Here is a 57,671-nt window from a genome sequence, read left to right as displayed (position 1 = left end):
AAGAAGCACAAAAATTTTCAAATTATTTTGAATTTTCTGAAAATTTAAAACGTTCGCCATCTCATCGGTTTTTAGCAATCTTACGAGGGGAAAAGGAAGGAATTCTACGCGTTAAAGTTAAAGTTGACTCAGAGGAAGCCTTACATATAATAAGCAAATATATAATTAAAACTCATGAAAAAGTAATTAAAGATCAACTACTTTTAGCAATAAAAGATTCTTTTTCACGCTTATTAGAACCGGCGCTAAGTAATGAAGTTTTCCAGAAAGCCAAAGAGTCAGCCGACCAAATAGCCATTCAAGTGTTTTCATCCAATTTAAAGCAATTGTTATTGCAATCACCTTTGGGGGAAAAAAGGATTCTGGCAATTGATCCCGGATATAAATCAGGTTGTAAGTTGGTTTGTTTAGATGAAAATGGTAATTTATTACACAATGATACCATATATCCTCATCCTCCCCAAAAAGAAACCAAAGAATCAATTAAAAAAATTAAATCTTTAATTAATGCCTATAAAATTGAAGCCATATCCATAGGTAATGGTACAGCCTCCCGAGAAACGGAACGATTGATACAATCCATAGCTTTTGATCGTCCTCTAAAAGTTTTTGTTGTAAATGAAGCCGGGGCGTCCGTATATTCTGCATCTAAATTGGCTCGGGAAGAATTTCCATCCTATGACGTTACGGTAAGAGGAGCAGTTTCCATAGGAAGAAGGTTGTCTGATCCACTTGCGGAATTGGTAAAAATAGAACCTAAAGCCATAGGAGTGGGACAATATCAACACTATGTGGATCAAACATTATTGAAAAAAGAACTGGATGCAGTTGTTATATCTTGCGTAAACAGTGTAGGAGTAAACCTTAATACAGCCAGTAAATCCTTATTGTCTTATGTTTCGGGGATAGGAGAAAAGATGGCTGAAAATATTGTTCAGTACCGTTCGGAAATGGGAGCATTTTCAACCAGACAAGATCTGAAAAAAGTTCCCAGACTTGGTGAAAAAGTATTTCAACAAGCATCCGGATTCTTAAGAATTCCGACATCTGAAAATCCTTTAGACAATTCCGCTGTTCATCCCGAAAGCTATTCACTAGTTATGAAAATGGCGAAAGATTTAGGAGTAAAATTGGGAGATTTAATCCGAAATAAAGAACTAATTCAAAAAATAAATTTAAACAATTACGTAAACGAAGAAGTAGGGATTTTAACTTTGGAAGATATTTGTAAAGAATTGGAAAAACCAGGTTTAGATCCAAGAACACAAGTAAAAATGTTTACTTTCGATCCTTCTTTAAAAACCATTGATGATTTAAAACCGGGCATGAAAGTTCCCGGAATAATCAATAATATCACTAATTTCGGTTGTTTTGTAGATATAGGAATTAAAGAGAATGGATTAGTACATCTTTCTAAAGTATGCAATGAATTCATAACAGACATTAGCACAGTCGTGCATCTTCATCAACATGTAGAAGTAAAAATAATCGATATAGATAAGGAAAGAAAGAGAATACAATTATCTATGATTGATTAAATTGATTAAAAGATTAATAAAAGATCTTTAGATAAAAATATAGGTTCTATTATAGATTATATAATTATTTTAATTGTTTAAAATACAAATAATATATTTTTATCACATAAAATAAAATATATATATAAATATAAAACACTTCAAAACTTTTAAATTATATAATAAATCCTCTAATAGTAGAAAAAAAAAAATAAGAATTAATATCTTTATCCATTCATTATCCGTATTTATCATAAAATCTGATTTAATAGGGTGTTATTTAGTTAAATAATATAAATAAAATTAAAAAATGAAAAACCTTTATTCGTTCGTTATTTTAATATTTTTTATTGGTAAAATTTTTTCACAGGATTTTAAAGAACCCAAGGTCTTAATCAAAGATCATAATGGAAATTCAGATACTGTGTATGTTGACTGTGATTATAAGTTTTTTAGAAATAAAAATATTAAACTAAGTGTAGATTATCCCATAATCAAACAAACAGATAAATATGAAGTTTCTTCCATTCAATATCCCTCAAATATAGATTTTACCAAAGGTACTCCGGTATCAACCGGTAACACCAATGGTAAAAACGATGATGTTTTTGGTAACGATATCATCGATATAGGTTTTAATTTTTGCTTTTATGGAAAAAGTTATAATCAAATTATTGTCAGTGATAATGGAGTAGTCAGCTTTGACCTGTCGCAAAAAAATAAAGAATGTCCGTATATTATTTCAGGTAATAATCCAAATTCCGGGTTACCTAAAAATTCAATATTTGGTGTTTATCACGACATGAATAATACCACACCGAGCAAGGTAAAAGTTGCTTATGAAGGGAAAGCTCCCTATAGGAAATTCATTATTAATTTTGATAATTTAAAACAGTACGGACCGGATCGGATTTATTCATCTTCACAAATTGTTTTGTATGAAACTTTTAATATCATAGATATATATGTTGGAAATAAAAGTAAAAACCCCCATACCACTAAAGATAAAAACGCTTTAATAGGGATCATCAATTCCAATGGATACATTGGAGTTTCTCCCCCGGGAAGAAATAGGGGAGAATGGGAAGCAAAAAAAGAAGCATGGAGATTTACTCCGAATGGAAATACGGATATTTCCGTTGCTTGGTATGAAGGAAATTCTTCAAGTCCAAGTAATTGGGGTGATACTTGGGTAGTCAAATCCACCACCAACAATTACTTTATAGCAAAGGTTACTTATTATGGTTGTAATGGTTTTTCACTTACTGATACCCTACAGGTGAAGTTTAGCAAAGAATATCCTACGGCAGAAAAACAATCACCCCCACCTTTTTGTATTAATAAAGGAGAAAGTTATACAGTTGATTTAACATCATATCAGCAACTGATAAACCCGGATACAAATTTAAAATTTACCTATTACAGGTATAAGAATTTAACTAATCAGATTTCAGATGAAGAAGCAAAATCCTTTACTTTTTCTGATGATATGACGGTCTATGTAAAAGTATTGAAAAGCGGAGATTGCTTTGTTTCTACAGAGATAAATCTTAAATTAAATAAGAAGCCTGATTTAAAAGATAACCAGCAATTCATTGTTTGCGATGAAGGCAATGACGATATAGAGAATGTTAACTTGAATAATTTTAATTACGGAATAAATAAACGGACTACAGAGTATATAATACTGGATGATCAGATGAGAGAATTGCCCGATGTTGTTATACGTAATTACCCGATTGATTTATCAGGAACTGACGATGATAGTGTAAAGTTTTACCTTAAAGCATGGAATAAATCCATAAGGGATAAGTCGTGCTATACCTTAATCGCATTTACTGTAAAATTGGTTAAAAAACTAGAGTTAGAAGAGTATTTAGCTGAAATTTGCGATGTTAGAGAAGGTCAATCCGTGATGTTGGATCTAACCAAATATAACTCTAACTTACTAACAAATTCTCCGATCAATCCTTCCCATACTACCGTAAAATGGAAATACTATAAAGATTCCTATTACAGCAACGAAATTGTAAATCCGGATAATTGTATGTTGAGATTAAATAACACTATTTACATCAAAGCGACTCATCCGGATTTTTGTGGAGAAGTAAAAACAAAATTGATTTTAAAAGCCATCGGAGATTGTAGCGATAGCGGCGGCGGCGGTGGCGGCGGCATCGGAGATGGATTGCCTTATCCAACTATATGTAATGCCAATGATACAGAAGAAGTAAATTTGGAATCGTATCTTCCTAACTTTTTGTCCGGTACTTCATTAACTCCTCAAGATATTGAGATTGAAGGTTTTTATAAAGATTTGGCATGTACGGATAAACTTAAATTAAAGGAATCATCACCCGGCTATATCTATAGTGTAGAGGCACCGGCTAAACCTACAATTTATTTAAAATATAAGATTAAAAAAAGCGGAATTATAGCAGTAAGCTCAATAACTATCTTCGTATCTAAAAATCAAACATTATATAAGAGAGAATTTGATGTATGCGACACATACAATGATGGTATCGAGAAAATATACTTAAAAGATTACGAAGATTTACTTAAAGATCTTTATACTTATTCATATTCTCATCCATCCTTTGGAAATGATTCAGATGATAAAATTGTATTTTTTGACAATCAGCACGATCGGGATATGTATTTGGCAGATCCTAAACATGGAAAAGGAATGATTAAAAAAAGTTTTGATCTAACTTCGGCTGAAAATCCAAAAATAATATATCCTGCAGTCCGATATAATCGATGCAGCTATGCTTATGATTTGAAATTCAATTTGATAACAATTGAAGAAAAAGTATTGGGTCCCCATACTATTTGTGATTTTAATGATGATGGAATTGAGGTTGTTAATATATTAGAATTTATAAAAGGTTCTAAAAAGACTGATCCAAACAAGCTGGAAGAACTTCTAACTCAAGATCAGTTATCAAGTTTAAAAACTCCTATAAAAGATATAAAAAATTTAAGGTATTATAAAACCAAAAATGAAGCACACGAAGGGGGTAAAGCAACGATTACAAATCCTGCTAAATTTCAAATTGGACAAGGAATTTTTTCGGCATTTGTCAAATTAGAATTTAAAAACCAATGTCCCATTATTGTTGAGATTAAATTTAATTTAGTGCCCTCCGTACAATTGCCTGAATATACAGACTTAGAGGTTTGTGACATAGGGGATGACTATAAAGAAGAAGTAGATTTGTCTAAAATCATACTTGATTCAAAAGGGACAACCATTCAATTTTATCGGTTAATATACGATGCAGAATATGAAATAGATGCTCCCGGTGAATTGTTAGGAACGTATACGGATAGCAATACTCCAATAAAGTATCTGGTAAATACGACAACAAATATTACCAATAATGATATATGCATGAGAGTGGAGGATCCGGTAACCAAGTGTTTTAAGATTATTCGAGTTACAATAAACTTAATTCCTGTACCGACAGTGAGCAATCCAAACATCTATATATGTGATTTTGGAAATAACGGAACAGAAAAAATCAATTCATCAAATTTATATCAACTGGTAACGGCCCAACTTATATCCAATAATCCAAAGTTGACGAGTCAAATGGGTTATGAATATTATGTAACAGAAAATGATGCAAAAAATGGAACTAATCCGGTAAGTGAATTTGATGTAACCAACTCCACAAAAATTTGGGTGAAGATTAAAACCAAAGATTGTTCTGATTATTTTATGTTAAATTTTTCATTAATTGAATCTCCCATTTTAAAGCAAAATGTAAGTGTTATCATATGCAATAATAACACAAAAAATGATCAAGACAGCATCTATGAAACTATTTGGTTGGAAAATTACAATAGCCTTTTTCTTGATTCCAACATAGATAGTAAGGATTTTGAATTTATTTATTTTACTAGAGAGGATGATGCACTTAAAAATCAAAATAGTATTTCGAGGAGTGCTTCGGTTACCCGATTTCCAACCACTTTTTGGGTTAGAGTAAGAAATATAAAAAGTAACTGTTTTTCAATTGCTCCTATAGAAGTTGAAGCATATCCTGAATTAGAGGTAAATCATTTTGCTACCTTATTATGTAATGAAGAGAAAAAGAAAAATGTTAACTTAAAGGATTATCCATCTCAAATGATTGGAAGTTCATATATACTGAGTGATTTTACTGTTTCTTATCATGCAAGTAAATACAACGCAATTTATGGGATAGATATCCCAGAGGCAAATTTAGAAGAATATGGAGTTTCCAGTGGAGATGAAATTTGGATTAAGTTTGAATACAAAAAGACGCAGTGCTATATAATCCGTAAAGTAGAATTTTTAATTTCTTTAGTTCCTAAAGCCAATGTCCACTTTATAGATATTTGTGATGAAACCGATGGAACCATAGACGGCAAGTATGTAATCAGCAATTTAGATGATTACAAAACTAATATTATTACCGGAGAATCTCTATCCTTTATCAATTCGGAATATGATTTTACTTACTATAGAACAAAACAAGATGCAGAAGAACATAAGAATGAGGTATCGCCTGTAAACTTTACCATCAAACATAATGAATTTACCAATATTCCTCCGGACAATCCGTTTTATACAATCTATGTCAGAATAGATAAAAAAGATAAAACTTGTCCGACCATTACCGCTATATCGGTAAATGTAAATCCACGCCTATTGCTGGATAAACAGGAAGTTGAAATAATAGGATGTATGGACGGTCAGAATAAATCCTTCGTTGACCTTACTTCTGTTTCCAACCGGATTAGTAGTTCTTCTGATGTTCAATTTGAATATTATAAAGATGAAAATCAAGCACGAAAAGGAAAGATCAGTAATGCTGTTGCAAATCCAAATGCTTACCAAACCAGAGTGATAACTACAGATGGATTTTATACATTTGATGAGGTATTTGTCAGAGTAAAGGATAGCAAAGGAATTCAATGCGATAGTATAGCAAAGATTAAAATAAAAGTATATCCTTATATAAAAGTAGAAAATCAATCCGTTGAAATTTGCGAATACGAACCGGACGCTACAAAATCAAAAATTAATCTTTGGGAATTATCCCGGTCAATGCTTGAATCAAATGGCATTCCTGATCCAACACGTTTAAATAGAATGTTCAATTCTTTACGAATTATCTACCAAGACAGCAAAGGAGTAGAGATTGGCAGAGTAGAAGACACATCAGGACAAATACCAAATACTTTAACCAATTACGAACCCCCTGTAGGAGAAAACAAAGTAGAAATAAAAGTTAAATTCGAAAACAAAGAGAATGGATGTGGAAATGAAGGAAAAATAATAATCACCCAAAAAGAAACGCCACGCCCCAATAAGGTAACCTATACCCTGTGTGATGAAGACTTAGACGGAGAGTATAATGACGTATTACTAAAAGATTTAGATAACCTGGTAATTACCCCGTCAGCGAAACAAGAAATTACCTATTACCGCACTCAGTCCGAAGCCTTAGCAGTAAATGATCCGACGATAATTCCGATAGACAAACAAACGTACTTTACTGTGGACTTCCTGAACCCTTTATACGTACGAGTACTGAACCAAGAGAGCGGTTGTATAGGCATAAACGAAGTATGGTTTAAGAAAAATTCCAACCATGTACCAATCCCGAAAGAAGTACGCTTATCAATAAAATGCGATGATTCCCAAGATGATTCAAAAGAAATATTTAATTTACATGAATCAGAACAATTACTGGGCAATTATCCGACAAGCAGTTATCGTTATTACAGAAATGAATCAGATGCCAAAGAAGCCTTTAAAAATGAAGCAAAAGGGATTTATACACACCTGACCGAACCTGAAATAAGTAACTATACCAATAGAGAACTATATAAAGAAGGATTATACCTAGTAGACGAAATCTATGTAAGAGTAAAAGACGAAGAAGGCAACTATTGTGATGAAGTATCGAAAGTAAAACTCTACGTATATCCATATTTAAAAGTAGCAAAAGACGAACCGATCATCTGTGAATACGAACCGCAAGGCAGTAAAACCCGAGTAGATTTATGGAGTTCGATTTATCCAATGTTGTCATCCAATGGAGAAGAAGCAAGAATAAAAAGCTTCTTACAAGATATGCGAGTAATTTTCCAAGACAGCAAAGGAGTAGAGATTGGCAGAGTAGAAGACACATCAGGACCAATACCTAATACTTTAACCGATTACGAACCCCCTGTAGGAGAAAACAAAGTAGAAATAAAAGTTAAATTTGAAAACAAAGAGAATGGATGTGGAAATGAAGGAACAATAACAATCACCCAAAAAGAAACGCCACGCCCCAATAAGGTAACCTATACCCTATGTGATGAAGACTTAGACGGAGAATATAATGACGTATTACTAAAAGATTTAGATAACCTGGTAATTACCCCGTCAGCGAAACAAGAAATTACGTATTACCGCACTCAGTCCGAAGCCTTAGCAGTAAATGATCCGACGATAATTCCGATAGACAAACAAACGTACTTTACTGTGGACTTCCTGAACCCTTTATACGTACGAGTACAGAATCAAGAAAGCGGTTGTATAGGCATAAACGAAGTATGGTTTAAGAAAAATTCCAACCATGTACCAATCCCCAAAGAAGTACGCTTATCAATAAAATGCGATGATTCCCAAGATGATTCAAAAGAAATATTTAATCTACATGAATCAGAACAATTATTGGGCAATTATCCGACAAGCAGTTATCGCTATTACAGAAATGAATCAGATGCCAAAGAAGCCTTTAAAAATGAAGCGAAAGGGATTTATACACACCTGACCGAACCGGAAATAAGTAACTATACCAATAGAGAATTATATAAAGAAGGATTATACCTAGTAGATGAAATCTATGTAAGAGTAAAAGACGAAGAAGGCAATTATTGTGATGAAGTATCGAAAGTAAAACTCTACGTATATCCATATTTAAAAGTAGTAAAAGACGAACCGATCATCTGTGAATACGAACCGCAAGGCAGTAAAACCCGAGTAGATTTATGGAGTTCGATTTATCCAATGTTGTCATCCAATGGAGAAGAAGCAAGAATAAAAAACTTCTTACAAGATATGCGAGTAATTTTCCAAGACAGCAAAGGAGTAGAGATTGGCAGAGTAGAAGACACATCAGGGCCAATACCTAATACTTTAACCACTTACGAACCCCCTGTAGGAGAAAACAAAGTAGAAATAAAAGTTAAATTTGAAAACAAAGAGAATGGCTGTGGAAATGAAGGAACAATAACAATTACCCAAAAAGAAACGCCACGTCCCAATAAGGTAACCTATACCCTGTGTGATGAAGACTTAGACGGAGAGTATAATGACGTATTACTAAAAGATTTAGATAACCTGGTAATTACCCCGTCAGCGAAACAAGAAATTACGTATTACCGCACTCAGTCCGAAGCCTTAGCAGTAAATGATCCGACGATACTTCCGATAGACAAACAAACGTACTTTACTGTGGACTTCCTGAACCCGTTATACGTACGAGTACTGAATCAAGAGAGCGGTTGTATAGGCATAAATGAAGTATGGTTTAAGAAAAATTCCAACCATGTACCAATCCCGAAAGAAGTACGCTTATCAATAAAATGCGATGATTCCCAAGATGATTCAAAAGAAATATTTAATTTACATGAATCAGAACAATTACTGGGCAATTATCCTACAAGCAGTTATCGCTATTACAGAAATGAATCAGATGCCAAAGAAGCCTTTAAAAATGAAGCAAAAGGGATTTATACACACCTGACCGAACCGGAAATAAGTAACTATACCAATAGAGAATTATATAAAGAAGGATTATACCTAGTAGATGAAATCTATGTAAGAGTAAAAGACGAAGAAGGCAACTATTGTGATGAAGTATCGAAAGTAAAACTCTACGTATATCCATATTTAAAAGTAGCAAAAGACGAACCGATCATCTGTGAATACGAACCGCAAGGCAGTAAAACCCGAGTAGATTTATGGAGTTCGATTTATCCAATGTTGTCATCCAATGGAGAAGAAGCAAGAATAAAAAGCTTCTTACAAGATATGCGAGTAATTTTCCAAGACAGCAAAGGAGTAGAGATTGGCAGAGTAGAAGACACATCAGGGCCAATACCTAATACTTTAACCGATTACGAACCCCCTGTAGGAGAAAACAAAGTAGAAATAAAAGTTAAATTTGAAAACAAAGAGAACGGCTGTGGAAATGAAGGAACAATAATAATCACTCAAAAAGAAACGCCACGTCCACAACTGATACCTCAATTTGTGTGTGATGGAGACAATAATGGAAAATATGATGACCTGTTACTCAAAGACCTCGATCCTAAAATTAAAGATAAATCAGGACATAATTATTTAGATCAACGCGTATATGAAATAACCTATCATGAAGGATATAAAAAAGCATTGAACGGAACAGGGGTATTAGATAAAAACAAATATTTAAATTTATCCGATTCAATTTATTGTAGAATTAAAAATATTCAAACCGAATGTATCGGCATTACAAAAATAGAATTTGAAACCAATGATCCTGTAGAGCTTAATGATGCTACCCTATATGCTTGTGATGGAGATCAAGACGGATACGCGTATTTTCAACTTCCATTAGTTGAACATTTATTTAAAAATCAACCCAATTCAACAATTCGTTTTTATAGAACCGAAAAGGATGCAAATAATGCCTTGAAAGATGAAGCAATGGGTAAACCTTCAAAACAAATACAAGAACCCGAATTATCTAACTATAAAAGTAAAAACGGATATGTATATGTTCGTGTGGATAATATAGATGATGATTTTTGTCCATCGGTAGCAAAAGTAGAATTGATTCCTTATCTTTCTCCAACGCCTCCTAATGAAATAGTTTATATCTGTCCAAGATATGCTGCAACACTAGACGCTGGAGATGATGGATACGATCAAATCCGATGGTATTTCAAAGGAAAATTAGTTGGAACCGGTCAATATCTGGAAAATGTTAGAGACATAGGTATTTATACGGTTGAACATACTAAAATTTTAAATTATAATATCAGCTGTACTACTACGCATCAAATAGAAGTTAAATTATTGGAAGAACCGATTATTGTTGAATTACAGCAAGGAAAAGATTATATAACCGTAATAGCAAATGGACCGGCTCCGTTGGAATATTCCATCGATAAGATAAATTGGCAAAGAAGTAACACATTTACTAATTTAAAACAAGGAATTTATACATTCTATGTACGTTCTGTTGCCAATTCTTGTGATGCTATAACATCCAAAGGAATAATTTTCGGAATTAATAATGTGATAACTCCCAACGGTGATAATTATAACGATGCATGGAGAGTATGCGGATTAGATTTGTTTAAAGGCGAAAATTCTCAAGTTAAAATCTTTGACCGATACGGTAAACAAGTTTATGAAGAAACCTCTAATACATGTTTTGTATGGGACGGAAAACATTTAGGCAGAAATCTGCCGACATCTTCCTATTGGTACATAATTACAATTGCCGACGGGAGAGAATTTACCGGTTGGATTATGTTAAGGAATTACAATGAATCAGATCGATAAAAAGTTTGCTTATAAACAATACAAAATAGAAAAGACATTCATTTACGAATGTCTTTTTTAATTTAAAAAGCCGACTGATAGCATCGGCTTACATACAAAAGATAAATTAGGACAACAACTTCCTAACAGTTTCTGATATTGTTTTTCCTTCGGATTTTCCTTGTAATTTTTTTGAAGCTATGCCCATAACCTTTCCCAGATCTTTAATATCTTGAGCACCGGTTTCGGCTATAATCTCTCGAAGTTCTTTTTCTAATTCTTCAGGAGTAAGTTGTGTCGGAAGGAATTGCTCAATGACTTTTGCTTGTGCTAATTCATTTTCAGCCAATTCATTCCTGTTATTAGCTAAAAATTGTTCATAAGCCTCTTTTCTTTGCTTAACCAATCTTTGTAATAAAGCAATTTCCTGGTCCGGAGAAATATCTTCCGTCTTACCATCCGTTTTAAGTAATAACAATTGAGATTTAATAGCTCGTAATGATTCCAATGCTACTTTATCTTTATCTTTCATGGCGACTTTCATCGCATCCATTATTTTAGTTTCTAAGCTCATAATTATTTGTTTTAGTTAGGGACTAATCAACATTATCATGGAAAAAATTATTCGGTCGGATTTGAACTTCATTAGAATTTTTGTTAAAGTACATATCCGAACTTTTATTAGAATCTATATTTTCATCTAAATTAATGCCTTGTCTTTTATAAGCCGGAACTTTTTCCACTTCATCAACATTTTGTTTAGATAATCCTTGAAATTTGCTGTTCAGTTTTTTCAATCGTTCTCTTCTTTCTTGGATTTTTTTCTCCATAAGCTCATTCAAGGATTCTGAAGAATAATTTTTATCTTCAGAAACGGTTTGATCTTCTGTGAAAATTTCCTTTTTTTCTTCAGGAAGCTGAAATTTGTTATTATAAGAACTAAATTCTTCGGTTTCTGTTTGAAAATTTACTTTTTGAGTAAAATCCTCAGCTTCATCTAAAGTGAATATAGTCGATTGGTTTACAGGAGGCTCGGGAAGTTTATCTTCTTTGAGTTCCTTAAATGTATTTTCTGTATTAGAAAATAAAGTTGTTTCATTATTTTGGGGAGGATATACATCCTTTTTAATAATATTTATTTCCTCATCAATGGGAAAAGAAGGAACAATCGGATCTTTTCTGTTAGATATTCCAAAAGTGGTTACCTCTTCTTCATCTTCTAGAGTTATTATTTTTTGAATCGTTTTTTCTTCGTTTTTTTCCTGAATATAATTTCCTTTATTAATTGAAGAAATTATTTGTGGTTCATCAGATCTATTATCTTTTTGACTATTGAAATTTGCAGCTTTTGCATTTCCTAAATTCAAGGGATTAGAAGTTGGAAAATCATCAGTTAACGTATGTACGATCTTCTCTTTTTCTTTACCGCTGTTTCTTTCATCGTCCACAGGAAAACCGGTTGCAATGACAGTTACTCTGATACTATCTCCTAAACTTTCATCTTCACCGATACCCATAATAATATTTGTACTATTACCGGCTTCAGATTGAATATAATCATTAATGATACCTATTTCGTCTACTGTTATCTCATCATCGCCGGATACGATTAACAATAATACATTCTTAGCTCCCGTAATTTTATTATCATTAAGCAAAGGAGAATCCAAGGCAGCCATGATAGCATCCTGGGCTTTGTTAGGTCCGGAAGAAACAGCAGATCCCATGATGGCTGTTCCGCTATCTGCCAGAACGGTTTTAGCATCACGTAAATCTATATTGATGGAGTAATTTTTTGTAATAACTTCAGCAATTCCTTTAGCAGCTGTGCTTAGCACCTCATTGGATTTTGAGAATCCGGATTTATAACCCAAGTTTCCATACAATTCTCTCAACTTATCGTTTTTTACGACAATTAAAGAGTCAACGTTTTTCCTGATTTTTTCAAGACCTTTTTCTGCTTGTTCCAATCGCGATTTACCTTCAAAAGAAAAAGGAATAGTGACAATACCAACAGTTAGAATACCCATTTCTTTTGCAATACCCGAAATAATAGGCGCTGCTCCTGTACCGGTTCCTCCTCCCATTCCTGCGGTTATGAAAACCATTTTAGTTTGATCACCTAAAGCATTTTTAATGTCATCTATACTCTCTAGAGCAGCCTGTTCTCCGATTTCAGGATTGGCTCCGGCTCCTAAACCTTCCGTAATGGTATTTCCCAACTGAATTTTATTTGGGATAGGATTATTGATTAATGCCTGTGCATCCGTATTGCAAATTATAAAATCTACACCGGTAATGCCTTGATCATACATATAACCAACAGCATTATTTCCTCCACCTCCGACACCAATTACCTTGATGGCTGAAGTTTTATTTTTGGGCAGCTCAAAAAATAGCTTATTGTTCTCTGTATTATCCATTGTATTCTATCTGTTTATTCTGTATCGTTAATATATTTAATAAATTTTTCTTGAAAAGAAGCGAATATAGATTTTTTCTTTTCTTTACTTTTCTTCTTTTCTTCTTTCAAAGTTTTTTGCTCAATATTCAGGGTAGTTGTACTAGAATTTTCAGTCGGAATATCTGAAGAAACTTCAGGTTTCTTTATATTTTTAGTTTCCTGTTGAATTTTATTTTTCTTTAATTCAAGATTATTGAGCCCTGTCATTAATAATCCTATGGCAGTAGCATATTCAGGACTGGCTAATTCTTCGGGCTGTCCTCCGGCTAAATGTTCATTACAATAACCAATGCGAACATCCATACCTGTGGTATATTCAGTTAATTGCCTTAAATGCTTTAACTTAGAGCCTCCTCCCGTCATTACGATTCCTGCAATCAACTTTTTCTTTTGCTCCTCACATCCGTAATTTTTTAATTCTAAATAAGCTAAGGAAATAATTTCTTCAACCCTTGCATGTATAATTTGAGATAATTTCTTGACGGTAATTTCTTTAGGTTCTCTTCCGTGCAATCCGGGTATACTGATGACTTCAATCTCCTTATTTTCAGATGGCCAGGCAGAACCATATTTAACTTTTAAAATTTCTGCCTGTCTTTCAATAATTGAACAACCTGATTTGATATCATCAGTAATCACATTTCCACCGAAAGGTATTACCGCTGTATGACGAATAATATTATCTTTAAAAACGGCAATATCGGTTGTACCTCCTCCTACATCGATCAAAGCAACTCCGGCTTCTTTTTCTTCCTGACTCAAAACCGCATCCGAAGAGGCAAGGGGTTCCAATGTTATACCTACTAAATTTAACCCTGCTTCTTTAACACATCTGGCAATATTTCTAATTAAAGAAATTTGACCAACTACAACATGAAAATTAGCTTCCAATCTGCTACCGTGGAAACCTCTCGGTTCAATAATTTCAGATTGAGAATCAACCTTGTATTCTTGAGGAAGAACATGTATAATTTCTTCTCCCGGAAGCATGACTAGTTTATGTACTTGTTCTTTTAACTTTTCAATATCCGTATCGTCAATAACATCTTCAAAATTAGGTCTGGAAATATAATCGCTGTGTTGAAGACTTCTAATATGTTGTCCTGCAATTCCAACAGTAACATCGGTAATTTTGTAATTTGCTGCTTTTTCAGCCTCAGAAATTGCTTTTTTTATTGAATCAATAGTCTGAGTAATATTATTTACTACACCCCGATGAACGCCTAAACTTTTAGCTCTTCCCATTCCCAGAATAACCAATTTTCCATGTTCATTCCTTTGCCCAACTATAGCAACAATCTTTGTTGTGCCTATATCCAAACCTACTGCAATATTGTTGTTGTTGTCCATATTTATCTCTTTGTTGCAACTATTTGATTGTCATATTTTAAACTTATTTTCTTATAAACGCCAAAACCTACATAATCTAGATATTGTTTGTAAAATTCTTTTAGATTTGTAAGTTTCTGATGATTGTTTTTAAGATCACCATATTCTATATATACTCCGGCTACATTTAAAAGTAAATTATAACTATTTTTTTTGTCTTTATCAATGCTTATAATGTGATTTTTTAATATCTTGTCTTCACTTATTAATTGAGATAATTTCACTAATTTCTTATATTCCTCTGCTTTAATATCACCACTTACAAGTAAACAAGGCAATGAAAAGTTTTGGGACAAAGGAAATTTAGTACCGTATTGATCCAAATAAAATTCATCACTAGGAGTCTTAATTCGAACAATTGGAATTTTTTGACTCACATGTATATTTAGGGAACCATTTAAGTCTATATAAACATTACTGTTTGAAATAAACGGTATGGTATCCAAATTTTCTTCTGTTTTGGAAATATCTATATCTTTTATTTTACTTGCTTTCTTTTCATTTTTTGAAGATCGGTTGACAATGTCATAAACCATGGCATTGGTAATAAAATGTATATAATCAGAATTATCAATTAGAATACTGACGTTATCTATACTTTTATCATTATGTCTTCGAACTGCAAAGTTCATCAAAAATCCTAGTACTATTAGTAATAAAAAAATTTTAATTAATCTATATTTTAATTTCATTAAGCCAATTTATTATGGGATCATATAAGGTATCAATATTACCGGCTCCTATGGTTAAGAGCACATCAAAATCTTTTGTCTTAATACTTTTTAAAACATTATCAATCGAGCATACTTCCTTGTCATCAAGTTGTATTTTATCCGCCAACCATTCCGAAGTTATTCCTTCGATAGGAGTTTCTCTGGCCGGGTAGATGTCCAATAAAATAAGCGTATCTGTTTTGCTGAGACTTTTAGCAAAATCCTCTGCAAAGTCAGCGGTCCTTGAATATAAGTGAGGCTGAAATACTGTCAGTAATTTTTTGGTAGGATACAAATTTCTAATTGTATCGATTACAGCATTGATTTCAGTTGGATGATGGGCATAATCATCGATGTAAATTTTATTATTTTCAAATACATGTTTATTAAATCTTCGTAAAACCCCTTTAAAATCAATTAAAGCCTTACGTAGTATATCGGCTTCAATACCTAGTTGTGAGCTGATTGCTAAAGCGGCTATTGCATTTTCTACATTGTGTTTTCCGGGTATGGGTACAATAAAATCTTTTATAATTTGATGAGGCGTTACTAAATCAAAATGGAATTGTCCATTGATTATCTGTATATTTTCAGCATAATAATCTGCCTTTTCATAAGCTGAATAAGTAAGGTGTTTTGCATTGATGGGTAACCCTTTTTTAACTATTAAAAATCCGTTTTCGGGAATTAAGTCCGCAAATTGATTAAAAGATTCAATAATATTTTCATGATTTCCATAAATATCCAAGTGATCTGAATCTGTAGATGTTATAGCTGCCATGTTTGGAGAAAGAGACAAGAAGGACCTATCAAATTCATCAGCTTCAACAATGGAAATCTTAGACCCATTGTAAATGAAGTTAGAATTATAATTGGCAGAAATACCGCCTAAAAAAGCAGTAGCGGGTAAATTTGCATACTTACAAATATGTCCTAATAAGGTTGAAGTTGTCGTCTTTCCATGAGTTCCTGCAATAGCCAAACACAGAGTACTTTTGGTGATTTCACCTAAAACTTGGGATCGTTTGAAAAGTGTAAATCCTTTTTCAATAAAATAGTTTTTAATTTTTAAATTTTCAGGTATAGCAGGTGTATAAATCACTACCGTATCCTCTTTGGAAATATTTTTCGGAAGTAATGAAATCGTATCCTCATAAATAATGGATATATTTTCCTTTTCCAGGTTATGAGTCAGTTTAGTGGGAGTCTTATCATATCCATACACTGTTGCATTGGAAAATTTGAAATAACGAGCCAAAGCACTCATTCCTATTCCTCCAATTCCTATAAAGTAATAATTTTTATATGTATGAATATCTTTCATAGACTAGTAAATTTTCAATTCATTTAATATATGAGTTACAATTTCTTCCGTAGCATTGGGCTTAGCCAATTTAACAATATTTTCAGACAATAGTTCTCTTTCTTTTTTATCGTTACAAAGATTTTGTATCTCGCTTAATAATTTTTGAGAAACCTCTGAATCCTTTACCATTTTTGCAGCGTTTGCGTTAACTAATTGCAGGGCATTTTTAGTTTGATGATCTTCTGCAGCAAAGGGGAAAGGTATAAGTATTGTTGGCTTTCCGGCTAAGGTTAATTCCGATATGGCTATTGCTCCGGCTCTAGATATAATGATATCAGCAGCAGCATAAGCAATGGACATATCTTTTATAAACTCAAAAATAAATATATTGTTGTGTTTTAAGTTGTTATTAACTTTAATATCAGAATAATCCAATTTTCCGGTTTGCCATATGATTTGAATATTAGTATCAGCAATTATCTTGGAATTTTCCTTCCAAAAATTATTGATGGTTCTCGAGCCTAAAGACCCTCCTATAGATAAAATTGCCAATTTCGATGGATCGAGTCCTAATTCTTTTTTTGCTTGTTCTTGAGTTATAGTTCCAAATAAAGATTTCCTAACAGGATTTCCGGTAACATATAAGTTATCTTTTGGGAAATATTTTCCCATGCCTTCATAAGCAACAAAAATTCCTTTGGCTTTAGTTCCAAGTTTTCTATTGGTAATACCGGGAAACGAATTTTGTTCCTGTATAAAAGTGGGAATGTTTGCTTGAGCCGCAACATATAAAGCAGGCCCGGATGCATATCCGCCGGTACCAATCGCTGCATTCGGTTGGAAAGATTTAATAATTTTTCGTGATTTTACCAGGCTCGAAATAACCTTAAAAGGAAATTTAAAATTAGATAGTATGGACGATCGTGAAATTCCTGAGATCCATAATCCTTCAATAGCATAACCGGCTTGAGGTACTTTTTCCATTTCCATTTTATTTTCCGAACCTATAAACAGAAATTCTGCATTAGGAATACGATGTTTTATTTCATCTGCAATGGCAATTGCAGGAAAAATATGTCCACCGGTTCCACCTCCGCTTATTATAAATCTAGGCGATCTCATAATTTATATCTCCTTTATTATTTTCTTTAACTGTGTTTTCATTTGAAACAATATCACGACTTACACTAATAATAATCCCTAAAGCCATATAAGTTACCCACATGGAAGTTCCTCCGTAACTTAATATGGGTAGAGGCTGTCCGGTAACCGGAATTAAATTAACGGCTACAGCCATATTGGAAAATGCCTGAAATATAACCGGTAGACCAATACCCACCACTAATAAAGTACCGAATATATTTTCCACCTTAGTGGCTATAACAATGATTCTCCAGAGTATAAGTAAATAAAGGAAAAAACATAAAAACACACCAGCATAACCGTATTCCTCTACTATAATAGCAAATATAAAATCCGAAGAAGATTGAGGTAAAGATTGCTTAAAAGCGCTTTTTCCCGGTCCTCTGGGTATAATACCGCCCTGAACTATAGCTGCTTTAGCTTGTTGTACCTGGTAACTTTCTTCTCCATCTTCTCCAGCAAAGTTTTCAATTCTGCTCTTCCAAGTATGAACCCTGTGGCCGGGAAACATATCCGGATATTCCAACACGATTGTTATAAAAAGAATAGCCACAATTATACCAACCCCGATAATTGAAAGTAATATTTTGATAGGATATCCCCCGATAAACAATAAAGCTAAAACCATCAAAAAAATTAAAATTCCCGTTGATCCGTTTGCAGGAAATATAAGTCCGACTACCATAAAAATAGGTAGTAAAATAGGTACAAAACTATTATTGAAAGTTATTTCTTTATCTTTAATTCTATCAAGATATCGGGCAACATATATATTTAATACTAATGCCGCAAAAACAGAGGTTTGAAAGGCAAACGGAACCCCCGGAAGTTTCAACCAACGAGAAGCATTCGCTCCATCAATACTTTTGCCTTGCATTAAAGTAAGTATCAATAAAAAAATAACTACCGGTAATAATAATTTGGAAAATCCGCCAAAATATTTATAATCAATTTTTTGAAAAATAAAAACAATACCTATTCCGACTATAATAAACCCGGCATGTTTGGCAAAATGTCCCAAAACGGATCCTTGTCCGACTACATATTGCAAATTCGAACTGGCAGAATATACGGGTAAGAAGGAAGCTAACGAAATCAGTAATATCGCTGCCCAAAGAGTTATGTCTCCCTTAAAGTATTGTTTTAATTTTCTCATTTATTAAAGTTTTCTAACTTCCTCCTTAAACTGATTTCCTCGATCTTCATAATTTTTAAATAAATCGAAACTTGCACATGCAGGTGAAAGAAGTACAGAATCTCCTTTTGAGCCTAAACTATAGGCTGCATTTACGGCATCTTTCATACATTTAGTTTCAACAATGTTTGAAACTATATCCTGAAAAGTATCAATTATCTTTTTATTATCAACACCTAAGCAAACTATGGCTTTGACTTTTCTTTGAACAAATGGAATCAGTTCACTGTAGTCATTTCCTTTGTCAGTTCCTCCCACAATCCATATCACCGGTGTTTTCATACTTTCTAAAGCATAATAAACAGAATTTACATTGGTCGCCTTACTGTCGTTGATAAAATTAATTCCATTAATTTTTAAAACAAATTCCAAACGGTGTTCTACCGCTTCAAAATCCATTAAACTTTGTTTTATGAAATCATTTTTAATTTTAGATAGTTTTCCGGCAATTCCTGCTGCCATGGAATTGGCAATATTGTGTTTTCCTGTAAGCGCTAATTCGTTGATTTTCATTTTAAAAGTATCTGAGTTAATGTGGAAGTTTATATTTTCATGATCGCTGAAAGCTCCGTTTTCAATTTTCATATGTAAAGAAAAAGGAAGCTTTTGCGCTTTGGTATTGTGATTTTGAAACCAATTAGTAGTCATTGGATCATCCTCATTATATATAAAATAATCCTTAGGATCTTGATTTTTAGTTATTGTAAATTTTGCATCGATATACTTTTGATAGGTGTATTCATATCGATCGAGATGGTCAGGACTTAAATTCAAGACCATGGCTATATGAGGTTTGAAGTTTTGAATGTCATCTAACTGAAAACTACTAATTTCAAGTATATAATAATCAAAATTTTCTTCAGCTACCTGCCAAGCAAAGCTTTTACCGATATTTCCTGCCAATCCAACTGAATAACCTGCTTTTTTAAACATATGGTAGGTTAATGAGGTAGTGGTTGTTTTACCATTTGAACCGGTAATTGCAATAAGTGTAGCATCGGTATATTGCGAGGCAAATTCAATTTCTGATGAAATAAGAATTTGTCTTTCATTAATTTTTTGAATTATGGGTGATTTTTTAGGTATCCCCGGGCTTTTTATGATCCAATCAGCATTGAGTATTAATGCCTCTGTATGTTGTTTTTCTTCAAATGGAATTCCCTTTTCAGATAAAATTGCTTTATATTCTTCTTTTATAGAACCCATATCGGAAAGAAAAACGTCAAATCCGACTTTTTTTCCTAATATGGCTGCACCTACGCCACTTTCTCCACCTCCTAATATAACTAACCTTTTCATTTCTTTTTATCTTACTTTTAGGGTTATGATACAGAATATGGCCAGCATAATTCCAATAATCCAAAAACGGGTCACTATTTTACTTTCGTGATATCCTAATTTTTGAAAATGGTGATGAAGGGGAGACATTAAAAATATTCTTTTTCCTTCTCCGTATTTTTTCTTAGTATATTTAAAATAAATTACCTGGAGAATTACAGAAAGATTTTCAATTAAAAATATTCCGCACAATACAGGAATTAGTAGTTCTTTTCTTAAAACTATAGCTAAAACTGCGATAACGCCTCCGATCGTAAGACTTCCCGTATCTCCCATAAATATTTGAGCCGGATACGTGTTATACCATAAAAAGCCGATCAAAGCACCGGCAAAGGCTGCCGAAAATATTACTATTTCGCCCGAATTAGGAATATACATCAGATTTAAGTAATCCGCCATCATTATATTTCCGGACACATAAGCAAATAAAGCTAGTGTGGTAACAATAATTGCTGAGCTTCCTGCTGCTAGTCCGTCAATCCCGTCGGTGAGGTTGGCTCCGTTAGAAACTGCAGTAACAATAGTTATAACTACCGGAATTAAAATGATCCATACCAAATCTTCTGATTCTTTTTCATCCATTCCTATCCATTTGAGAACCTTTCCGTAATCAAATTGATTGTTTTTAAAAAATGGAATAGTAGTTTTAAATGTTTTTTCTCTGGGATAGAAATCTTTTGCAAATTCTATATTATGAGAGCCTTCAATTTTTTCTTTGATTACAATATCTTTATTCGTATACAAAACTACTCCCACAAAAATACCGAGACTTATCTGACCTAAAACTTTGAATTTACCTTTTAATCCGACTTTATTTTTTTTATGAATTTTTAAAAAATCGTCTAAAAAGCCAATAATTCCCATCCAAATGGTTGATATGACCAATATAATAATATAGATGTTGTTTAATTTACAAAATAAAAGTACCGGAATCAACGTTGCCAAGATGATAATAATTCCCCCCATAGTAGGAGTACCTTCTTTTTCTTTTTGTCCGCTAAGTCCCAGTTCTCTTACTGTTTCACCTAATTGTTTTCTACGAAGGAAATTGATAATTTTTTTACCAATAATTAAAGAGATAAATAGAGATGTAAATACCGCTGCTAAGGCTCGGAATGTAATATATCTATATAAACCGCTTCCGGGTATATAATAATTTACATTTAAATAATCAAATAAGTGGTAAAGCATCCTTTTTATGTGTTTTTTAATAATTCTTTAGCTATTTTCATATCATCAAATGGAAAATGCTTTCCATTAATTTCTTGATAATTTTCATGTCCTTTTCCTGCAATCAGGATTATATCTTTAGGTGCTGCCATTTTAATGGCTGTTCGTATGGCTTGTTTTCTATCTGTTATGGATAAATATTTATTGGTATTTTGAGGTTCAATACCAGTTTCAATTTCTTGTATTATTTCATCCGGATTTTCATCTCTGGGATTATCGGATGTTATAATTGCTAAATCGGATAATCGAGTGGCAATATTTCCCATTTTGGGTCTTTTCTCTTTATCTCTATGTCCTCCACAACCAAAAACAGTAATTAATTTTTCATTTCTGGTACGGGATTGATTGATGGCCTCCAAAATGTTTTGTAATGCATCGGGAGTATGGGCGTAATCCACAATGATATATTTTTTGTCATCACTCACATAGGTTTCAAATCGTCCTTTCACTCGTTGTAATTTACTTAATGCTGTTACTATATCTAAAGAATCAAAGCCTAATTCAGAAGCAATAGTATAAGCTAAAAGTTCATTGTATGCATTGAATTTTCCTGCTAAAACTGTCCAAAATTCTTGATTATTAAATTGTAACAACATTCCGTCTAATCTATTCTCAATAATTTTTCCCTTATACTCTGAATTTGATTTTAAGGAATAGGTTACTTTTTTAGCGTTCGTATTTTGAAGCATTATAAGACCATTTTTATCATCCATATTAGTGATCGCAATCGCGGTCTTTGGTAATTCATCAAAAAATTTCTTTTTAGCAGCAATATAATTGGAAAACGTTTGATGATAATCCAAATGGTCATGCGTGATATTTGTAAAAGCTCCAATTTTAAAAGTTAACCCTGCTAACCTATTTTGATGTATTCCGTGAGAACTGACTTCCATGAATGCATATTGACAACCTTCGTCTACTGCTTGAGCTAGTAACTGGTTTATGGTAATAGGATCAGGAGTCGTATGATTTGAATTTAAAACTTTATCTGAAATTCTGTTTTCTATTGTTGAAAGTAAAGCACAACGAAAACCTAATTGTGTAAATAAATTATAGAGTAAAGTTGTTGTAGTGGTCTTACCATTAGTTCCTGTAATACCTGCAAGTGTCAATTTCTCGGAAGGATTGTCATAAAAGTTTGAAGCGACTATACCTAAAGCTATGCTTGAATTTTTAACCTGAACATAAGTTACGTAATCTGATAACTCTTCAGGAAGTTCTTCGCATACGACAACAGACGCCCCTTGGATTATAGCTTGGGGTATATATTTATGACCGTCTAAATCGTATCCTTTTATTGCAAAGAAAATATATCCCGATTCAATTTTTCTTGAATCAAAAGAAATATTTTTAATTGAAGAACCAACATTACCAATTAGTTTTTCAATGGATACTTTATATAATAGGTCTGAAAGCTTTTTCATGCGCTTAATTTTAAATATACAGTCATACCTTTTTTTATAGGATAGCCAATTATGGATTGTTCAATGACTTTTCCATTTCCTGAATAAACTACTTTTAATCCCAGGTTTTCCAAAGCGGGGATAGCATCTTTTCCATAATAGCCAATTACGTTTGGAACCAAGGCAGTAGATGGGCTAATAGTTAGCTTTTGGTTTTTAGTTAATAATACATTTATATTTTGTGACTCTTTAGATTTATCTTCTTTGGGAAGATTTAATGGTTTTTTAAGATATACTTTACCTGCTATTTCTTTAAATACAGGAGCCGCAACCTGAGATCCATAAAATCCTTTTTTGGGTTTGTTAATAACTACTATACACGAATATTCAGGATGATCTGCTGGAAAAAATCCGCAGAAAGAAGCTTGATATAATCTGCCTTTTCCTTTATTCCAGTATTCCACCTGAGCAGTTCCTGTTTTACCGGCCATTGATAAATTCGGTGTATAAATACTTTTTGACGTTCCTGTTTCCACGGCATAGGTTAACATTTTCTTTAAATCGTTAATTGCTTTTTGGGAAGCCATTTTTTGATTTATTACTATAGGCGTAAATTTTTCGGTAACGATACCTTTTGATTCAATTTTATACAGAAGTTGAGGTTTCATTAATTTGCCGTTGTTAGCTACTCCATTGTAAAAAGTAAGAATTTGCAGCGGAGTAAGTTTTACGCCATATCCGAATGACATCCAAGCAAGGGTAACCGGACTCCATTTTTTACCGTATTTAGGTATGTAAGGAGCACTTTCTCCGGGTATATCAATGTCAGTTTTTTTGTTAATGCCCCATGAATTTATTTTATTTAAAAAATCTTGCGGATTTTTAGAAAAATATTTATCTACCGTTTTAGAAATTCCCACATTGCTCGATTGAGAAAGAACCTGTGATAGAGTGATAATACCGCTTCCGTGATCATCTCGTATGGTATGTTTATAGTATTTCCAATACCCGGGGCCAATATCAACCGTGGTATTCGGTTCTACATATCCATCATCCAGAAGAGCCAACATAGATATTGATTTAAATGTTGATCCAGGTTCTGCTGCCTCCCATACTGCAAAATTCCGTAAATCGTCATATCCGCCGTCTTTAGTTCGTTGAAGATTGGTTAGGGCAACAATTTTACCGGTGGCAACTTCCATAACTATAGCACAACCATGATCCGCTTCAGATTTTTCAAGTTGTTCTTGCAAAGCAGAATAAGCAATGTCTTGAATCCTCATGTCTATAGTTGTATACACATCATTTCCATCTTGAGGTTCTAACTCTATATTAATGGGTTTCCACTGTTTTTGATTAATTCTTTGTTGGATTTCTCTTCCGTTTTTACCTTTTAAATAACAAGAAAATGCACCTTCTAACCCTGATTTTCCTCTTTCATCATCAAATCCTAGGGTTCTGATTCCAAATCCTGAAATGGTTTTTATTCTCTCGGTTCTTCTTTCAACTATAAAGCCTCCTTTGTTTTTTCCTTTGTTTAAGATTGGAAAATTTTTAAGTCTAGCAAATTGTTCGTAATCAAGACCTTTGGCTAGTTTTAAGTATTGGTTTTCTTTTTTTCTTGCTTCGTTTAATTTTGAATAAAAATAAAAGCTTGGCTTTTTAAACATTTTTTGCAAAGAATCGCATAATGCTCCAATATTATTTTGATACAATTCATTACGGATAGTTTTCATATCCATATATATATCATATTTAGTAATCGTGGTGGCAAGTAAGATACCGTCCGAAGCATATAAATTACCTCTTGCAGCTACAACCTCTACATTTCGGAAATTGGTGGTTTGAGCAAGATTTTTATATTTTTCGGTATCATGAGTTTGAATATAAATAAGGCGAGCAAACACGGATACCGCAAATAATAAAATAAGTGCGGCAACCAAGTAGGTACGTGCTAATATTTTTTTTCGCTCATTATTCATCTTTAACTTTTGGTACCAAAATTTTATAAGGTTGTTTATCTAATGCATGAAGTGAATCAGAGATGACCATGTCTTCTAATTCCGATTCTACTTTCAATTTCATTAGTTTATTATGTATTAAAGCATATCGGGCTTTATATTCTTCTGATTTTTCTTTTAATTCTGAAATTTCAACCACTTTTTCGTCAACTATATGAGAAGAAGAAATTGAAATTAGAGACAAAATCATCATAAATAAAATAAATTTCCAAACGGAAAAAGCATCTCCCTCTACTAAAAATTTTCCTTTTAGTATATCTAAAATAGTTCTACCTTTTTTATTTATAGCTCTTCTTTTAGCCATTTTACCGTTTTGTTGCTATTCGCATTTTTGCACTACGTGCTCTTGTGTTATCTAAAATTTCTTCTTGATTCGGGATTATAGCTTTTGAATAAGGAATATCAAAAGGTTTTTCCCAATTCCCGTAAATATCTCTTTCCGGCTCTCCTTTAAATAATCCTGTTTTTAAAAATTTTTTAACCAATCGATCTTCAAGCGAATGGTAGGAGATAAACACCAATGTTCCCCCCGGCTTAAGCATTTCATAGCTTTGAGTTAATAGTTCTTTCAAAGCATTTAATTCGTCATTTACTTCAATTCTAAGTGCTTGAAATAATTGAGCGAAAAATTTATTTTGTTTAAAAGAGGGAATACTCTTTTCAAATATTACTTTAAGATCTGAGGTTGTTTCTATATGTTTTTCTTTTCTTGCTTCTATAATTTCTCTTGAAATTTTTCTGGATTGTTTTAATTCTCCGTATAAATAAAAAATTTCAGCTAATTGATCTTCTGTATAGTTGTTAATAATATCTTTTGCACTAAGGGATTGTTTATTGTTCATCCTCATGTCTAGTGGGCCGTCAAATCGAGTGGAAAAACCTCTTAACGGTATATCAAATTGATGGGATGAAACCCCTAAATCGGCAAGTATACCATCAACAGCGTCCACTTTATAAAATCGCAACGAATTTTTCAAATAACGAAAATTCTGTTGAATGAACGTAAAGCGACTATCTTGAATAAGGTTGGCAATTGCATCATAATCTTGATCAAAAGCAAACAGCTTTCCTTCAATAGATAATTTTTCCAAAATTAAACGAGAGTGCCCTCCGCCGCCAAAAGTGCAGTCTACGTAAATACCTTTGGGATTAGAAATTAAAGCATCTACGCTTGGATGTAATAATACAGGCTTATGATAATTCATCTTCAGATATATTACCCATTACTTCCTCTGCTAAATTGGCAAAGTCTAAATCATTTACATTAACAGAATCTTCATAAAGGTTCTTGTCCCATATTTCAATAACATTAATAGCTGCTGCTACTACAATATTTTTTTCAAGCTTAGCAAATTGTATCAAATCTTTACTTATCTGTAAACGTCCGCTGGTATCTATTTCCACATTTTTTAAACCGGCTGTAAATTGGCGGATAAAATCATTATTTTTTTTCACAAAACGGTTTAATTTATTTATTTTGCCCATTACCTGATTCCATTCAGACATGGGGTGAAGCTCTAAACAGGGTTGAAATACGGATCTTTTTAGGACAAAACCTTCTTGCAAAAGGGTATCCATTTGCTTCTTCAAACCTGAAGGGAGCAACATTCTTCCTTTTGAATCAAGGGTACATTCATATGTTCCAATAAGATTTACCATATTAGTCTTCAAAATTAGAAATTATTTTCCACTTTGCTCCACTTTTACCCACTTTTGTTGATAACTTTTGTGGGCTAAATAATTCGGTAAAAAAAGGATATTTAAATACATAAAGAAGGAAAGTTATTAGTAAATAATGTTTTTATTTAGTAATAAATGATGTATTTTTGCATCTGCACAGCAATAAGATTGACTAATGATTTTTAATCTTCGTAAAGAAAAAAAATTTGCATATACGGTAGAGGGAGAAGGCAAACCAATAGTTTTATTGCATGGTTTAATGGGTAGTTTAAGCAATTTTTCGGATCAGGTTAATTTTTTTTCCAAAAATGGCTATAAGGTGTATTCTATTGAACTTCCTTTATATTCTCTTCCTACTTTGAGGACTAACGTAATGGGATTAACTAATTATGTGATTAGCTTTCTACAAAAGGTTGTTGATGAGCCATCCATTATTTTGGGGAATTCTTTAGGCGGACATTTAGGATTAATGATTTCTTTGAAAAAACCTCAATATGTTGATTCTTTGGTTTTAACCGGTAGTTCAGGATTGTATGAGAGAAGTTTTGGAGAATCCTATCCTAAAAGAGGCAGCTATGATTATATAAAAAAGAAATCGGAAGAGGTTTTTTATGATCCTAAGATTGCCACTAAAGAATTAGTTGAAGAAGTATATGAAACATTGTCTGACAGGAGCAAAGTTTTAAAAACAATTCACATTGCAAGAAGTGCCATCAAGCATAATTTATCTAAAGAGTTAAAAAATATTCATCAACCGACATGTCTGATTTGGGGAAAACAAGACAATGTAACTCCACCGGAAGTAGCGGAAGAATTTCATGAAGGAATTCTTAATTCTCAATTATTTTGGGTAGATCAATGCGGTCATTCGCCAATGATGGAAAAACCGATTGAATTTAATGAAATTCTTTTTAATTGGCTGAAAGAGATGAAATTGTAGAAAATCAAATCATGAATATATATTCAGCAGAATTTATAAAAAGCAGTAAATTAATTGAAGATTGTCCGGAAGGCAATAAGCCTGAATATGCCTTTATAGGCAGATCTAACGTAGGTAAATCATCTTTAATTAATATGCTTACCAATAAAAAAGGGTTAGCCAAAACTTCATCCACTCCCGGAAAGACTCAATTGATTAATCATTTTTTAATTAATGACAACTGGTATTTAACAGATTTGCCGGGATATGGTTATGCGAAAGCTTCTAAAACGAATAGGGCTGCATTTTCTAAGATGATTGAAAAATATGTGTTGTCTAGAAAAAATTTAGTAAACCTTTTTGTATTAATAGACGCTCGTCATTTACCTCTTAAAATTGATATAGATTTTATCAACTGGCTGGGAGAATCAGGTATCCCTTTTTCATTAATTTTCACCAAGTTGGATAAAGTCACTCAAAAAGAGTTTTCTTTTAATTTTAAAAAGTATTCTCAAGAATTACGTAAAACTTGGGATGATCTTCCTGAAATGTTTAAATCTTCATCAGAAAAGAAGATTGGAAAAGAAGAGATACTTTCTTTTATTGAAGATACCAATAAATATTTGGCAAGAAATAAAATTTATTTTGGAGATTAATAATCTAACCAAATAATTAGTAGAAGCTTGACTAAATATTTATAAATTACCCTCATTTAAATATATGGAAAAAGATTTTATATTCGGAATACGGCCTGTTATGGAGGCTTTAGAGGCAGGAAAAACTTTTGATAAGGTATTTATTCAAAATGGTTTATTAGGAGATAATATTAAAGTCTTGAAGATGAAATTTTCACAAGCGGGAATTCGTGTTAAGTATGTTCCGATTGAAAAATTGAATCGATTGACCCGTAAAAATCATCAAGGTGTATGTGCTTTTCTTTCACCGGTACAATTTTTTGCAATTGAGGATGTTATACCTCAATTGTTTGAAGACGGGAAAATGCCATTGGTCCTTATTTTAGATCATTTAACTGACGTTAGAAATTTTGGAGCAATTTGCAGAACTGCAGAAATTGTTGGTGTTGACGTCATAGTTATTCCTGATGAAGGTTCGGCTCCAATCAATTCGGATTCTATTAAAACATCTGCAGGGGCTATTTATAATTTAAAAATTTGCAAGGAGAAGAATTTGTTAAAAGTATTGGAGTTTTTAAAGCTAAGTGGTATAAAAGTTGTTAGTGCTACTGAGAAAACAGATACCTATTTATATGATGAAGTGTTGGAACTTCCGTTAGCTGTTATTGTAGGAAATGAAGAAAAAGGAATTTCAAGGGATTTGCTTAAAAATTCTGATGCAAAATTAAAGCTGCCTATTTATGGTAAAACGGATTCTTTAAATGTATCTGTAGCTTGTGGTGCCTTTTTATACGAGGTGGTAAGGCAAAATTTAAACTCAAATAAATAAATTTTCATAAATTTATTATCTAAAATATATTATAATAATGAAAAGTTCAATAATTATTGGTATTCTATTTTTAATCCTGGGAATAGCCTTAGGGTACATCCAATGTAATGGATCAAAAGAACCCTTTTTAACAATTACATTAGTTATTGGTTTATTGGCCGGTTCCGGAATAGGTCTCATATTAGGTGCTATTGGCGGTTATAGCAGCAAAACGCAAAGTATAAAAAGAAAAGCTAGAGAAGCTGAAAGAGAAGTTATGAGAAATAAGCTACAAAATCAAGAAACAACAACCAATAACGATACTCCTAACGGGAATTAGTGGGTAAATTTTTATAATAATATATTGCGGGTATAAGCAACAGTAAAAATATAGGCTGAATTAAAACTCTTCTTATATAAAATGTTGGCATGTAACCCAAACTAAAATTGGTTAGTAAGGAAAATAAATAAAGGGATATAAAAATAAGGAATCCAATACTTAAAATATAGGAACATACTTTCATTATTTTTTTATCATTATACCATAAATATATAATCACAAGCGTTATAATAGAATTTAATCCGTATCGAAAGATAAGAGACGTCGTAAGTTTTATGAGATTAAATTCAGGAGGAATTTGATGATTAAAATCTTTTTGTTTAAAAAATAAGAGTAGAGGATCATAAAACAAAGAGGTTTCAAATTTTCGTACCAAAATTAAAGCAAGTATGCTTAGTAGAATTCCAATAATTTTACCTGTTTTTTTCATATTTTTATTTCTTTTTAAATATGAAATATTTAATCCATACAATCCATAATATAATTATCAATCCGTATATAATTGATGGAAATAAATAGTCATGGCTGAATTTTCCATATTGCGGATAATAATAAAATATATAATTAATAAAGCTTATCCTTACAATGTTTATTAAGTATATAAATAAGATAGTTATAACCAGATAAATACAGGTTTTTTTGAAAGAATTAGCAAAAGCTATTATAAACGATACGTAAAGAATAATTACCGACAAAGCATTGCAACCTTCATTAACAATGCTAACAAATTTATTATTGATATAAAAACGCATGAAATTTTCATGATCTATATGGATCGCCTTGCTTGTAATGCCAATCCATTGGAGTAAACAAGACGATTGTTTAGCAACGTTAAAAGTATAAATATCACAGGTCGCCAGGTCATTTTGATAATAAGTAAGATACCAATAATAAAGTGCTGTTAAAATTAAATAAACAGAGAAAAATTTAAGTAAACTTATAAATATGGGCCTATATTCTTTCATGAAAAAGAAACTAAAATATAAAAATATAAATTATTATAATTATAAGTATTGAAAATACTAAATAACTTATACTTTAATTATAAGTTTTAAGTTATATAGTTAAGATGAGAACTGGTCGGATTATTTCAATTTTTTGGTAATACTATATTAAATATTTTATTTAAATAATAAGTAATTGAAAATAAGGGCTTTACTACTATGCGTAAAAAGTAGGTAAAATCTGATTTTTATTAAAAATACTTCATTCAATGAGCTAAATAAAAAAAGGTTGAAATTATTCTCAACCTTTTTTTATTATTTTATTATAAAGTATTATTTTTTACTTTCAGAATCCTTTTTTTCAGGTTTAGGTAATAAGACTTTTCTTGAAAGTTTAATCTTTTTCTTATCGTCTACACCTAAATATTTCACTTCGATGATATCTCCAAGCTTAACGGAATCTTCAACTTTTTCCAAACGTCTCCATTCTAACTCGGAAATATGAACCAATCCTTCAACACCTTTAGAAATCTCAACAAATGCTCCAAAAGGTTTTATTGAAACCACTTTAGCTTTGTAAGTAGCTCCAACTTCAGGTACGAAAGCAATTTGTTTAATTTTTTCAATTGCTTCATCAATTTTGGCTTGATCAACTCCCGATATTTCAACTTTTCCTACATCATTACTCTCTTCAATCGTAATTACAGTGTCTGTATCTTTTTGAAGTTGTTGAATGATTTTTCCTCCGGGTCCGATAACAGCGCCAATAAAGTCTTTAGGAATTTCCAAAGATACCAATTTAGGTGCATTGGGTTTCAAATGATCATTAGGAGCGGAGATGGTTTCCAATATTTTACCTAAAATATGTAAACGTCCTTCCTTCGCTTGATTCAAAGCTTTTTCCATAATTTCAAAAGATAACCCTTGAATTTTAATATCCATTTGGCAAGCGGTAATACCGTCGGCAGTACCGGTTACTTTAAAGTCCATATCTCCTAAATGGTCTTCATCTCCAAGTATATCAGAGAGAACGCTCCATTTGCCTGAATCCTTATCAGTGATTAACCCCATGGCTATACCGGATACAGGTTTCTTTATTTTAATACCCGCATCCATTAATGCTAATGTTCCTGCGCAAACAGTTGCCATTGAAGAAGAACCGTTAGATTCTAAAATGTCGGAAACAACACGTATAGTATAAGGAGAATCTTTTGGAATAACATATTTTAAGGCTCTTTGAGCTAAATTACCATGACCTATTTCTCTACGAGAAACCCCTCTTACCGGTCTAACTTCACCGGTTGAAAATGGCGGGAAATTATAATGTAAATAGAATTTTTCTTCGTGTTGAGATATTACATTGTCCACTCGATTAGCATCCAATGAAGAACCTAGGGTAACAGTAGTCAATGATTGAGTTTCACCGCGTGTAAAAATGGCTGATCCGTGAGATCCCGGAAGATAATTAACTTCACACCAAATAGGTCGGATAGTTTTTGTGTCTCTACCATCTAAACGAATGCCTTCATTTAATATAAGTTGTCTAACAGCGTCTTTTTGTACATCATGAAAATAAGTAGCGGCTAAAGATTTTTTTTCTTCTAATTCTTCTTCAGTATATCTTGATAAAAATTCTTCTAAAACAGCATCAAATTTTTCGCTTCTTTCATGTTTTTCAGAAGGTGTTTTTGCTATATCATAAATTTTTTGATAGGAAAATTCTGTAATAGCACTTCTTAATTCTTCATCATGAGTTTCATGGCAATATTCCCTTTTAGGCTGAGATTTTCCAACCTTAGCGGCTAATCTTTCTTCAGCATCAATTTGTTTTTTAATGGCTTCATGAGCTACCGAAATTGCATCGATCATATCTTTTTCAGAAATTTCGCTCATTTCACCTTCAATCATAACGATTGAATCTTTGGAAGCACCCACCATTATATCAAGATCAAATCCTTCATCCATTTGAGCAAGGCTCGGATTAATGATGTACTTTCCATTATGGCGAATAATCCGAACTTCAGAAATTGGTCCGTTAAAAGGAATATCAGTGATGCTTATAGCTGCTGAAGCCGCTAGTCCTGCTAATGAATCGGGAAGTATGGAGCCATCGTACGAAATAAGTTGAATCATCACCTGTATTTCGGCATGAAAGTCGTCGGGAAATAAAGGGCGTAGAACACGGTCTACCAATCGCATGGTTAGTATTTCCTCATCCGTTGGTCTTCCCTCTCTTTTCATAAATCCACCCGGAATACGTCCTCCGGCTGAGAATTTATCTCTGTAATCCACTGTAAGAGGTAGAAAATCTACTCCGGGATTAGCCTCTTTTGCAGCCACTACTGTTGCTAATAACATGGTTCCACCACAGGTAACTACAACAGAGCCATCTGCTTGTTTAGCAAGTTTTCCGGTTTCTAAGATGATTTCTCTTCCATCATCCAAGACAATTTTTTCTGTAATTGCTTTTGGAATCTCCATAAAAATAAAAAATTTGTTAATAAATATATAATAAAGCAAAAAGAAAAGGTAGTGTTGATAAAATAGCTACTTATCTTAAATAGGAAAACACCAGAGAACACTCAAGTCCATTAAAATAATAAAGATTAATGGAATTCAGTGCTCAGTGTGTTAAAATATATAAAATGAATAACTTATTAAATTAAACTTTTTTCTTTTCGTGCTTTTTTCAAAAGATAATAAAAGAGGCAATTGATAAATTGCCTCTTTATAATTTCTTTTACTTACGAATACCTAATTCTGCAATAATTGCTCTATATCTGTTAATATCTTTTTTCTTTAGATAATCAAGTAATTTTTTTCTTTTTCCCACTAATGCCACTAAAGCTCTTTCAGTATTGAAATCTTTATGATTTCTTTTAAGATGCTGTGTTAAATGGTTAATTCTAAAGGTAAACAAAGCTACCTGTCCTTCAGCGCTACCGGTATTTTTTTCATCTTTACCGTGTTTAGCGAAAATTTCTTTTTTTACATCTGATGTTAGATACATGCCAATATTATTTTAATGATTATTATGTATTGAGCAGCAAATATATAACTTTTTTTTAGATGTAAAGAAAATAAGAGTGCTTTTGTGAAAAATACACTCTTATTTGTATAGTTTGCTGTATCTTACTAGTATTTACTTATTTTGTTAACGGAGCAAATTCAAGTACTACTTTACCATCTTGAACAAATTGTAAAGTGTAATTGGTAAATACTAAGGTACTTCTTTTACCCATTAATTCTAAAAATCTAGGCTCTTGGTTGTATTCAGGACAAGCCATAAGAGTTGAAACCATTGGACTAGGATTATATACATTACCAATTAGAGCAAATGAACCGTTATATTGATTGCATCCTGCATTACCATTGGTTCTGTTTTTATCAAAGTCAAAATTTAAAGTAGGAATTTCTCCTTTAAATGAATTTGTTGCTAACGTACCGTCTATAGAAGTTAGATACCATGTACCTCTTAGTTTAATTTGTAATTCTTTATCATCCACTTTTTGTGCAACATTTTTGGTAGAATTACAACTTTGAAATGTAGTACCTAAAAATAATAAGAATAAACTGGTAATACTAATTTTAATTAAATTTTTCATATATTATATTAAATTAAATTTTTAAGCTTTTATAAGCCTTTTTTAACTTTTAAAGCGTTATCTCAAATATTTTGCCAAAGTATAAATTCAGGATAAATTAGGAATTTAACAATTGATTAATTTCTTTAAATCCACCACCATTATATATATCATTAAATCCTTCTTTTTTGAGGTAGTTAACTATTTTTTCGGATCGTATTCCTGATCTGCAAAATACTATAAGTGGGGTAGAAAAGTTGCGAATTTCTTCTATTTTAGATGGTATCTCATTCATGGGAATTAAAATAGCTCCTTCTACTTTTCCTTCTTTAATTAATTCTTCTTTTTCTCTTACATCCAGAAGGGTTGCCGAGCTTTTTTTCAAAAGTTCTTTTAGATCCATAATTACCAAATAATAATTCTTTCTTTTTTAGGTTTAAACATTTTATCTCCTTTTTGTACATTAAATGCTTTATAAAAGCCTTCAACATTTTCTAGAGGGGCAATCGCTCTATAATAACCCGGAGCATGTGGATCTGTTTTAATTTGGTTAACTAAAGCTTCTTCTTTGGATTTTGTTCTCCAAATGGTTGCCCAAGATATAAAATATCTTTGTTGCGGTGTAAAATTATCAATTTTACCGGGATTACCTTTTTCTTTTAAATAAATTTGTAAGGCATCATAAGCAATGGCAACTCCGCCTAAATCGGCTATATTTTCACCTAATGTTAATTTTCCGTTTATATGTAGACCCGGAATGGGTTCGTAAGAGTTATATTGTTTTTCAAGTGCTTGAGTAGCTTTCTCAAATTTTTCTTTATCCTCAGGTGTCCACCAATCTTTTAAATTTCCATCTCCATCAAATTGAGAACCACTATCATCAAATCCGTGAGATATTTCATGACCTATTACGGCTCCGATTCCACCAAAATTTATTGCTGCATCTGCTTTATAATCATAAAATGGAGGCTGTAAAATGGCTGCAGGAAATACAATTTCATTATAAGAGGGATTATAATAGGCATTTACTGTTTGAGGAGACATCAGCCATTCGGTTTTATCTACCGGTTTACCTATTTTGTCTTTATCTCTCTCATAATTAAATACAATAGCATTTAATTTATTTTGAAAATAAGATCCACCTTCTTTTACAGATTTTATTTCTAACTTAGAATAGTCTTTCCATTTATCCGGATATCCGATCTTAACCGTAAACTTGTTTAGCTTATCTAATGCTTTTTGTTTGGTAGGGTGAGACATCCAAGTTAAATTATTAATATGGATGGCAAAAGATTTTTTTAGATATTCAATCAATTCATTAGCGTTTCTCTTAGCTTCTTCCGGAAATACTTCAGCTACGTATAGTTTACCAAATGCTTCACCAACTAAAGAATTGATACTTGTAAGAGCGCGTTTTTCCATTGATCTTTGCTCTGATTGCCCTCCCAATGTTTTATTGTAAAAATCAAAGTTTATATCATCCAATTCTTTGGTTAGGCTATTAGCTGCAGATCTTACAATATTTATTTTTATATAATCTTTTACTAATGAAAGGTTTTGTGGAGTAATATTATTATCTAGGTTTTCAAAATATTTTTTTTCGGGAATAATAACTGTATCTACACGTACTCCCAGTTTTGTCAAATAATCCGTTAAATTTATATTTTTGGATAATTCGGATAAACTTGTAAATGAATAAGGATTATTTTGAAGTTGCGCGTTTCTAATTTGCTCTACTGTTAAGAGATTAGAAGCTAATTGTTTTTCGAAAGCAACAATAGCAGAAGCGGTTTTATCCGGTTGTTTGTGTCCGATTACCTTTAATAATTTTGATAAATAGATTGTATAATCCTGTAATGTTTTTAAAGATTTTTCATCATTTTTTTGATAATAATCTCTTCCCAAACCTAAACTTACATCTCCTAAATATACCGCATTTTTATTGCTGTTATTTAAATCGGATTGAACGCCGTATTCATAAAAAGGATTCATTTCTAACGGAGTGAATTCGATAAGTAAATTTTGTAAGTCCGTAAGGTTTTTAACTCGGTCCACTTTTTTTAAATAAGGTTGAATAGGAGCTATGCCTTGTTTGTTTCTAGCATCCATATCCATGAATGAACTAAACAAATCTTTAATTTTTTGTCCTTCAGAACCTTTAGGATAATTTTTATTATTTGATTTTTTTAGAATCGTAAGTGATACAGAATCTGTAAATTCACGTAATTGGTCAAAGCTTCCCCATCTGGAACGGTCAGGAGGAATTTGAGTAGTTTTCATCCAATTTCCGTTAACATAATTATAAAAATCGTCTTGCGGTCTTACTTTCTTATCCATGTATTCTTCATTAATTGCATGTTTTTGAGCAAATACTCCGGTAAAAGGCAGCAGCGCAGTTGCAATAAATAATATTAAATTTTTCATTATTAAAAATTAATTCTCAATCAAAAATAGTTAAAAATAGTCATATAAGCTATTTTTAACAAAACTTTAAAATGAAGTAAAATAAGCAATATATTTTAAATTGTTATTTTTGTGAAAATTAATTCTCTTTTATAAATACTTATACAACTTTTACTAATGAGTGAGCCTATTTTGTACTTAAGAAATGCTAATATTTATCAAAAAAACTTTTTAGTTCTAAGTCATGTTAACATGAGCTTAGAAAAGGGTGAATTTTATTATCTTATTGGTAAAACAGGTAGTGGGAAAAGCTCATTGTTAAAAATTTTATATGGAGATATTCCTTTGCTTGAGGGGCAGGGGAAAGTAGTTGATATTGATTTGGTTTCCTTGAAAGATAGTGAAATTCCTACATTAAGAAGGAAGTTAGGTATTGTATTTCAAGATTTTCAATTATTAACGGATAGGAGTGTAGAAAAGAATTTATTGTTTGTTTTAAAAGCGACCGGATGGAAAGACGCGTATGCCATCAATGAAAGAATTGAGGAGGTTTTACAAAGTGTTGGAATGGCAACAAAAAAACATAAAATGCCGCATGAACTTTCCGGAGGTGAACAGCAACGGGTAGCTATCGCAAGAGCTTTATTAAATCATCCGTCCTTAATTTTGGCAGATGAGCCGACCGGAAACTTGGATCCTGAAACTTCTAATGAGATTATGCTGTTACTTAAAGGCATTGCACAACAAAATAATTGTACCATATTAATGGCTACTCATGATTATTCGATGATTAAGAACTTTCCTGCAAAAACTATTAAATGTGAAAATGGAAAGATTTATCATGGTGATTCCAATGATCTTTTTATTTAAATTATATTAATTGAAATTATAATATTTAAACTTCTATGATTTCAATTCTTGTTCCGGTTTATAATTATTCTATTATAAATTTAGGTAAAGAATTGGTAAAACAAGGAGCAGAATTAAACGTACCCTATGAGGTACTTTTTCTTGATGATGCCTCTGTCAATCACGAAGTCACTAAAAGTAATCAATTATTTTGTGCAAAAAACAATCTTACTTATATCATTTCCGAAGAAAATTTAGGAAGAGCTAAAGCCCGTAATTTTTTAGCACAAAAAGCTAACTATGAATGGTTAGTATTCATGGATTCCGATGTTATGCCGGCTACTTCATCGTATCTTAAAACTTTTGTTTCATCTATTCATTGTGAAAGCCAGGTTTTAAGCGGGACTATATTATATAGGAGGAATTTGGAACAAACTATTCAGAGGTCTTTACGTTGGAAATATGGAGTTACTTATGAAGAAACTTCTCTAAAAAAAAATTCTTGTAACTCAAATTATCTTTATCTAAAAACAGCTAATGTAATGATTAGAAAAAGTATTTTTCACTCCATTCCTTTTCCTATTTTAGAACGCAATTATGGATATGAAGATACATTGTTTGGGTTAACTTTAGAAGCAAATACTATTAAACTTGAATTAATAGAAAATCCTGTTTATCATGAGGGAATTGAATCGAATCATATATTTTTAAACAAAACGGAAGAAGCTATTAAAAATTTATCAAGTTTAATACAACATGATGAAATACTATGTAAAAAAATCAGACTTGCAAAAGTATATTTTCAAATAAAAAAAGTGAACGGCGTTAAATTCGTAACCTACTTATTTAAAAAAAATCGTGGTTTAATGAAAAAGAATTTATTGTCCGAAAATGCAGATTTAAAAATTTTTCAATTATATAAAATTGGGTATTTGTGTTATTTACTCGCCTGATTGAAAATATTTAATAAGGTTGATTCCTGTGCTTCCCAATTGTATTTTATTGAAGTTTTTTCCAAGTTATTTTCATAATGTTTTTTTCCTTTAGAAAGTAATAATTTTATTTTTTCTGAAATTTCAATCGCTGAATGATTGGTAATAACTTCGCCAATTTGATTTTCATTTATCATGTTTTTTATTTCCGGAAGATAGGTTCCTAGAACGGGTATTTTAGCATGAACATAATCAAATATTTTATTTGGGAGAGCATAACGATAACTTAGGCCCCCGTCTTCTTCCAGACTCATACCTAACTCAGCTTTAGAAGTTATTAATTTTAGTTGTTCAGGTGAAATTTCTCCTAAGAAATAAATTTTATGATCTAAACGTAATTCTTTGCATAAATTTTCGAATGTGTTTTTTAATGGGCCATTACCAATAATCCATAATTGTGCATTTTCAATATATTTCATGGCTTCTATCATTTTATCAATCCCTCTGCTGAAATTAATGGCTCCTTGATATACTATAATTTTCTTATTACATGGGGTTTCAGGTAATTTAGTATAAATATTTTTATTCTTATCGGATACAGTGGCGATGATTGGAACATTTTTAATTATAATAGGGCGGTTGCTATATCTTTCTTCAAAAAAATCTGCATATCCTTCACTAACGGTATAAAAATATTCAATTTTGGGTATAAGATATTTTTCCAGTTTTCTCCAAAGTTTTTGAGCATATCTACCTTGTATGGACGGCAGCTCAGAGTATATTTCATGACTATCAAAGACTAAAGGAATTTTTTTAAATTTTGAAACTAAATAATTAGGTAAAAGAGAATCCAGATCGTTAGCTAATAATATGGTGTGTTTATCGGATTGAAATAATAGTTTCCAAAATAATTTAAAATTAAATTCCGCAAATAATAAAAATTTTCTTTGAAAGGCAAGATGAAAACGGTGAAAAGAATAGGGTCTATTTAATGGGGGCTTTCCATATAAATTAGTACCGATAATTGAAATTTCGTAACCATTTTTATATAAGGAATTGCAAACCTTTTCTACTCTTTGATCCGTAGCTATATTATTAATTACAGAAACTAATACTTTTTTTCGTTGAGTCATTTTAACTAACAAAAATAATAAATTAATTATCTGGATAAAAATAATATATTTGTAGTTTGTTCTCTTTTACTGATGCGACAAAAATTACATATTCTTTTTTTACCTTATTGGTTTCCTTCCAAAAAAAATCCTAAAAATGGTAATTTTATCTTACGACATGCTCAAGCGGTTGCAACAAGACATAAGGTAAGTATTCTTTATGTTGAAAGAGATGAACAGTTAAAAAATGAATTTGAACTTACTACGGATAAAGAAAAAAATTTATTTATTTTAAAAATTTATTATAAAGGAAGTTCTTATAAACTCATTAACTACGTTAAAAAATGTCAAGCCTATATAAAAGGTTTACGGAAAATAGAAAAAGTAGATTTACTCCATATTCATGTCTTACATTATTATGCTATTCTTGCTTATTATTTTAAGATGAGGAAGAACATAAATTTTGTAGTTACAGAACACTGGTCGCGTTGGCTCACAAACAATTCTAGTCTGTCTCTCAAACTTTATTATCTACTAATGAAGCTAATTTGTTCTAAAGCAAGTTGCCTGATACCTGTAACTCAAGATTTAGAGTTAAACATGAAAAATAAAGGAATTAAGGGGAAATTTAGTATTATTCCAAATGTGGTAAATACGAAAATTTTTAAACCATTAGAGAAAAAAAAGAAAAAAAATGAATTTCTGCATATTTCGAATTTAAACAATGAATACAAGAATATTACAGGTATTTTAAATGTAGCTAAAAGATTAGCTGATTCAGGATATAGATTTACACTTCAAATAGGAGGGGATGGAGATAATACTCATATAAAAGAATTTATAAAAAATAATAAGCTGAAAGAATACATTTTAACTTTCGACTCTTTATCTGAGGTTGAGGTTTCGGATAAAATGAAGAATGCGGATATATTAGTCATGTTTAGTAATACAGAAAGTCAACCGTGTGTAATTAATGAAGCATTTTCGTGCGGTTTACCGGTAATTTCAACTAATGTAGGAGGAATTTCTGAGTTGTTTCCTGAAAATTTTGGGATTCTTATAGAAAAAGGTAATGAAGATCAATTGTATGAAGCAATGGGAAAATGTATTACGGGTAAAGTAGAATTTGCAGAATCTGACGTTATGCATCAATTTTCTGAAAAGCATTTTAGCATAAAAAGTATAGCAAAAAAAATGGATCAAATATATATGAATGTTATGCTCAAATACACTAAATAGATACTACCAATGATAAAAAGTTTATCATCTTTTTTACTTGAATTCAAAAAAAATAAAGGAGGATATATTGCTATATCTCAAGTAGTAAGTAAATTGGCAATGGTAAGTAATTCGTTTTTTATAGTTAGAATTCTTACCAAAGAGGAATTTGGATCGGTTACATTAGCCTTGTCCATTTTATCTTTTCTTATGCCCTTTATAAATATGGGAAGTCAAAATGCATTACTTCGCTATGGCTCATTAGTCTCCGACAATAAGGAAAAGGATATATTAAGTAGTTATAATTTTAAAGTAGGCAATAAGCTCAATAGTATCACCATATTTTTATTTCTTATTATTTGCTTGTTGTTTGCTACAAAATATAAATATTTAACAATAATTTCATTAGTATTAAGCTTACGTTTTGTCAGTCTTTCCTTTTTTTATCAAATACGCATAGATTTTCAAATACGAGATAATAATTATGGTTATGCTATGACGGATATGGTCTTTAATGTTAGCACATTAGTAATTTCTTTATTGTTCAGTTTTATATTTGGAGTTTATGGATATGTAATTTCATTATCCATTTCATTTATTTTTTTTTATTTCTTCCTTAAGAAATATAGTAAGTCTAAAGAAAATGCGAAACTTCCCGTATCTAAAAAAGAATTTTGGAAGTATTCAATAGGTAGTTCCGTAGCTAATTTTTTACATACATCTATTTCATCGATAGATACTTTTATGGTAGGATATTTTCTTTCGGCAGTTAGTATTGCAGAATATAGAATTTCATCTATCATTCCTTTTAATTTATTCTTTATTGCTCAAATGTTTATAGTAACAGATTATCCTAAATTTGTAAAGAACTTTAACAACAAAAAGTATTTTCAAACCTATATGAAAAATTATTTTATAATTTTTTTTGGTTTGGGAAGTGTGTTTATATCGGTATTTTTTTTATTTGGAGATTTTATAATTAATTTATTATTTGGAAGTAATTATCAGGCAAATACGGCCTTTTATATTCTTATGATTGCTTCGGTTTTTTCTTTACTCGTATTGATTCCTTTTGGAAATATTTCAGCAGCATTAGGGTTACTAAGAAAGAATATTTATGCTTCCGTAGGAGCTATTATGATTCAGCTAATTGTAGGAATATTTTTGATTCCTCACTATGGAATAGCAGGAGCAGCAATGGCAACCGGTTTAGCGTATATATTTTCAGGATTTTACAATATGAGTACTGTATATTTATATTTTAAAAAACTCTAATTTTCAAAGCTTTTCCATAAATTATCATTTTCCGGAACAGGAGCCTCCAGTACAATCTTTTCCTTCTTAATCGGATGAATAAATTCAATTTTTCTGGCTAATAGATGAATGCTGCCATCAGAGTTGGAACGATCAGCACCGTATTTTAGATCTCCTTTGATTGGACATTTAATTGCACTGAGTTGTGCTCGTATTTGATGATGTCTTCCTGTTTCCAAATCGATTTCCAATAATAGGTAATGGTCAGATTTTTTTATTATTTTATAAGTTAGAATGGCCTCTTTGGAACCGCTTTGAGCACTCGATGAATTAAAAATAATTGCCTTATTATTTTTTTCATTCTTCTTTAAATAGTGAACTAACCTTTGTGTTTCAGGAATTTCATTTTTTTTTACTACTGCCCAATATGTTTTTTTAATTTCTCTTTTCTTGATCATTTCCGTCAATCGAGTAAGGGCTTTACTCGTTTTAGCAAATATAACAATGCCGGAAGTAGGACGATCAATGCGATGAACAAGTCCGGCAAAAACATTTCCGGGTTTGGAATACTTTTGCTTAATATAAGATTTTACTTCATCCAATAATGAAATATCACCGGTCTTATCTCCTTGAACGAGCTGACCGGCTTTTTTGTTTATAATGATGATATGATTATCTTCAAAAAGTATTTGATTTTCAGTAAGCATATTTTTAAAAAAATAATTCCAATAATTTAGGACACTAAAATTTTATATCCTTAAATAGGTGAAAAATTTAAAAGCTTTCTTCTTTACTTGGAAATTCTTGGCTTTTCACATCTTGAACATAATTTGAAACGGCTTCAACAATTTGTTCATGAAGATGTAAATATTTTCTGGCAAATTTAGGTTTGAAATTTTTATTTAAGCCTAGTAAATCATGAATAACTAAAACTTGACCATCTGTAACATTTCCTGCACCGATACCAATGGTAATAATATCTAATTCATTGGTTACCTTTTCTGCTAATTGAGCCGGTATTTTTTCTAATACTAGTGAAAAACACCCTATTTCCTCTAATAATTTAGCATCGGAAATTAATTTATCTGCTTCGGCATCTTCTTTCGCTCTTAACTTGAAAGATCCAAATTGATGAATGGATTGAGGAGTTAAACCTAAATGTCCCATAACAGGAATACCGGCTTTAACAATGGCTTCTACAGAATCTTTTATTTCAATTCCTCCCTCCATTTTTATTGCGGAAGCACCGGTTTCTTTCATAATTCGAACGGCAGAATGATAAGCTTGTAAAGGATCGGATTGGTAGGTACCGAAAGGTAAATCTACAACTAATAAAGCTCTTTTAATTCCTCTTGATACACATTGGGCATGATAAATCATTTGATCCAACGTTATAGGCAACGTAGTTTCATATCCTGCCATTACATTAGCTGCAGAATCGCCAACTAAAATAGCATCTATTCCGGCTTCATCTGCAAGACTTGCCATAGTGTAATCATAAGCAGTTAACATAGATATTTTTTCTCCCGACACTTTCATTTTTTTGAAAGTTTCAGTAGTTATCTTTTTAAATTCCGAGTGTATTGACATTATTATTAGTTTTTGGTAAATTTATGATAATATTAATTAAAAAGTATTTTTTAAGCTTTATCTTGTATATAGTTTATTATATTATAAGATATTAATAAACTCTAAAAATATATTACATCTGTTAAATTTATGAATGCAAATTACATTCCTTAACTGAAAAATAAATAATAATAAAGTGTGATTATTGAGAATATCGAACGTCAGGTAATTTTTGAAGATTATATAATTTGGTTTTTAATAAGGTATAAATTTAAACTAAAATAAGCAATTGTGTTTATCTCATACAAAATATTTAATTTACTATTAAAATATAGAAAAATAAAAACAGTTAAATAATGCGAAGTAGTAGAACTATATAGTATTTAAATAAACATAAAATCTTAAATTCAACTTTTTTAAATTGTAAGTAAATATTTAATAAATAAAACTCAAAATTTTAAGCTTTTTGGAAGTAAATAAAATATATCAATAATAAAGAACCTATAATAATTCTGTACCAGCCCCAAATTTTAAATCCGTATTTTTTAATCACTCCAACAAAAAATTTAATAGCAAAAATTGCTACTACAAAGGCAACAAGGTTTCCTAAAATAAAAAGCCACATTTGATTACTATTTGAAGCCAATAGTTCATACCCTTTCATGCTGATTCCATTTTCTTCCCATGTTTTTAATGTAAGAGAATATACGGTAACCGCCAGCATAGTAGGAACTGCCAGAAAAAAAGAAAATTCAGCGGCAACCTCCCTGCTTAATTTTTGTTGCATTCCGCCAATAATTGAGGCTGCAGATCGGCTGGTACCAGGCATCATTGCTAAACATTGCCAAAAACCTATAATTACAGCTTGTTTAATTGAAATATCCTCTTCTTTAAGTATAGTAGGATTTTTAAAAAAACGATCTACAAACAGAAGTATAAATCCGCCAACAACTAAAACGATGGCAATAGGAATGGGTTTTTCTAAAATAGCATCAATTTTTTCATTAAATAATTTACCTAAAATTAAAGCAGGAATTACAGCACATATTAATTTCAAATAAAAATTTAATCTTTTAAAATCGAAAAATTTTTTCCAGTATAAAACAACAACTGCTAAGATTGCGCCCAGTTGAATACAATATTCAAACATTTTTACAAAGTTATTTTCTTGTATTCCTAAAATGGAACTGGTAAAAATCATATGGGCAGTGGAGGAAACAGGTAAATATTCTGTAAGACCTTCAACAATAGCAATAATGATCGCTTCTAACGTATTCATTTAGAGTTCTTTTTTGGATTAGAATAAGTCATGATTGAATAAATTTCGACTAAAAACCCAAGAACAATAAGAATTGGGGCCAGTCGAATTCTTCTGAAACTAAAAATATCTTCGTTCCAGTTATTCTTATCATAAACTCCATTTACAGTATTCGCATCCGGTCCTGTCATCAAAATAAGACCTAGAGCAATTAAACCCAAACCGATAAACATAAATGTATAATTTCTTTTTCCAAATAAAAAAGGTTTATCAGATTCAGAATATATATTTTTTGATGGTTGATCTTTCATAAAATTAAATTTTCAGCCAATTTAAGAATTATGAATAATATAGATCATCAATTTTAAGTTTTAAATATCTCCAAGTTGCAAACCATGTACTAACCGTTGTAATCAAAATTCCAATAAGCAAAATAAATAAAGACAAGATAATATGGTTAGAATAATCTACAATTGGCGGAAGAATATTATAACGGATAAGCATATAATTTACGGCGAATAAAAGAACTAAGGCTATTGCAGATCCTATGGCTCCTAAAATTACCGATTGAATTAAAAAAGGTTTCATAATGAATAAACGCTTTGCACCCACTAATTGCATGGTTTTGATTATAAATCTTTTAGCGTAAATTTTCAATCGAATGGAATTATTAATTAATGAAATGGCAATTAATAAGATAATACCGGCGAGTATGGAAATACCTAACGTAATTTTTCGAACTCCTTTATTCATCTGAGTCAATAAATTACTGTCAGATTTTACCTCATCAACTAAAACATTTTTTTGAATTTGCTTTTTTATAGTTTCAATATGTACGGAATCAGTATATTCCGGTTTTAAAGCGATAGTAATGGAAGCCGGAAATATATCTTCTTCGAAAAGAGATTGAGAGTCAACTCCTAAATCTTTTTTTGCGGTGTAAGTTGCTTGTTCTTTAGATATATACTTAGCCTTTTTTACGTAAGGATTTACTTGTATACTATCAAGATAATTTAGTTGGGCTTTTTCGTTTTTTATTAGATTATTTTTGTTTCTGTCGTTTTTAAAGAAAACTTCAATCACCATTTGTTCTTTCAAATAATCAATATAAGAATTGGCATTAATTACAATCATGCCAATGATTCCAATTAAAAATAAGACTAAAGAAATACTGATGACTACAGTAATGTTAGAAGAACGCAATCTTCCCTTATTTAGCTTGTCTGTTTTATTGGCCATATTTTTATTAAATATTCGCTAAAATATAAAAACTTCATTTATTTTAGTGTAATTTTGGATATAAATTATTGTTAAAATAAAGATACAATTGAAAGTTAAACCTAAAAAGCATTTAGGGCAACATTTTCTAAATGATCAGAATATCGCCTCAAAAATAGTAGATTCATTAAGCTATAAACCGTATGACTTAGTGTTGGAAGTTGGTCCGGGTATGGGAGTTCTGACTCAGTTTTTACTTCAAAAACAGGTGAAAGTATATGTTGCTGAAATTGATAAGGAATCTGTAGATTATTTAAAAATAAATTATACTCAACTGGAAAACAATATCGTAGGTGATTTTCTTAAGTTAGAATTTGAGGAATTATTTTCAGATAATTTTGCTGTAATTGGTAATTTTCCCTACAACATTTCTTCACAAATTGTTTTTAAGATTTTAGAAAATAAACATAAAATACCTGAAATGGTTGGAATGTTTCAAAAAGAAGTAGCAGAAAGAATTGCCGCTCAAAACGGAAATAAAATTTATGGTATATTATCCGTTCTAACCCAAGCATATTATAACGTAGACTACCTATTTACTGTTCATGAAAATGTATTTACACCACCTCCCAAAGTTAAATCGGCAGTTATACGCTTAAAACGATATAGAGATAAAATTGAGGGTATAGATGATGAATTCTTTTTTAAATTAGTTAAGGTAGGATTTAATCAAAGACGGAAAACACTGAGAAATGCATTAAAAGTTTTAAACATTCCTCAACATCTTGAATCCCATGAATTTTTAAATCTACGCGCCGAACAATTATCTGTAGAAAATTTCATACATTTAGCTCGATTATGGAGTTCAACTTAAAACATCACATTTAAAATTCCTAACTAATGAAAAAAAATATAAAATTTATCGCACTCAATATAATTGTAATGATGTGGATGACTTCTTGTGAGCTTAAGAATAATAAGGATACAAGCAAAGAAGAAATACTCTCCAATGTAAAAGTTGTGAATGAAGTAGATCCTGTATGTAGTATGTCTACCCATGAAAATTTAAAAGATACCTTAAATTATCAAGGTAAATTATATGGTTTTTGCAGTTCACATTGTAAGGATGAATTCAAAAAAAATCCGGGAAAATATTTATCTAAAAATGAGTAAATTATTTTGACATTCGAAAAATAATAATGTTAGTAATATATATAATTGGATACTTTAATAATCTAAATAAAGTTTCATAACTGAATGGTTTTAATTCTTTTGATAGCTCTTAGTGTTAGCTCATTGTAAATAAAAATTTAAATAAAAAAACCTCCTTCTTTTAGCGCTTAGCTCATTTAATTTAATGAATTATAACCATGACTACTTAAAGTAAATTTTAAATTAATTGAACCTCAATAATTAAAATCAAATTACAACTAAATATTCATGTTGAAAATTCTTTTTTTTGAAGTTTGACCTCAAAAAATAAGATTTTAATTAGTAATTCTAAATTTTCGGCATAATTTTTTAATAAAAAATAATGATTTGTTTAACAATAATGAATATGTGTTGTTTTTTGTAATAAGTGAAAGCAATTATGATAATTATGTTAAAAAAATATAATTATATAAATATCTTAATTAAATTATTGTTATATAATGATAAAATAAATCATGACTTATAGTAAAACTTTTTATTAAATGATTTTAAAAGTTAAGAATTATTATAAATTTGCACCCTTTAATTTGTTTTTTCGATGAATGATTTTATTGCTGCTCGATCGCAGATGGCAGTTTCATTAGGATTCCATATCATATTTTCATGTATAGGTATGGTTATGCCTTTCTTTATGGCAATTTCACATTATAAATATTTAAAGACCGGAGATGAAGTATACAAAGGTCTAACAAAGGCTTGGAGTAAAGGAATCGCAATATTATTTGCAACCGGAGCGGTTTCAGGTACCATGCTTTCATTTGAATTAGGATTGCTTTGGCCTGAATTCATGAAACATGCAGGTCCAATTTTTGGTATGCCTTTTTCTTTAGAAGGTACTGCCTTTTTCGTAGAAGCTATAGCTATAGGATTCTTTCTTTACGGTTGGAATAAATTCAACCCTTGGTTTCATTGGTTAACAGGGCTATTAGTTGGAATTAGCGGATTGTCATCAGGTATACTGGTTTTAGCAGCTAATGCATGGATGAATAGTCCTGCAGGGTTCGACTATGTCAACGGAAACTATATAAACATAGACCCTGTAAAGGCAATGTTTAATGACGCTTGGTTTTCTCAGGCATTACATATGATAATAGCCGCATTTGTGGCTACCGGATTTGCGGTAGCCGGAATGCATGCATTCATGATCTTAAAGAAAAAGAATATCGAATTTCATAGTAAAGCATTTAAAATTGCTGCCACTTGTGCATGTATTGCAGCTTTGATTCAACCTTTAAGTGGAGATATCTCTGCGAAAGATGTAAGCAGAAGACAACCGGAAAAGTTGGCGGCCATGGAAGCACACTTCCATACAGAAGCCCCGGCCTCATTTATTTTAGGAGGTATTGTAAATGAAAAGGAAGAAAGAGTTGATTATGCTATAAAAATACCCGGTTTATTAAGTTTTTTAGCTTATGGAAATGTAAAAGATCCGGTTAAAGGAATCACTGATTTTCCCAAAGACGATAGACCGCCCGTTGCAATTACACATTATTCCTTTCAAATCATGATTATATTAGGTGTGGCATTAATGATATTGGCTGTTATCTATTTATTGGCAAGATTCAAAACTAAAAAGTGGCTTACAAAAAAATGGATTTATAAATTATTTGTAATAGCTACCCCCTTGGGATATATAGCGCTGGAGGCAGGATGGACCGTAACGGAAGTTGGACGTCAACCGTGGATTATTTATAAAGTAATGAGGACAGCTGATGCCGTAACACCTATGCCCGGAATAGCATATTCATTCTATTTATTCACAGCTATTTTTATTTCTTTATCAGCCATTGTAATTTTCCTTTTATATAGGCAAATGAAAATGGTTCCTATATTATATGACGCAACGGATAAGAATTATAAACCTAACAAGAAGTAGAGTATGTTTTATTTATATGTAGTAATTTTTTTCCTCTGGACAGCGATAGCTTTGTATTTATTATTAGGAGGTGCAGATTTTGGAGTTGGAATTTTAGAATTATTCAGCAAACAAAAAAATGAAAAAAGAATTGAAAAAATCATGTATGAAGAAATGGGACCCGTATGGGAAGCTAATCATATGTGGTTGATCATTGTAATTGTAATTCTTTTTGTAGGGTTTCCTGATATTTATTCGGTACTATCAACCTATTTACATATACCTTTACTATTAATGCTTATAGGTATAATTGCCAGGGGAACTGCCTTTTCTTTTCGAAATTACGATGCGGTTAAAGATCATTGGCAATTTGTTTATAATAAAATATTTAGATATTCCAGTGTAATCACACCCTTTTTCTTAGGCATAATAGCAGCAGCAACGGTTTCCGGAACTATTGATGTAGAACCTACCGATTTTATGAATGCTTATATTTGGAGTTGGCTTACTCCGTTTGGATGTACGCTTGGTGTTTTCACTTGCAGTATTTGTGGATATTTGGCTGTTTCCTATTCATTGTCTCAAGTTAAAAATTTTGATGATCGTGAATATTTATCTAAAAAACTTACTATATTTTTATTTGTAGTGATAGTTACTGGAGGTTTAGTATTTGTATGTGCTTATTTTTCACATGTTCCTTTAATTCAATGGATATTTGGAGAAACAGTCGGATGGATTGCGGTAATTTTAGCAACCATTTCTGTTTTTGGAACTCTATATGCATTGAAAGAAAAGAAATATTCTTGGATAAGAGTATTAGCAGGATTTCAGGTATTAACCATATTGTTTGCGGTAACCTACCGGCATTATCCTAATTTAGTTATATTAAAACAGGGTACTCTATCTTTGATTGAAGACCAATACATACATAAAACTATTGCAATGCTAGCATGGGCACTAATGTTAGGAAGTATTTTTATACTTCCGGGAGTATTCCATTTGATTTATTCATTTCAAAAAAGAAGATAGTGAAAAGCTTTATTAAGTTATAAAATTCCATACTATTAAGGATTTAACTAATTTTGTTAAATCCTTTTTTAATTTTCATCTGAATGAGTTCAAGCTATACGATATACAATGCATCTGCAGGTGCAGGGAAAACGTTCACTTTAGTGAAAAATTTCCTTAGTATCCTATTGCAAAATGATTCCGTAGAGTCTGTGCGTTCCATAGTAGCAGTAACTTTTACCAATAAAGCAGCTAATGAAATGAAAACGCGCATACTTTCATGGTTAAAGGATTTTTCAGATGATAAAAATTATCAATCGAATTTAGTTTTACAGCAGATATCTCAAGAACTGAATATAGATATATCTCTTTTACATCAGCGATCGTATAGGGCCTTATCCTACATATTACATCATTATTCATTATTTTCAATTAGCACCATTGATAAATTTAATTTACGATTGATGAAGGCATTTACCAAAGAATTGGGGTTGTCGTATTCGTTTGCGGTGGAACTGGATTCTTCGGAATATCTCAAACAGTCAATTGATGAATTAGTAGATGAATTAGGAACAGATAATCCTTTTGCTGAGGTCATTTTAAATTATATATTTTGGAAATTCGAGAACGAATCATCTACAGATATTAGAAAGGAATTATTGACTTCCTCACATAATTTTTTAAAAGAAAAGAATCTGGAACAGATTAATTCTTTGACTTCTAAAGAGATTGAAGATTTTAGAAAATTGAATCAGTTGATAAGTAGGCGAGTACAGGAAAATTATACCTTAATACAAAAAACAGCCGATGAAACTATAACATTATTTGAATCCAACGGTTTAGAAGTAGGAGATTTTTATCAAGGAGCGAGAGGTATGGCCGGATTTTTTTATAAAATGCAGGACTCGAGCAAAATACTTAGTATAAACTTATCTTCTTCGTATTATAAAGCTTTTTGTGAAGAAGAAAAATATGCAAAATCAAAATCGAGTCATGAAGAAGATATAAAGGGTATTGCTCCGCAAATTATTGAGGCATTTTATAAAATAAAACAAGCAATCATTAGAATTAAAGTAGATGAATCTGTTCGTAAAAATCTCATTACGATTGAATTACAATCTGAAATTAATCGATTTTTACACAGACGAAAAACAGAAAATGATGTAGTATTTCTATCAGATGTAAATCCTATTATAGGAACTCATTTAAAAGAGGAACCGGTAGCCTTTATATATGAAAAATTAGGGGGGAGATACAATCACTACTTTATAGATGAATTTCAAGACACCTCACAACTTCAATGGAATAATATAATTCCTTTGTTAGATAATGCAAAAGTATCAGATGGAAATACAATTACTTTGGTTGGTGATCCCAAGCAAGCCATTTACAGATTTCGTTCGGGAAATCCTGAAATATTAATCGATCTTATAGCAAATGCAAAAGACAAAGGTATTCATGTAAAAACTTTGCAGAATAATTTCAGAAGTTTGCCCAATATTGTTGATTTTAATAATACCTATTATCAATTTTTATCTACTTATTTAGTAAATAATCCCGAATATTCTTCATTGTTTGGAGTCCATGCACAGCAAATCTCCCACTTACCCAAAGGGGGAAGGGTACAGGTATCATTTATATCTCCAAAAGAAGAAAATCTCTTAGAAGAAAGAATTGTTGAAATAATTGAAGAGTCTTTACAGAATGGTTTTGATTTTAAAGATATAACTATTTTAGTAAGAAATAAAAAGCATAGTGTTTCCATTGTAGATAAAATTGCAGAAAAAGGTTATCCTATTTTAACAGAAGAAGCATTATTAGTTGTATCGTCCCCTGAAATCCAGGCTCTTATTTATGCTTTACAATGGATTTCCAATCCTGAAGACAAAGAAAATTTAGTGAGAATGCTCCATCTTCTTTTTACCATAGGTAGAGCGGAATTTGAAGATTTTACAGAAGAAATTTGTAAAATAAAAGATTTGGATTTTGACGATATTATTAATTGGTTTAAAGAAAAATTGAATATTTCTTTGCCTTATCAACAAATATATAATTTAAGCTTTTATGATTATGTAGAAGAGTTTATTAATTCTTTAGGCTTTGGAGAGAAAGAAGATTTATATATTTCAGCCTTATTGGATATGATAGTTCAGTTGGAAAAGAACGGAGTTATAAGTTTACAAGAATTTTTAGAATATTGGGAATTAAAAAGCCCGGGATTATCCATACGATTTCCCGATAATCGAAATGCCATCCAAATTATGACTATACATAAATCTAAAGGATTGGAATTTCCAATTGTAATTTATCCTATGATCGATAGCAATTCTAGAAAGGAAGAATATTGGTTTCCACTTGATAAAGACTTATATAATGGATTTGATAAGTTTTACACATCTTCAAAATCAGGCTTAGATGATACCGGTGATAGTATAAAAGAGGTGGTAACTACCCGAGAATTTGAAAATAAGATAGATGAATTATGTATACAATATGTTGCAACCACACGGGCGTCACAACAATTATTTTTATTGGAAGAAAGAAAAGATAAATTAAGTTCGTTGGGGGAATTTTTAATTCAGCAAGGGAAATCTGCAGAAGGAATAGTTGAGCTTTATCCTGCTCCCGATTTTAAGAAAAATAATGAAAAAGGCGCAAAAAATATTGTTCAAGAAGAAAAAATACAATGGACTTCTGAAAGATGGAATTCTAAAATAAAAGTAAGTTCCGAGGCTCATAAATTTTATAGTGAGGAAAACGAAGACATACAATACGGTAATAGTATACATGCTATTTTAGCAGAAATTAATACGCCGGAAGATCTGCCACTGGTAATTAAAAAATTTACTTTGACGGGATTGATTCCAATCGGTCAGGAAGCAGAAATTGAAAATATAATACAAAAAGTTATATCCAATCCTCAAATAAAAGATTATTTTTCAAAAGGGATCACTGTATATCAAGAACGGGAAATAATATATGAAGGAAAAATTTACCGCCCCGATCGAATCATAGAACAGCAAGATTCATTAACACTTATTGATTTCAAAACGGGTGAAAAATTAAGTAATCATAAAAAACAAATTTCGTTATATGAAAAAGCCTTAGTTGGAATGAATAAAAAAGTTGCAAGTAAATTATTGGTATATATTTCTTCAGATAATGTGGAAGTGATATATGTTTGAGCTTAAACAAGATTTTATTTTATATTTCATTAATTGAAATAATTTTTTAAAAAACTAACTCAATTTTTTATGAAATCAACTATGAAATACTTGTTATTTTTATATTTTAATAACTATCCCATTTTTCATTGTATTCCATAGTAAGAAGATAAATCTTTTAGCCATTAATGTTTTTAGATTGTAATAAAAAAACATTGAAGCTTATTTTGTATATTTTTAAAAATAATAAGTATATATTATGTTTCCGAGCAACTTATTAGTTTACATAGTGAAAACATAGTTTCTGAATTTCACAGAAATTTTACGATGTCATTTTTTTAATAAGTCTATATTTGTTTAGTACAATTTATTATTAGTTTATAAAAATTTTAACCTATACACTTATTCTAGAATATATACTATTTAATACTTTTAAAGTTCATAGTTAAAGATCCTTTTTTGATTATCATAATAAAATATTACTTTACCACAATCTCAATTTTTGTGAAATTAGTGTAAAACGATAATTCATACAAAAGATAATGTGGTCGTGCCGTATGACACAAATTATAAGTAAATTTATTAAATCTCAAAAAAATGAAATATAAGCTTTTTAATTATACAATAATTATATAAATTATTGTATAAAAGTTTCTTATTTGAAATATTATTAGTTACGTTTTTATTTTTTAATTTCCGTTTATTGTGAAAACATAATAATTATAATCAGATTATTTAAAATATTTTATAATTTCAGTATTTTTTTTAATGAAATTTAAAAAATTGTTTTTTTCATTTATATTCCAATCATTAAATTTATCAATCGCTTTATTAATTAAAAATGAATTATTAGAATATTCCAAAATTGATAAAAAAGGTATCCAAGCTATTTTTACAAATCCAAAAAAATTTTCACTAAAATTTTCTTGCTTTACCATTTGTTCAAGTAAGTAATTCTCAAATAAAGGATTATTATTTGTTCTCATAGCAATTATTGGATAATAATTTACATTAATTTTGGCATTATTAGTAATGTAATTTATTATTTCTTCATTGCTTTTATCTAGTATTTCTTTTTTTATAGGAATCATTAAATTAATTATTAAGTATATTTTCTAAATTTTGTAATACAGTAGGATCATCAGGAGCTCCTATTCTTTTTGAAAAATCAGATATTTCTTTTTGTAAATTATTTTTTAAATGATTAATTAAATCGATATTATTTTCTAAATTTTCTCTTACAAAATCTATTTCCTTTTGGTAACTAAAAATTTTTGATTGAGTTCTAAAATTAGGGTCATATACTCCTTCAAAACCAACATAACCATCATTTTTATCTGTTATGAAATGTTCATATTCGTGAATTAAAGCAGATATAGAAGCATCTTCGTTTATAATAATTTGTCCTGATTTACCTTTATTTAGTCCAGGGGAATAAGCCATAGCTTCATCAAGTCTATAAATTATATCGAAACCATTTGCTTTTAGATCATCTATCATTGCTTGCCATTCTTTAGGGTGAGATACTTTGCCTGCCCCCAAAACATCAGCAATGGGATCTGCTATAGAATTATACATTTCATATGCCTCACCATCTCTACTATTAGCCGCTTCTTCTTCTAGTCTTTTTGTCTTTGCCGTTTTATTTTCTCCTTCTTGGGTATACTCAGAATCTTTAACCTTTGTTTTTGTTTTTTCTTTTAATAATGAATTTTCCAGATCACCTAATTTTTTTCCTATCGGGCTTAATCCCGTCCAATCATGCCAGGTGCCTTTTCCTGTTATAATATTGTATGTAGATTCGTAGGTACCTATTTCTATAGCAAAAATTCCTTTGGTAAAATCGGTGATTCCTGCTTCTCCGGTATTTCCATAAGTAGCAGTCGTATTTTGCACTCCCATAAGTGCTCGTATCGATAATCCAAATTTACGGAAACTTTCTATATAGTTTACTTTAATATTATTTGGAATCGATTTTGCAAAATTCCAGGCAGCACGTCCAAATCCTTGCCATCCACCTGCAGCAAAAGCTCTCGCTCCTCCCCATAATGCCGCTCCTACCATTCCTATCGGCACCAGCCATCATACCTTCCAATATATTACCTATATAATTTGCTGTTGATAAACTTATCGCCTGTGACCAATTCTTGATGTGCGGAGCGTATTTTATTATTCCTCCGGCTTCACATATCATTTGATGTCCTCCAGTAATGGCGCAATAACCCTCAATAATTAGATTTTTTTTACTTTCCGACCATTCTCTTGCATCTCTCATTTTTTGTCCGCAAAGTAAGGCTCCACATAAAGCACCTCCAACTGACCCGGCCAAACCCGCTACTGCTCCTACGGCTATAAGTGCAGCTCCTCCCGTAAAAAATAGCTGCTATTACAACTACTGTAGCAGCTACTACTATAGCCGCCAATAACATATATTTTTTGCAACCAAAATCAACAAATTCGCAAGTTGCTTTATCCATAATTGTTATATATTTTTCACCTGATTTCTTTTTTGTTGTTTTAGCTTTTCCTTGTAATTGAACAGGAATATTTCCTTCGGATCATGCCCAAAAATCTTTTTCTGTTATGATCTTATTTCCCATCGATTATTCTGCTTTAATTAGAACCTGTTTTCGTGTTAAAAAAAATATTCGTATTCTGGTACCGTATTGTATATAACTGATGCCAAATGTTCGTAATTCAATCTTTTTATTTTGTTTATTGGAGATTTTTTTATGTATTGCTAGAGTATAACGCAAATCATAATTTGTAATATTTTTATTTTTTATAAAGTATAAAGTAATTCTTCCTAATTGCATATCATCTTTTATATCTAATCGTCTGCCAAATATCTATTGGGCGATAAAGTTTTTTTATTTGCAGTATTAGTATAGTTTATGTTTTTTCTTGTAATTTTCCCATAACTCGTTTTCTAATTTATCCCATTCTTCTTTAGTATATCTTTTACCGCCTACCTCTTTATATATTTCATTTGTATTTAGAGATGAAATCGGTTCTAATTTTTTTATTTCCATGTTTTTTTAAATTCATATTTCAATTTCTCCTTATATTTTTCTTCACAAAATAAAATGATAAATGACCTTTGTATAAAGGTTATTGGAAGCTATTTTCTTTTCTATGAATAATCGCTTCGATCAGCCGTCCACTATCCGGTTCTAATTGATATTTCCCTGTCTCTCTCATTTGTGTAAACAATTTAGATATATCTACCTTATCTGAAAATTGATTATATGCCTTGTTATAAAACCCAGAGGATAATAAAAAAGAAGGTTTCAATTCTGTGTTAATTATTTGTGGAGAAGAAGAAGTTATAGAAAGATCCCACTGTACCTGAGCAGAATTAAAAAAATTAGGCTTAACTATCCCTTTTTCAATATATGGCAATTCTTTATCAAATACACAAGAAAAACAGGTGGTAAAAAATTCATTAGCTTGTATGGCCTGTTTAATCTTACTTGGAGTTGCAAATAAATCATCATTTATTTGAACTATATCTTTGATTTACGGGCTATGCTCAATAGATGTTACAAGTTCCTTTTTCGTTTAATTCCACTTTTGTTGAATTACATCCAAATTTAGTATTTGCTGAATATTCCCTTTTAAATCTATTATCAGGTGAAGCTCATTATACATACGAGAAAATATTTGCGAGACTTGGGCTACTTCTTTTACCATAGGGTTATTACATTCAAGCAAGATATGATCTAGTAAAACTAATCTCACCTCTAATGAAGTATCTGAAATCTTTAAAATAGTAAAGTCCCAGCGCATTTGGGTTTTAGAGGTAATGCATATATCAACAGCCTTCATATCCAAATCTATAATGAGTGTATATTGTTCATTAAATGTTTTTTAAATTTGTGCTTTCATAAATAATATGTTGTTCTAAATGAAATGATTAATTAATAAAAACATCTCCACCATCTATTTTGGTGATGCCTTTAATATGGTTGTTTTTAGCGGTAATTTCCACGTTATTATCTCCATTTACGCTAAATAAGGTTTTGGCGGTTGTTGTAATATTATCTCCAGTAAAGGTAATGGTGCCATCTTTATTAATGGTTATTGAACTTTCTCCTACTTTAAGAGTAATTTTAGTTTTTCCTTCTAGACTGATATTACCGTCCTTGTCCATTTTCAATAAAGATTTAACATCCGGCATCTCTTTACAGCCTCCAACCGTAATGACTTGAGAAGACGAAGTACCTATAGAAGAATTACCCGCACCGTCAAATTTCATGCTTGTGTTCCCACGATCTTCCAATAAAACAGAACCTTTTTGGTCGTTCATTAATAATTTATTTCCGCTAGCAGTTTCTAATCCTTTCATATAATTACCTGCTCCCCCGTGTCCCGATTTACCTCCTCCATTAAACATAGCCCCTAAGCTTACCGGCTTTTCCGCAT

Annotated in this window: 47 protein-coding genes and 1 pseudogene (1 of these 48 running past the window's edge); 15 read left to right on the top strand and 33 right to left on the bottom strand. The window is 31.1% G+C overall.

Features of this window, described 5'->3' with window-relative positions; genetic code table 11:
- Positions 1-1,538: the 3' portion of a Tex family protein gene (locus J3U20_RS06375; protein WP_160542581.1), read on the top strand. It extends 592 nt beyond the left edge of the window; the window shows 1,538 of its 2,130 coding nt (coding positions 593-2,130); its start codon lies off the left edge, out of view; its stop codon occupies positions 1,536-1,538.
- 289 nt (positions 1,539-1,827) lie between these two features.
- Complete coding sequence (locus J3U20_RS06370; protein WP_160542449.1) at positions 1,828-11,103, top strand: T9SS type B sorting domain-containing protein; 9,276 nt, start codon at positions 1,828-1,830, stop codon at positions 11,101-11,103.
- Between the two features lie 106 nt (positions 11,104-11,209).
- Here J3U20_RS06370 and J3U20_RS06365 read toward each other — a convergent pair whose 3' ends face one another.
- From J3U20_RS06365 to mraZ, 14 genes are read right to left on the bottom strand one after another with little or no spacing between them, the layout of a single operon-like run.
- Complete coding sequence (locus J3U20_RS06365) at positions 11,210-11,656, bottom strand: GatB/YqeY domain-containing protein (protein ID WP_160542448.1); 447 nt, start codon at positions 11,654-11,656, stop codon at positions 11,210-11,212.
- Between the two features lie 22 nt (positions 11,657-11,678).
- Complete coding sequence (gene ftsZ / locus J3U20_RS06360; RefSeq protein ID WP_160542447.1) at positions 11,679-13,505, bottom strand: cell division protein FtsZ; 1,827 nt, start codon at positions 13,503-13,505, stop codon at positions 11,679-11,681.
- A gap of 14 nt (positions 13,506-13,519) precedes the next feature.
- A complete protein-coding gene (gene ftsA, locus J3U20_RS06355) occupies positions 13,520-14,896 on the bottom strand; it encodes a cell division protein FtsA (RefSeq protein ID WP_160542446.1) in 1,377 nt (458 codons plus the stop codon).
- A gap of 2 nt (positions 14,897-14,898) precedes the next feature.
- Positions 14,899-15,627, bottom strand: coding sequence for a cell division protein FtsQ/DivIB (locus J3U20_RS06350; protein WP_160549975.1), 729 nt, complete (start codon positions 15,625-15,627; stop codon positions 14,899-14,901).
- Positions 15,611-16,972 carry a UDP-N-acetylmuramate--L-alanine ligase gene (gene murC / locus J3U20_RS06345; protein ID WP_160542444.1) on the bottom strand — a complete coding sequence of 454 codons (1,362 nt, stop codon included), beginning with the start codon at positions 16,970-16,972 and terminating at the stop codon, positions 15,611-15,613. The genes J3U20_RS06350 and murC overlap by 17 nt, the downstream gene beginning before the upstream one ends.
- A 3-nt stretch (positions 16,973-16,975) precedes the next feature.
- Positions 16,976-18,076 (bottom strand): undecaprenyldiphospho-muramoylpentapeptide beta-N-acetylglucosaminyltransferase, encoded by a 1,101-nt coding sequence (gene murG / locus J3U20_RS06340; RefSeq protein ID WP_160542443.1) that lies wholly within the window; start codon positions 18,074-18,076, stop codon positions 16,976-16,978.
- Complete coding sequence (locus J3U20_RS06335; RefSeq protein WP_160542442.1) at positions 18,063-19,253, bottom strand: FtsW/RodA/SpoVE family cell cycle protein; 1,191 nt, start codon at positions 19,251-19,253, stop codon at positions 18,063-18,065. The genes murG and J3U20_RS06335 overlap by 14 nt, the downstream gene beginning before the upstream one ends.
- 3 nt (positions 19,254-19,256) lie before the next feature.
- Entirely contained in the window at positions 19,257-20,591 is a 1,335-nt protein-coding gene (gene murD / locus J3U20_RS06330; RefSeq protein WP_160542441.1) for a UDP-N-acetylmuramoyl-L-alanine--D-glutamate ligase, read from the bottom strand.
- 6 nt (positions 20,592-20,597) lie between these two features.
- Positions 20,598-21,821, bottom strand: a complete 1,224-nt coding sequence (mraY, locus tag J3U20_RS06325) for a phospho-N-acetylmuramoyl-pentapeptide-transferase (protein ID WP_105297100.1) — start codon at positions 21,819-21,821, stop codon at positions 20,598-20,600.
- A gap of 5 nt (positions 21,822-21,826) precedes the next feature.
- Positions 21,827-23,284, bottom strand: coding sequence for a UDP-N-acetylmuramoyl-L-alanyl-D-glutamate--2,6-diaminopimelate ligase (locus J3U20_RS06320; RefSeq protein WP_160542440.1), 1,458 nt, complete (start codon positions 23,282-23,284; stop codon positions 21,827-21,829).
- A complete protein-coding gene (locus tag J3U20_RS06315; protein WP_160542439.1) occupies positions 23,281-25,245 on the bottom strand; it encodes a penicillin-binding protein in 1,965 nt (654 codons plus the stop codon). Before J3U20_RS06315 ends, J3U20_RS06320 begins: the two co-directional genes overlap by 4 nt.
- The gene (locus J3U20_RS06310; RefSeq protein WP_160542438.1) at positions 25,238-25,588 is read right to left on the bottom strand and encodes an FtsL-like putative cell division protein; all 351 of its coding nucleotides are present in this window, start codon (positions 25,586-25,588) and stop codon (positions 25,238-25,240) included. The genes J3U20_RS06315 and J3U20_RS06310 overlap by 8 nt, the downstream gene beginning before the upstream one ends.
- Before the next feature lies 1 nt (position 25,589).
- Complete coding sequence (rsmH, locus tag J3U20_RS06305) at positions 25,590-26,489, bottom strand: 16S rRNA (cytosine(1402)-N(4))-methyltransferase RsmH (RefSeq protein WP_160542437.1); 900 nt, start codon at positions 26,487-26,489, stop codon at positions 25,590-25,592.
- On the bottom strand, positions 26,476-26,943 hold the full coding sequence (mraZ, locus tag J3U20_RS06300; RefSeq protein ID WP_105297105.1) for a division/cell wall cluster transcriptional repressor MraZ: 468 nt from the start codon (positions 26,941-26,943) through the stop codon (positions 26,476-26,478). The genes rsmH and mraZ overlap by 14 nt, the downstream gene beginning before the upstream one ends.
- A 196-nt stretch (positions 26,944-27,139) precedes the next feature.
- Here mraZ and J3U20_RS06295 point away from each other — a divergent pair, with 196 nt between their 5' ends.
- From J3U20_RS06295 to J3U20_RS06280, 4 genes are all read left to right on the top strand, one after another.
- Positions 27,140-27,904 carry an alpha/beta fold hydrolase gene (locus J3U20_RS06295; protein ID WP_160542436.1) on the top strand — a complete coding sequence of 255 codons (765 nt, stop codon included), beginning with the start codon at positions 27,140-27,142 and terminating at the stop codon, positions 27,902-27,904.
- A gap of 11 nt (positions 27,905-27,915) precedes the next feature.
- The gene (gene yihA / locus J3U20_RS06290; RefSeq protein ID WP_105297189.1) at positions 27,916-28,539 is read left to right on the top strand and encodes a ribosome biogenesis GTP-binding protein YihA/YsxC; all 624 of its coding nucleotides are present in this window, start codon (positions 27,916-27,918) and stop codon (positions 28,537-28,539) included.
- Positions 28,540-28,603: 64 nt separating this feature from the next.
- Entirely contained in the window at positions 28,604-29,347 is a 744-nt protein-coding gene (gene rlmB, locus J3U20_RS06285) for a 23S rRNA (guanosine(2251)-2'-O)-methyltransferase RlmB (RefSeq protein ID WP_160542435.1), read from the top strand.
- 37 nt (positions 29,348-29,384) lie between these two features.
- Entirely contained in the window at positions 29,385-29,666 is a 282-nt protein-coding gene (locus J3U20_RS06280) for a hypothetical protein (protein ID WP_160542434.1), read from the top strand.
- On the opposite strand, the gene J3U20_RS06275 is transcribed toward J3U20_RS06280, so the two are convergent.
- The 7 genes from J3U20_RS06275 to J3U20_RS06245 all read right to left on the bottom strand — a co-directional run bounded on the left by J3U20_RS06275 (position 29,653) and on the right by J3U20_RS06245 (position 36,618).
- On the bottom strand, positions 29,653-30,096 hold the full coding sequence (locus J3U20_RS06275; protein ID WP_160542433.1) for an exosortase F system-associated membrane protein: 444 nt from the start codon (positions 30,094-30,096) through the stop codon (positions 29,653-29,655). The genes J3U20_RS06280 and J3U20_RS06275 overlap by 14 nt on opposite strands.
- A 4-nt stretch (positions 30,097-30,100) precedes the next feature.
- Positions 30,101-30,631 (bottom strand): exosortase family protein XrtF, encoded by a 531-nt coding sequence (gene xrtF / locus J3U20_RS06270; RefSeq protein WP_160542432.1) that lies wholly within the window; start codon positions 30,629-30,631, stop codon positions 30,101-30,103.
- A 312-nt stretch (positions 30,632-30,943) separates the two neighbouring features.
- Entirely contained in the window at positions 30,944-33,091 is a 2,148-nt protein-coding gene (pnp, locus tag J3U20_RS06265) for a polyribonucleotide nucleotidyltransferase (RefSeq protein ID WP_160542431.1), read from the bottom strand.
- A gap of 259 nt (positions 33,092-33,350) precedes the next feature.
- Positions 33,351-33,620, bottom strand: coding sequence for a 30S ribosomal protein S15 (rpsO, locus tag J3U20_RS06260; protein ID WP_105297112.1), 270 nt, complete (start codon positions 33,618-33,620; stop codon positions 33,351-33,353).
- 136 nt (positions 33,621-33,756) lie between these two features.
- On the bottom strand, positions 33,757-34,215 hold the full coding sequence (locus J3U20_RS06255) for an META domain-containing protein (protein ID WP_105297113.1): 459 nt from the start codon (positions 34,213-34,215) through the stop codon (positions 33,757-33,759).
- A 97-nt stretch (positions 34,216-34,312) separates the two neighbouring features.
- Positions 34,313-34,597 carry a rhodanese-like domain-containing protein gene (locus tag J3U20_RS06250; RefSeq protein WP_160542430.1) on the bottom strand — a complete coding sequence of 95 codons (285 nt, stop codon included), beginning with the start codon at positions 34,595-34,597 and terminating at the stop codon, positions 34,313-34,315.
- Positions 34,598-34,599: 2 nt separating this feature from the next.
- Positions 34,600-36,618 carry a M13 family metallopeptidase gene (locus tag J3U20_RS06245; protein ID WP_160542429.1) on the bottom strand — a complete coding sequence of 673 codons (2,019 nt, stop codon included), beginning with the start codon at positions 36,616-36,618 and terminating at the stop codon, positions 34,600-34,602.
- A 156-nt stretch (positions 36,619-36,774) separates the two neighbouring features.
- Here J3U20_RS06245 and J3U20_RS06240 point away from each other — a divergent pair, with 156 nt between their 5' ends.
- Together J3U20_RS06240 and J3U20_RS06235 are read left to right on the top strand one after the other, a co-directional pair.
- Positions 36,775-37,467 carry a cell division ATP-binding protein FtsE gene (locus tag J3U20_RS06240; protein ID WP_105297116.1) on the top strand — a complete coding sequence of 231 codons (693 nt, stop codon included), beginning with the start codon at positions 36,775-36,777 and terminating at the stop codon, positions 37,465-37,467.
- A 35-nt stretch (positions 37,468-37,502) separates the two neighbouring features.
- Positions 37,503-38,399: a glycosyltransferase family 2 protein gene (locus J3U20_RS06235; RefSeq protein WP_160542428.1), complete on the top strand. Its 897-nt coding sequence runs from the start codon at positions 37,503-37,505 to the stop codon at positions 38,397-38,399.
- Here the strand turns inward: J3U20_RS06235 and J3U20_RS06230 are convergent.
- Positions 38,384-39,511, bottom strand: a complete 1,128-nt coding sequence (locus tag J3U20_RS06230) for a glycosyltransferase (protein ID WP_160542427.1) — start codon at positions 39,509-39,511, stop codon at positions 38,384-38,386. The two genes, J3U20_RS06235 and J3U20_RS06230, sit on opposite strands and share 16 nt — an antisense overlap.
- A 72-nt stretch (positions 39,512-39,583) precedes the next feature.
- Here J3U20_RS06230 and J3U20_RS06225 point away from each other — a divergent pair, with 72 nt between their 5' ends.
- Both J3U20_RS06225 and J3U20_RS06220 read left to right on the top strand, forming a co-directional pair.
- On the top strand, positions 39,584-40,729 hold the full coding sequence (locus J3U20_RS06225) for a glycosyltransferase (RefSeq protein ID WP_160542426.1): 1,146 nt from the start codon (positions 39,584-39,586) through the stop codon (positions 40,727-40,729).
- 9 nt (positions 40,730-40,738) lie between these two features.
- Positions 40,739-41,983, top strand: a complete 1,245-nt coding sequence (locus tag J3U20_RS06220; protein WP_160542425.1) for an oligosaccharide flippase family protein — start codon at positions 40,739-40,741, stop codon at positions 41,981-41,983.
- On the opposite strand, the gene J3U20_RS06215 is transcribed toward J3U20_RS06220, so the two are convergent.
- The 5 genes from J3U20_RS06215 to J3U20_RS06195 all read right to left on the bottom strand — a co-directional run bounded on the left by J3U20_RS06215 (position 41,980) and on the right by J3U20_RS06195 (position 46,028).
- On the bottom strand, positions 41,980-42,669 hold the full coding sequence (locus J3U20_RS06215) for an RluA family pseudouridine synthase (RefSeq protein ID WP_105297121.1): 690 nt from the start codon (positions 42,667-42,669) through the stop codon (positions 41,980-41,982). The two genes, J3U20_RS06220 and J3U20_RS06215, sit on opposite strands and share 4 nt — an antisense overlap.
- A 67-nt stretch (positions 42,670-42,736) precedes the next feature.
- Positions 42,737-43,552, bottom strand: coding sequence for a 3-methyl-2-oxobutanoate hydroxymethyltransferase (gene panB, locus J3U20_RS06210; RefSeq protein ID WP_160542424.1), 816 nt, complete (start codon positions 43,550-43,552; stop codon positions 42,737-42,739).
- A gap of 436 nt (positions 43,553-43,988) precedes the next feature.
- Entirely contained in the window at positions 43,989-44,810 is an 822-nt protein-coding gene (locus J3U20_RS06205; protein ID WP_160542423.1) for an undecaprenyl-diphosphate phosphatase, read from the bottom strand.
- The gene (locus J3U20_RS06200; protein WP_105297124.1) at positions 44,807-45,100 is read right to left on the bottom strand and encodes a DUF3098 domain-containing protein; all 294 of its coding nucleotides are present in this window, start codon (positions 45,098-45,100) and stop codon (positions 44,807-44,809) included. Before J3U20_RS06200 ends, J3U20_RS06205 begins: the two co-directional genes overlap by 4 nt.
- A 28-nt stretch (positions 45,101-45,128) precedes the next feature.
- Positions 45,129-46,028 carry a cell division protein FtsX gene (locus J3U20_RS06195; protein WP_105297125.1) on the bottom strand — a complete coding sequence of 300 codons (900 nt, stop codon included), beginning with the start codon at positions 46,026-46,028 and terminating at the stop codon, positions 45,129-45,131.
- A gap of 88 nt (positions 46,029-46,116) precedes the next feature.
- On the opposite strand from J3U20_RS06195, the gene rsmA reads away from it, so the two are divergent.
- The 5 genes from rsmA to J3U20_RS06170 all read left to right on the top strand — a co-directional run bounded on the left by rsmA (position 46,117) and on the right by J3U20_RS06170 (position 53,267).
- On the top strand, positions 46,117-46,881 hold the full coding sequence (gene rsmA, locus J3U20_RS06190) for a 16S rRNA (adenine(1518)-N(6)/adenine(1519)-N(6))-dimethyltransferase RsmA (protein ID WP_160542422.1): 765 nt from the start codon (positions 46,117-46,119) through the stop codon (positions 46,879-46,881).
- Positions 46,882-46,907: 26 nt separating this feature from the next.
- Positions 46,908-47,180: a YHS domain-containing protein gene (locus J3U20_RS06185; protein ID WP_160542421.1), complete on the top strand. Its 273-nt coding sequence runs from the start codon at positions 46,908-46,910 to the stop codon at positions 47,178-47,180.
- A 577-nt stretch (positions 47,181-47,757) separates the two neighbouring features.
- Positions 47,758-49,095: a cytochrome ubiquinol oxidase subunit I gene (locus tag J3U20_RS06180; protein ID WP_160542420.1), complete on the top strand. Its 1,338-nt coding sequence runs from the start codon at positions 47,758-47,760 to the stop codon at positions 49,093-49,095.
- A 3-nt stretch (positions 49,096-49,098) separates the two neighbouring features.
- Positions 49,099-50,103: a cytochrome d ubiquinol oxidase subunit II gene (locus J3U20_RS06175; protein ID WP_160542419.1), complete on the top strand. Its 1,005-nt coding sequence runs from the start codon at positions 49,099-49,101 to the stop codon at positions 50,101-50,103.
- 83 nt (positions 50,104-50,186) lie between these two features.
- Complete coding sequence (locus J3U20_RS06170) at positions 50,187-53,267, top strand: UvrD-helicase domain-containing protein (protein ID WP_160542418.1); 3,081 nt, start codon at positions 50,187-50,189, stop codon at positions 53,265-53,267.
- Between the two features lie 710 nt (positions 53,268-53,977).
- Here the strand turns inward: J3U20_RS06170 and J3U20_RS06165 are convergent.
- The 6 genes and pseudogenes from J3U20_RS06165 to J3U20_RS06140 all read right to left on the bottom strand — a co-directional run.
- Positions 53,978-54,337 (bottom strand): hypothetical protein, encoded by a 360-nt coding sequence (locus tag J3U20_RS06165; RefSeq protein ID WP_160542417.1) that lies wholly within the window; start codon positions 54,335-54,337, stop codon positions 53,978-53,980.
- Positions 54,338-54,341: 4 nt separating this feature from the next.
- Positions 54,342-55,322 carry a hypothetical protein gene (locus J3U20_RS06160; protein ID WP_160572911.1) on the bottom strand — a complete coding sequence of 327 codons (981 nt, stop codon included), beginning with the start codon at positions 55,320-55,322 and terminating at the stop codon, positions 54,342-54,344.
- Between the two features lie 806 nt (positions 55,323-56,128).
- Positions 56,129-56,278: a hypothetical protein gene (locus tag J3U20_RS06155; protein ID WP_160542415.1), complete on the bottom strand. Its 150-nt coding sequence runs from the start codon at positions 56,276-56,278 to the stop codon at positions 56,129-56,131.
- Positions 56,279-56,357: 79 nt separating this feature from the next.
- On the bottom strand, positions 56,358-56,648 hold the full coding sequence (locus J3U20_RS06150; protein ID WP_160542414.1) for a hypothetical protein: 291 nt from the start codon (positions 56,646-56,648) through the stop codon (positions 56,358-56,360).
- A 159-nt stretch (positions 56,649-56,807) separates the two neighbouring features.
- Complete coding sequence (locus J3U20_RS06145; RefSeq protein WP_160542413.1) at positions 56,808-57,074, bottom strand: hypothetical protein; 267 nt, start codon at positions 57,072-57,074, stop codon at positions 56,808-56,810.
- Between the two features lie 88 nt (positions 57,075-57,162).
- Positions 57,163-57,671: pseudogene (locus J3U20_RS06140) on the bottom strand (Vgr family protein); the annotation flags it as partial.

This window comes from Apibacter sp. B3919 (assembly GCF_026537405.1).
Lineage (GTDB): Bacteria > Bacteroidota > Bacteroidia > Flavobacteriales > Weeksellaceae > Apibacter.
The sequence above is the reverse complement of the archived record's forward strand: the minus strand, read 5'-3'. Positions and strand labels throughout refer to the sequence as shown.

What these genes read in the sequence shown, in the direction of transcription:
- J3U20_RS06255 (WP_105297113.1), bottom strand. Translation starts at nt 34,215, where the DNA reads ATGAAAAATTTAATTAAAATTAGTATTACCAGTTTATTCTTATTATTT.
- ftsA (WP_160542446.1), bottom strand. Translation starts at nt 14,896, where the DNA reads ATGGACAACAACAACAATATTGCAGTAGGTTTGGATATAGGCACAACA.
- J3U20_RS06315 (WP_160542439.1), bottom strand. Translation starts at nt 25,245, where the DNA reads ATGAATAATGAGCGAAAAAAAATATTAGCACGTACCTACTTGGTTGCC.
- J3U20_RS06215 (WP_105297121.1), bottom strand. Translation starts at nt 42,669, where the DNA reads ATGCTTACTGAAAATCAAATACTTTTTGAAGATAATCATATCATCATT.
- J3U20_RS06195 (WP_105297125.1), bottom strand. Translation starts at nt 46,028, where the DNA reads ATGGCCAATAAAACAGACAAGCTAAATAAGGGAAGATTGCGTTCTTCT.
- mraZ (WP_105297105.1), bottom strand. Translation starts at nt 26,943, where the DNA reads ATGGTAAATCTTATTGGAACATATGAATGTACCCTTGATTCAAAAGGA.
- J3U20_RS06240 (WP_105297116.1), top strand. Translation starts at nt 36,775, where the DNA reads ATGAGTGAGCCTATTTTGTACTTAAGAAATGCTAATATTTATCAAAAA.
- J3U20_RS06205 (WP_160542423.1), bottom strand. Translation starts at nt 44,810, where the DNA reads ATGAATACGTTAGAAGCGATCATTATTGCTATTGTTGAAGGTCTTACA.
- J3U20_RS06170 (WP_160542418.1), top strand. Translation starts at nt 50,187, where the DNA reads ATGAGTTCAAGCTATACGATATACAATGCATCTGCAGGTGCAGGGAAA.
- yihA (WP_105297189.1), top strand. Translation starts at nt 27,916, where the DNA reads ATGAATATATATTCAGCAGAATTTATAAAAAGCAGTAAATTAATTGAA.
- J3U20_RS06235 (WP_160542428.1), top strand. Translation starts at nt 37,503, where the DNA reads ATGATTTCAATTCTTGTTCCGGTTTATAATTATTCTATTATAAATTTA.
- J3U20_RS06365 (WP_160542448.1), bottom strand. Translation starts at nt 11,656, where the DNA reads ATGAGCTTAGAAACTAAAATAATGGATGCGATGAAAGTCGCCATGAAA.
- J3U20_RS06245 (WP_160542429.1), bottom strand. Translation starts at nt 36,618, where the DNA reads ATGAAAAATTTAATATTATTTATTGCAACTGCGCTGCTGCCTTTTACC.
- mraY (WP_105297100.1), bottom strand. Translation starts at nt 21,821, where the DNA reads ATGCTTTACCACTTATTTGATTATTTAAATGTAAATTATTATATACCC.
- rsmH (WP_160542437.1), bottom strand. Translation starts at nt 26,489, where the DNA reads ATGAATTATCATAAGCCTGTATTATTACATCCAAGCGTAGATGCTTTA.
- J3U20_RS06320 (WP_160542440.1), bottom strand. Translation starts at nt 23,284, where the DNA reads ATGAAAAAGCTTTCAGACCTATTATATAAAGTATCCATTGAAAAACTA.
- murC (WP_160542444.1), bottom strand. Translation starts at nt 16,972, where the DNA reads ATGAAAGATATTCATACATATAAAAATTATTACTTTATAGGAATTGGA.
- J3U20_RS06370 (WP_160542449.1), top strand. Translation starts at nt 1,828, where the DNA reads ATGAAAAACCTTTATTCGTTCGTTATTTTAATATTTTTTATTGGTAAA.
- J3U20_RS06335 (WP_160542442.1), bottom strand. Translation starts at nt 19,253, where the DNA reads ATGAGAAAATTAAAACAATACTTTAAGGGAGACATAACTCTTTGGGCA.
- J3U20_RS06180 (WP_160542420.1), top strand. Translation starts at nt 47,758, where the DNA reads ATGAATGATTTTATTGCTGCTCGATCGCAGATGGCAGTTTCATTAGGA.
- J3U20_RS06225 (WP_160542426.1), top strand. Translation starts at nt 39,584, where the DNA reads ATGCGACAAAAATTACATATTCTTTTTTTACCTTATTGGTTTCCTTCC.
- xrtF (WP_160542432.1), bottom strand. Translation starts at nt 30,631, where the DNA reads ATGAAAGAATATAGGCCCATATTTATAAGTTTACTTAAATTTTTCTCT.
- J3U20_RS06145 (WP_160542413.1), bottom strand. Translation starts at nt 57,074, where the DNA reads ATGAAGGCTGTTGATATATGCATTACCTCTAAAACCCAAATGCGCTGG.
- J3U20_RS06175 (WP_160542419.1), top strand. Translation starts at nt 49,099, where the DNA reads ATGTTTTATTTATATGTAGTAATTTTTTTCCTCTGGACAGCGATAGCT.
- J3U20_RS06350 (WP_160549975.1), bottom strand. Translation starts at nt 15,627, where the DNA reads ATGAAATTAAAATATAGATTAATTAAAATTTTTTTATTACTAATAGTA.
- J3U20_RS06165 (WP_160542417.1), bottom strand. Translation starts at nt 54,337, where the DNA reads ATGATTCCTATAAAAAAAGAAATACTAGATAAAAGCAATGAAGAAATA.
- rpsO (WP_105297112.1), bottom strand. Translation starts at nt 33,620, where the DNA reads ATGTATCTAACATCAGATGTAAAAAAAGAAATTTTCGCTAAACACGGT.
- pnp (WP_160542431.1), bottom strand. Translation starts at nt 33,091, where the DNA reads ATGGAGATTCCAAAAGCAATTACAGAAAAAATTGTCTTGGATGATGGA.
- murG (WP_160542443.1), bottom strand. Translation starts at nt 18,076, where the DNA reads ATGAGATCGCCTAGATTTATAATAAGCGGAGGTGGAACCGGTGGACAT.
- J3U20_RS06275 (WP_160542433.1), bottom strand. Translation starts at nt 30,096, where the DNA reads ATGAAAAAAACAGGTAAAATTATTGGAATTCTACTAAGCATACTTGCT.
- J3U20_RS06250 (WP_160542430.1), bottom strand. Translation starts at nt 34,597, where the DNA reads ATGGATCTAAAAGAACTTTTGAAAAAAAGCTCGGCAACCCTTCTGGAT.
- J3U20_RS06310 (WP_160542438.1), bottom strand. Translation starts at nt 25,588, where the DNA reads ATGGCTAAAAGAAGAGCTATAAATAAAAAAGGTAGAACTATTTTAGAT.
- murD (WP_160542441.1), bottom strand. Translation starts at nt 20,591, where the DNA reads ATGAAAAGGTTAGTTATATTAGGAGGTGGAGAAAGTGGCGTAGGTGCA.
- J3U20_RS06295 (WP_160542436.1), top strand. Translation starts at nt 27,140, where the DNA reads ATGATTTTTAATCTTCGTAAAGAAAAAAAATTTGCATATACGGTAGAG.
- J3U20_RS06220 (WP_160542425.1), top strand. Translation starts at nt 40,739, where the DNA reads ATGATAAAAAGTTTATCATCTTTTTTACTTGAATTCAAAAAAAATAAA.
- J3U20_RS06185 (WP_160542421.1), top strand. Translation starts at nt 46,908, where the DNA reads ATGAAAAAAAATATAAAATTTATCGCACTCAATATAATTGTAATGATG.
- J3U20_RS06230 (WP_160542427.1), bottom strand. Translation starts at nt 39,511, where the DNA reads ATGACTCAACGAAAAAAAGTATTAGTTTCTGTAATTAATAATATAGCT.
- J3U20_RS06200 (WP_105297124.1), bottom strand. Translation starts at nt 45,100, where the DNA reads ATGAAAGATCAACCATCAAAAAATATATATTCTGAATCTGATAAACCT.
- J3U20_RS06155 (WP_160542415.1), bottom strand. Translation starts at nt 56,278, where the DNA reads ATGGAAATAAAAAAATTAGAACCGATTTCATCTCTAAATACAAATGAA.
- rlmB (WP_160542435.1), top strand. Translation starts at nt 28,604, where the DNA reads ATGGAAAAAGATTTTATATTCGGAATACGGCCTGTTATGGAGGCTTTA.
- ftsZ (WP_160542447.1), bottom strand. Translation starts at nt 13,505, where the DNA reads ATGGATAATACAGAGAACAATAAGCTATTTTTTGAGCTGCCCAAAAAT.
- panB (WP_160542424.1), bottom strand. Translation starts at nt 43,552, where the DNA reads ATGTCAATACACTCGGAATTTAAAAAGATAACTACTGAAACTTTCAAA.
- J3U20_RS06280 (WP_160542434.1), top strand. Translation starts at nt 29,385, where the DNA reads ATGAAAAGTTCAATAATTATTGGTATTCTATTTTTAATCCTGGGAATA.